This window comes from Legionella donaldsonii (assembly GCF_900452385.1).
Classification (GTDB): domain Bacteria; phylum Pseudomonadota; class Gammaproteobacteria; order Legionellales; family Legionellaceae; genus Tatlockia; species Tatlockia donaldsonii.
On the sequence record NZ_UGOA01000001.1, the window covers coordinates 3329045 to 3386715 of the forward strand.

Consider the following 57671-nt stretch of genomic DNA (forward strand, 5'->3'; position numbering starts at 1 on the left):
TTCATTACTTTAATCTTATTCCAATTCTATACTTCTTTAGCAAAAAATCGAATTATAGGCTGTTAAACGTTCCTCTGAACAAGGCGCCTCTTTGAGCTAGTCCTGGCCGATGTCTTTTCGCCGGTTACAACGGTTCTTTTGACCCTGTATGCGCCCTTTGATGGATGGTCGAATAGCCTATATAATCCTTATTACAAGTTGAAATCAATGGTGGACGAGGGCTCAACCATTGTCAGGTTAAGGATACCAATGGTTAAATCAGCTTTAATAATCGCACTGATGGTTTTTAGCATCATCACTCAGGCAGCCCTGCCTGCTGATCCAATTCAACGCTGTCTAGATGTTAGAAGGCTTGTGGACTTTACCTCAAAACAGAAAATGGCTGCCAAAGAGCCCCCTGGTGTTCTGCCTTTTAAATTTCATAAAATTTCAGCCTCTGAGTTGCCGCTAGTTAACCCGGTGGGCAATATGGATGAAGTGATCCAGGCATTAAATAATCAAATTGAGAACTGCAAGAAAAACCAGGGTGACTTTCAGACAGTGACTATTGCCGGCCGTCAATTTGAACGCCAGGAATGGTGCCTGAATACCAACAAAAAAATGCTCATTCTTGCAAAGGCTGCTCATGGTGATTTTAAAAACTATTTAACCAGTATTAAAACTGAATTTGACTGGTATAAAAGCGATGGCTGGCCTGTCAATCATGCAGGATTTAAAAAGGGAGAGTTTCAATTTACTGCCTATTACGCACCAGCCCCAGTCGAGGCGCGCAGTCAACGTGGTGGATCCTTTCTACATCCGATCTACAGTAACCCCGGCGTGGTAAGTGTCGCTTTGGAGTCCAAAAAACTTAATTTGAAAGCCCCTCTTTGCGGGGTTGAGCCGCTTACTAAAATGGTGCGTGGATTTTGTTTGAAAAATGCCGATGGTACGTACTCTATAGCGCCAGACCGGGAGGAAATCGCTCATGAGGCTTTACATCCAAAATATATCATTGGCTATGTTGAAGATCCGAACGACCCGCCTTTTTTGATGCTTCAAGGTTCTGGTTCATTACTGCTTGACGGCAAATTATTTCATATCAATTATGATGGCGCTAACGGCAGGCCGCGCACGATGCTGGGCCGCATCGTCCAATGCGCGCAAGATCCAACCTGCGGTGGCAACCTTGATACAATGGAACGTTGCGCCAAAGATCCTAAATGCCATGATGAAACAAAGTTACGCTGCAACCTATCCAAAAAAATTAAACTAAGTGGGGCATCAGAAAAGCAAATTCGTCAGTTTTTAGACCACCCCCTTAACCAATCAAAAGCGGCCGACTTACGAAATCGCGATCAAAGCTATGTATTTTTTGCTAAAGAGGATGGTGGGCCTTACGGTTCAGAAAATATTACTCTAACGCCCCATGTATCCTGCGCAACCGATCACCGGGTAATACCGATCGGAATGAATTTTATTTATAACAGCAAAAAAGCGACTTCATGGTGTGTAGCCCAAGATGCAGGCGGTGCCATTGTAGGGGCTCATGTTGACGTCTACAAGGGGGAGGGAACTCAAGCTGGTATAGAAGCAAATTCACTAAATCACGCCGGCTCGCTCTATGTGGCACTACCCAAACGTCAATAGCCCAAACAGCCTTTGCGACACCGACCGCATGTGTATAACCAAGGTTTTTTTATTTGCCGTATGAAAAACCTTGGAAAGTTTTATCCAGGAAAATGTAATCCATAGTGCTCCAAATAACAGCAATTCTAATGGCTTTGATACTCTCCTGGTCGAATAGTATTGCTGTCTTCTTGCCGCTCCTTAATAATGAACGGCGGTATTCAGCATCACTCTGTTGATGAGGTGGAAGGGGTTAGGGTGGAGGCGGTAGTCACCGCGAAACATACTGATTAATAACAATTGAGGGGTTCAACATGCTCGTTACGTTGGTAATAGCTATTCTTACTCTTGTAGTAACCAGTTTCGTTGTTTTCGGCATCGTATTTTGGCACAAAGGTGAGCATCAGCATTTAGCGAGAAGTTTTCTTGTTATTTCACTTTCAGCTTTTTTGATATTTTTTGTTATCCTGATCGCTTTTTTTATAACGTCATTTTCTCAGCACTATTTCAAGTAAAGGTATTGACTCTAATCTCTTTTAAGCACCTCACGGTGTTGATTCAAGGACATTGCATTCAAGAAAAATGCAATCAATCAACAGAGGACATTTGGCCCCTGGCTAAAAGTTATCCAGAATACTGACCAATGAGCACGAACAAGAAGACCAGGTTGGATTTTTATCGATGAATTGATAGAAATGGCTTATCATCTCCTTAGAATCGATTTTTGGCATAGAGGGAACCATTAATCGGACATTCCGCAGCATGAAAAAGCTAAAATTAGAATTATCCCCAAGGAATTATCGCATTAGTTAAATTGAGAAAAAGATCAAGCCGATATAAGAAAAAGATCACAGCCCACAAGAGAAGAATCAGGTACCCTTGTCTCCCAAAGACCTATTGGAGAGAAGGATGCTGAATCGAGATACAGTAAGTTCAGAGCAATTGGGGCATTTAGGACTTGTTGCAGCAACGATTAGAGAATTAGGGATAATAGAGAGAATTGATGCACGCCTTGAGTTAAATGAAAAAAAAGGAGGCGTGGTAAGCTATGGTCGTCGAGTAGCGGCGATGGTTATCAATGGGTTGGGTTTTATGAATAGCCGGTTGTATATGACGCCGCATTTTTTCCAAGATAAGCCTGTGGCTCAACTGCTTGGTTCAGAACTAGACGCGGCACACCTGAATGATGACAGTCTTGGTCGCTGCCTGGATAAAATCGCAGAATACGGTGTGACCAGGCTTTATTCGGAATTGGCTTTTGAGATTGCCCGAGAAAAAAATTTACTAAGCCAGAGACTGCATTTAGACAGTACAAGCTTTGTTCTTTACGGCCGCTATGACACAGAAGAGGCCGCGCCCGGGATTGCGCAACCAGACTACGGATATTCCAAAGCGAATCGCTCTGATCTAAAGCAAGTGATGCTGTCACTAGTACAAGGAGGAGCTGCGAATATCCCCTTATGGATGGAGGCCTTAGATGGGAATAGTAGTGATAAAACAAGTTTCCAAGAGACGGTTAGGAGGGTGCAAGCGTTTACACAAAGTATTCATGGGATGCCTGATGGCCTTTGTTTTGTGGTTGATGCCGCCTTTTATGTTCCAGAGCAGTTGGCAAGCCTCAATAACGTGTTTTGGATAACCCGAGTACCTGCACAGCTTAATGAAGCCAAAGTATTGTTGAACAAGCCTTGTGATGCTCTGACCTGGGAGCCGTTTGATGCAAACTATCGTGGAAGTGTTCATGAAACGGTTCTTTATGGTATTCCACAACGCTGGGTTTTGATTGAGTCGCAACAGGCGAGGTTGCGAGAGCTAAAGACTTTTCAGAGGCATTTGGATAAAAAATCTCAAGAGCTCATTAAATCCTTATGGCATCTTGGTCACCAGGTCTTTCAATGTCCTGACGATGCAAAGCAGGCATTAAAACCGCTCATCAAATCACTCAAATACCACCAAATTCATTATGAGATTCTACCTGTTGAACGCCATACAGGGAAAGGTCGCCCAAAACCTGGAGCTCAAAAAATGGTGATTGGATATCAAATACAAGCCTGTCTTTCTACCTGTCTGGAGAGGGTGGGTGCTAAAAAAGAAACACTGGGACGCTTTATTTTGGCCAGTAATCAATGTGATAGCTCGCTATTGAATAATCATGCCATGCTTCAACAATATAAAGAGCAATCCTGTGTCGAATCAAGCTTTAAATTCATGAAAAACAATGCCTTCGAACTGGACTCTTTCTTCCTTAAAACACCTGAGCGAATTACAGCCTTGATGATGGTAATGACGCTTTGTCTCATGGTGTACAATTTTGCTCAAGCTCACATCAGGCAATGCTTAAAGGAGCATGATGAAGCACTTCCCAATCAGCTGGGTAAGCCAGTACAAAATCCCACAATGAAATGGATTGCTGAGCTGATGAACGTGATAGCTGTTGTAACCATCCTGACAAACGATCAAAAACATCGTGTGGTAACTAATCTAAAACCAGTACATCAACAAATCATTTCTTATTTTGGTCAGTATGCTCTTGAAATCTATGGACTTGCCGCAGAATCTGCGCGTGGCACAGGCTTCTCCTGCCTGGCTATTGAACAGAATAATTATAAAAATCGTTTATCTTGGTGCGAAACGTAGGGTGGATTACCAGTTTTTAAACAATACTAATCTTTATACCTATAATTCAACCGAACATGTCCAGGAATTAGTAGCCAATTGGCCCCTTTATACAAACCCGCTCAATCACTTCTATTTCTTTATGGCAGGAATTCTTTTATTCATCGTCTATGAGCGTTATCGGACACAGTTGCGTCAAAAACAGCAACTTCTAGTAAAGATGATTTTGATTTTACTCGTTATTTATATGGTATTAGATAAAATTGTTGGAAATCCAAGTTATGGTTTTGGACGTTTTTGTTATTCGCTTTTAACCCTGGCTATTATAAGCCTCACGCCCTTTATTGAGATAAAGAGCACTTGGTTAAGAAAAAAATTAATCATGTTAGGTGATATCAGCTACAGTGTTTATCTAATCCAATTTCCCGTCTATACCTGCGTTATCTATTTAACCAGGAAATTCACTTTGTTCAATAAAACTGAAACTTTCTTCATTGCCTTACTAAGCTTGCTATCTATTTCCTATTTTATTTATAAATGGTACGAAGTACCTAGTAAAAATTGGTTAACAAATCTGGCTTTTTCTCCCCGGAAAAATAGCCTTGAGCTTTCAGAAACAACCTAAATTTTTTTGCTCCAATCATTTTTCATCCCTCATTTACCAGGGGCTCTTCATTATCAATACTGCTTAAATGGTAGCGTTTACCACTTCGATACAATATGGAAGCACCTACGGCCGTTGCAAAAAGGATAGAAGCAAGTGAGCTTAATTTGCCATGATAAGTCAGGCTCACTAACCCCGTGGCTAATAACCCCGATATGCCAAGGCCAGTTGACAATACAGCCATTCGTGAACCCATAGGGGCATCGGATGATTCAATCGCCAAGCGTTGCAGCGATGCGGAAGAAAGCCCAAAACCAAAAGCAAAAAGCATGATGCCGCCAATTAGCCCAAATAAATGCGAGGGGTAGATCAACGACGTGGCCATAGAAAAAAGACTGCCTGCCAATAGAATAAACAATCCCAGCTCAATTAGCTGATTAAGCCTCATTTTGTCTACAAGAAACCGTACTAATCGGTTAGCAACCATATAAAAACCAAAAACCAGTAACTGAAAAATTCCAAAATAAAGTGGCTTATAATGAAATTCGTTAGTGACCAGGAAAGGTCCACAAACTAGCCAGCTCATGAAACCGCAAAACATAAGCCAATAGGGCAATAAATAATGCATAAACTGCCAATTAGTCACGATACTTTTATACTGACCTAACACAAAAGGGAGATTGAGTGGTGTGCGTTTGTCAGCCGCCAGGGTTTCTGGCATACGCGCCAGAACCCAACCCGTAATTAATAGACCCCAAACAAATAAAGATAGAAAAATCCACCGCCAATTTGTTAATGTCGCCAAAAGCCCGCCGAGGAAAGGACCTAAAGCAGGGGCAAGAACCGTAATACTGCTCATTGTCGCTAAAAGGCGAACCGAATTCTTTTGGTCATAGAGTTCATGGATACTGGCATATCCGGGAACGATGATAAAACAGATTGTACACCCTTGAAAAAAACGCGCTGCAATCAAAATGCTAATGTTAGGTGCGATTGCACATACGAAAGTGGATAACACAAAAATTAACATACCCGTTATAAAAACCGGACGTCTGCCAACTCGATCGCAAATAGGTCCTATAAATAATTGCATCGACATACCGCCTAAAAACCAAGCAGACAAAGTGAGCTGGACAAGGCTGGTAGAGACATCCAAATCATGCATCATATCGGGTAAAGCAGGCAGATACATATCCGTTGAAAGAAAAACTGCCATTTCAGCGCAGATCAGAATCAGGGGGAAAATAAAAAGATTTTTAAACATTCAGATATCCACAGTAACAGGATTGATGGGCAGGCCCCATCAATCAGAGAAAATCACGCTGACATTGCATTTTATTAGTACAAGTACAAAACCTTCCTTGCTTAGAAGGAAGGCTCATAACCAACTTATTAAATATTAATTAGTGCTTGTGGATTAGGCTTTGATAAATAGTCTTCCAATTGCTCTTCACTAAAAAAGCATTTTGAAGATCGAAGCTGCGAATCATGCTTAACAAATGCAATATCAACCTGCGCCAGGGCATTATCAATGGCGCGATAATGGCCTTCTAATACTTCATAACAGCGATAACCTAAATCAACCATGGTTGAAATAATTTCATGAATTTCAGGAGCACCCTTACGAAACTCATGAAAAGAGGTTTCGATAATTAAAATATCAATTTTATCCAAGAGCTCTTTAGAGCCTTTCAATACTTCTAACTCATTACCTTGTGTATCTATCTTCAACAAGCTTGGACGTGCTATTGTTTGGGGAATCAACGTATCTAATCGTCTCAAAGGCACTGTAATTTTTTTCCCGTCAAACGATTCCCCCTCCCATTGGCGTAGGCAACTTGAGCCAGAAATGTCATCGTGGAGAAAAAATTCAATTTCACTATCTTCTGCACCTGCAGCCACATTATGAGTAGTAGCACCAATCGTATTCTCAAGCTTTTTAAGTAAAGGTAAACAGTGAGGTACAGGCTCAACCAGATAAAACTTTGCTTCTGGCAAAAATTTATGAAGCGCGGGCGTACCATAAGCGATCCCGACATCAATAACGGTTTTAATATGAAAATTAAGTCTTTTCAAATGGCCAATAAAGGAGCCAAAATCTCTATTTGGAGTATTCTTGGTTGACAACTTCAGATTAAGAGGAGATAAAAGGCGATTTGCAATTGGAAACAAATAGGATGCCAAAAGATGTTTATTAAATTTCATTGATTGTTCCCTAATCTTTAACTATAAACTGGGTTACAAAATAACCCGGGATTGTATATTATTTTTACCGTAAAAAGAATATCTCGCCTTAAAATTACAGTTATTATTATATTATCAAGGTAGTTTGCATCTATTTGGAGTCATCTTATGCCCATCCAAACACCCATTAATGCCAAACCCAAAAAAAATTCTCTTATTGTCTGTGCGGGCACGGTAACCTGCCACACCGTGGCCAGTATGGGTGCAGGCTTCACCGTCTTTAAAGCGTATTTTGACAAAAATCTTCATCACGAAAATCTACCTGGTGGTTGGATTGCTGCCTTACAGTTGCAATTGGATAATTTCCATCAGCAAAAACAAGAAATGCCCGCTTATAGCCGTCTTGCCAAACAAGATGATTATCTTGGCGGTGTAGCCACCGTACCTGATAAATTGGGGCATAAAGGATTGACCTTTGCCAAGACTCTCTCTGAACAGGATTTGCAGGCACAATACAAGGAAGCACTTAGAGGAGCAATAAATGACGCCTTGGTCCTGCAACGCCCTCTGTTTATTCAACCGCTAGGTATTGGTGTGTATGGCTGGGATCCTGAACTCGCTGCCACCTTTTTTGCCGAAGTAATTTGCCAAACCGATCCTGAGGGCAAGATGGACATCAGCATTCCTATCTTTAATCCCTCCCCAGGGTCCAGTAACGAAAAATTCAAACTCCATTTTGCCAGTGAAATGGAAAAGAATGGACATCCCCTTATACGATAAGCAGTTCAAATACTGCGAACGCCGCAGAAAGGAAAAAAGAAAGAGCAAAGAACCGTCAAGAAAACATAGACTCATGTACGCGGATTCAGAAAATTATCGATTTTTCGTCCCCTCTACACAAGAAGATAACCTATGAATACGAATATCATTATGAATGTTTGCCAAAAACAGGGCATTAAGGGCAGTTTACTTTTACTATCCTGTCGACGCACGCCAGAAAAATGCCAATCGAACGCCTATTATTTATTATTCATTTTCCGTAAAAACTCTCCCAGTTCGATCGGCATGGGAAAAACAACCGTCGAAGTATTGCTTCCTGCTAAACTGGCGAGCGTTTGCAAATAACGTAATTGCATAGCCTGTGGTTCTTTCACCAGCACTTGCGCAGCTTGTAATAGTTTTTCTGAGGCTTGTAATTCACCTTCTGCATGAATAATTTTTGCCCTTCTGTCCCGTTCCGCTTCGGCTTGTTTCGCAATGGCGCGAATCATACTTTCATCCAAATCGACACGCTTGATTTCCACATTAGACACTTTAATACCCCAACCATCCGTTTGCGCATCCAATATTTTTTGCACATCACTATTCAATTGTTCCCGTTCTGCCAGCATTTCATCCAATTCATGTTGGCCTAGAACAGAACGCAGAGTAGTCTGTGCCAATTGGCTGGTTGCCTCAAAATAATTTTCTACTTGAATAATTGCCTTTTGGGCGTCAACAACCCGGAAATAAAGTACCGCATTAACTCGAACAGAAACATTATCGCGTGAAATAACGTCTTGGCTAGGTACATCCATTACCACTGTCCGTAGATCAACACGAACCATTTGTTGCACACCAGGAATAATAATCACCAGTCCTGGTCCCTTAACCCGCCAAAAGCGGCCCAGCATAAACACGACACCCCGTTCATATTCTCTAAGTACACGAAACGCAGCCAGAAGTATGAAAATGACAAGAATTACAAAGAACCCGAAGAATGAAGCCATGATTTTCCCCTTAGGCATCCTTACTGCTGATATTGCAATCAGCGTCATGATTGATCTCTTCTACCTGTAATTGTAGACCCTTGGTAGCAACCACCCTTACACGTTTATCTGCAGGAATAGGTTGGCTCGCATGCACACTCCAAATTTCCCCTCTAATGACTGCCTGACCACAGGGATCAACGATTCCTAAAGTTCGGCCTTCAGCCCCGAGTAGAATATCAACGCCGTGTTGTATTTTTTGTTTTCTTGATTTAATCGCTATCGTAAACAAGGCAAATATAAACACTATATTGACTGCTGCCATCGCCCAAATCGCTGACCAGGCAATTTGATAACTGGTATGATCACTATCAATAAGCAAAACAGAACCAATAATAAAAGATACCGTCCCTCCCAAACCGAGAGTCCCAAAACTTGGAGTAAACGCCTCTGCGGTGATCAGTATAATACCGAGAATAATCAGGCCAAGGCCCGCATAATTGACAGGCAAGAGTTGCAGGGCGTATAAAGCCAATAAAATTGCTACGGCACCAACAACACCAGGGAGCATAAATCCTGGATTCATCAATTCAAAAAAAATACCGTATATCCCCAAAAGTAAAAGCAAGTAGGCCACTGTCGGCTCTGTAATGATCTGTAGAAATCGTGTTCGCCAGTCGGGAGTTATGCTCTCTACCTCTGCTTCCTCTGTGTTTAACTGAATTCGTTGGTTATCCTGGATCACAATTAAACCATTCAATTGGGTTAGAAGATCAGCGCGATTTTTAGCGACGATATTAATCACACCGGCTTTAAGAGCCTCATTCGCAGTTAATGTCGCTGCATCCAGAATTGCTTTTTGTGCAAATACGGCGTCACGACCACGTAGTTGGGCAAGGGAACGAATATAGGCAACCGCATCATTCGTTACCTTTTTGTCCATTGTTGATTTCTGCTTTGTCGTCTTGTCTGGCTTATCAATATCACCCAACAGGTTGACAGGACTGGCTGCTCCTAAATGGGTACTGGGTGCCATGGCAGCCACCGTACTGGCATAAAGCAAAAAAGTCCCTGCACTGGCGGCTCGGGCTCCATTAGGTGAAACATACGTTACAACAGGTACTTTGGAAGAAAGAATATCCAGTACGATCTGGCGAGTTGATTTATCCAGACCACCCGGGGTATCCAATTGGATCAAAATAAGGCCTGTGCCATTCTGTGCATCATGGATAGCACGTGACAAATAGTCGGCTGTTGCAGGGCCTATTGCCCCATTAATGTTGAGTTCAATCACTTTCCCAGGTGCTGCAATCACGGGCAATAGAATAACCAGTAAACTTAACAAGACAACTAAACGATGTATCAGTTTCCCACTCATCAGATCGCACCTTTGTCAGTCAACAGCTCGATTAGGTAACCATCTGGATCTTTAACGAATGCTAAAATAATATCGCCATATTTCATGGGACCTGCATCCCTGACAATGTTCCCGCCCTGGGCTTTAATGCGGGCACAAGCTTGATAGACATCGTCCACGGCAATCGCAATATGTCCGTATGCATCACCTTTCTCATAACTGGTCTTATCCCAGTTATAAGTAAGCTCTAACTGTGATCCTCCAGGACTATCGGGATAGCCGAGAAAAACCAGGCTAAAACGCCCTTCAGGATATTCCTTATGGCTTATTAATTTCATATTTAGCATGGAGGTATAAAAAGCAATGGATTTGTCCAGGTCTGTAACCCGCAGCATGGTATGTAGAATTCGCATAAAACATCCTGTTCTACCACTTATTTGATTAAGCATAGCAGGATTTTGGGGGATAAGCCGTGTTCTATAGGATTTTAAGGATGACTGTCAAAAAGGTTACCGCGCAATTGACTGCGCGGTAATAAAACTGCTTTTCACTCTTTTTAGAAATACACACCGATTTGGGCAAGTATAGTATCGGAAGATCGACCAGTACCAATTGTATTTTGGTTGACCACGTTTGGAGGTGATGCACCATTAGCGAATTGGTTGATTCTATAATCGTTGTCATGACGGTATTCAAGGCTTTCAACAGTATCTTTCCATATCGAAATGCTATATACGCCAGCCAACCGCCGCTTGGGTAAATTTAAGGCCAAGCTGTCTTTGGTCCACTGATAACCGATTGAGAACGATGAGGGCTTACAAAAACTCATAAAGGTTACGCCAGCTTCTAACTGGATAGCCTGTGGTTTTGCTCCTCGGCCATTAAAACTTAAATCTTGTGTTCTAAAGGCCTTTGTAGCGCCCACCCATTCGGCAGTAAAGTTATAGCGATCGATATTCATGTTCCAATGAACACCTAAACCCGGTACTTTACCTACTCGCTCATTACCATTGGTTATCGAACTAAAACCACCAAAGGTTGTACCAGGAGACGAACCAGTATCCTGCATTCCTGCTGAATCATCGATCGAACCTATATAGCTCGCTCCAATTTCTCCAGCCATATCACCTGATTTGATCGTATAACCCAGGTTGACCCCACCTACACCCGATTTTCCCAATGTAGTATCTGATCGGAAACCATAGACAGCGGCGTAAGGTCCAGAGTCATATTGCGATTTATAACCGAGAATGAAAGGCCGAGATTTTGTTCTGGTTAATCGTAAGGTCAAAGGAGAACTGATCATTGCACTAGAGTAACGACCAAAGGGTACGTATAATTGTCCCGCAGTGAAATAATAGGGGGATTGATCCAAATCACCAATATTGACAAACCCCATGTTTAATTGGAAAGCCGAATTGCTAACGCGGGGACCACTCACCAAAGGTGGTGTTTCATCGTAAGCAACAGACATAAATGCTTCTACCTTATCATTCAACATTGCTGCGACATCAAACTCACTAGAACCTAAATCGATATCACCAGTGGTGTTGCCTGCATAGGAGCGGTTAAAGTTGGCAACAGGTTCAGCTTTTCCACTTAAAGCAATAATAGGGACATTAGGAACCGGGTACCCTATACTTTCATAGGCACGGTAAAGGCGGCGTCGTTGCTGCATTAAGCGAATATCTCGGTTAATACTTGAAATATTGACGATATAATCTGAACCATCAAAAGCTGGTCTATCACCTGTATAAGGAGCGGTTACTACCGGAGTTCCTGCAATGAAGGTAATTACTTTTCCATCAGCAAGTAAGGCTGTAGGGTAAAAATTACTTGAATCCCGATTGTCATCTACTGTATGAACCGTTAGTGCGCTTGTATGATACGATTTAATTGGTTCATCGCTATGCCGCGCAGGCGGCTTTGCAGACTGAGATCGGCCTACTTCTACCGGCCTTTTGATTACTCTCTTTTTAACTTGTACAGGTTGTCTTGCCCGTACAGGCTTGCTGCTTGATGTCGTTTTGCTAGCTTGCTTGGATCGACTGGCCTTCACCGCAGGCTTATTTACAGATTGAGTCACTAACTGTTTTTGCAAACGGTTTAATTGAGTCTGTAGTGCCTGTGTCTGGCGTTGTAAACGTAAAATTTCGCGCTGCAGTTGTTCATTATTTGCAGCAAAAAGCGAGCCTGAGAAAATCGCGATCGCGATCATTATTAATACTTTATGTTTCACGAGGAGTACTCCTGAATGTTTTTTTTACTTCCTGGATAGTTTGGCGAGGCGATTATATCGTGCATTGAACTTATTGGCCAGTGATTGTGCACAATATTTATTGTTTGATTCTTATGGACTTATGAATAGAAAACATTAAAACAGCAGGCAAAAAAAAAAGCCCATTTTCATGGGCCTCAGAAGGAGTATTAACTATCAATTTTAGGCATTACCAACCCATTTCAAACCGAAGTAGGGACCAAAAAGACCAAAATCGCTGTTTGTTGGAACGCGGACAGTGCCAGGAACAAGTCCGTTAACCGTAAATTTTCTAGTTGGTAAGGCATTAAAATAGTTAACAACCTGGTAACCACCTTCAAGATTGAGCACACCTTGCGCCAATTCATAGGCATAGTTAACACCTACTTTGGCCTCAAGACTTGGGACAATCGATTTCTTACTTGCATAGACATCATTACGCACCAAACCGCTTGGAGCTAAAACAAAGCCAGTAGTATAACGACTTGAACCATACAGAATAGAGGTCGCTGCATTGGCAGTTATACTAAAACTTGAATTCAAGTCATAGGCATAATCAACCCCAACAACAGGACCTACACCGTTAAACTCGGAATCACGGGTTTGGCGGAAACCAGCAGGAGCAAGCGCAGCAATTACCGCAGGTGTTGCCGTATAGTTATTTACAGCATGAATTCGAATGTCTGCGTACTGTAAGCCACCGTAAAAGCGGGCATTTTTTAACAGCCCCATATCGGTATGTTGCCCCAGGACCAAGTTCACTTGATCGAATTTGTTGTCAAGAAACAAATTATAAGGAACATTCGTGGCAGAAAAAGGTGTTACTCCAAAATAACCACTATTCCTTGTATCCACGTCATAGTGCATCCAAGTCATAGTAATATCATTTCCAGTATTGAAGTGATAGGAACCTTCCAAACGATAGCCCCAACCCCAATCACCATCCCATTCCTTAACGCCATTCGTGGTTGTTGTGCTGTTATAATCATAACCTTTGTCAGCATCATAAATTGGCTTTAAATAAAGAGCTTGCACGCCAATATCCCATTGACTTGCTGCACAAGGAACGGTGACATCCCCAGGAGCGCAAGAAGGCGCTGGAGGAGTTGAATACATTCCCGCCGTGGCAACACTACTGACTGCCAAGCCAAGAATAGCTATGGTTGTTTTTTTCAGCATGATCACTCCATTTATCTCAAAAAAAAGCCCATCAACAAGTGATGGGCTTTAATAAAACATTGTCGGTTGACAAATTACACGTTACCAACCCACTTCAAACCAACATAAGGACCGTGTACAGCGAAGTCACTTTCTCTAACGTCAGTCAAAGTTGCAAAGTGGTTAGCGTTGAAGTAGTTAACCCACATCCAACCAGCATCCAGAGTTAAATCACCTTGTGCCATAGCATAAGTGTATTTAGCACCTACTTTAGCTTCTAATTCAGGGACAATAGCTGTCTTAGAACCAGAGAAGCTGAAAGAAGCTGGGAATACAGCAACGTTAGTGTTGAACTTGCTGTCACCAACCAGGATAGCAGTTGCGCCGTTACCATAGATAGCGAAACCATTACCTAAGTCATAAGACATGTCCATACCAACACGAGGACCGAAGCCGTTGTATCTGTGGTTAGTTGAGTTCAGGAAAACGCCTGTAACAGCATCTCTGTAATCAGTTTCGATACGAGCGTATTGGAAACCGCCGTGGAAACGGATGTTTTTGAACTCACCGAAATCTACGTGTTGACCGAACTCAATGTTAACAGCATCCCACTTAGGCTCGAAACGGTTGTAAACGCTGAAAGGACCGAAGTTAACACCATTGAATGCGAAGGCACCAGCATAAGTATGAGTAGTATCATGTTCCCAATGGTACCAGTTAACGTTCAAATCGTTACCAGTGCTGAAGTGGTAAGAACCTTCAATCTTGAAGCCCCATCCCCAATCAGGATCTAAATCACCAAAACGAGTTGAAACGCCGTCAACAACAGTAGGATTCAGACGACGGTAACCGAAGTCAGCATCATAGACGGGCTCAAGGTACAGGGCATATGCACCGAAATCCCATGCAGTTCTTTCGCAAGGAACGGTGACGTTACCAGGGGTACAAACTGGACCCATGGTTCCAGCAAATACTGCACTGCTACCTAAAGCAAGAACAGCTACCGCTGTTTTCTTCAAATTTAACATGCTTCATCTCCACTTTTTTATTATTAATTTCCCGTTTAGCCGTCAAACCACAACTTGGTGTTGACTACAGTACGCAATCATCGCTCTATCCGAGAACGTACATGGACAAATTATCAAGCGCTACTTTATCAAAGTCAACACTATTTCTACAAAATTTCGCTATTAATTCGATAAATAATTTGCTTTACAACACGGCGATGACTCTTTTATGACCACACTAATTAATTCACTATCACTTACTTCAAGTAGCAAATTAATTATCCGTGACAATAAAGAAAAAAAGCCTTTCGTCTAGCAAACCAAATTTTAATATTCATCATAAAAAATAGTTTTATAGAGAACATTAAATATTTTGAATCAATAGGTTGGCTAAGGTTAGTTGACTCTATCAGATAAAGTGTATTCAGCGCAATGATTTTTTATGAGGATAGGGAGACTGTTAGCTTGATTGATTTATTTATATATCTTTATGACCACTCTACGGTTTGCAGCTTTTCCTTCTTCAGTGTCGTTTGGAGCGACCGGATTTTGCACGCCATACCAGGTAACTGATAAACGGCTCTGCTGCACACCAAGGCTTAACAGGTAATTTGCTACTGATTTAGCCCGTCCTTCTGACACAGCGTTATTATACGATTTTCTACCGGTGTCATCTGTATAACCTGCAACTTTCACTCGTTTAACCAGAGGGTCAGCGCGACAATATTCAGCAACTTTCTTTAATTGTTGTTTTGCCGCATCACTTAACTCATCACTGTCCGTATTAAAGAGTAATATACTTTCCCGCACACTGGCATAATCAAAGGGTAGAAGATTCCCCAAACAACGCTGATATTTTGCATACACTTTTTGGAAGTTTGCTGGCGACAACGAAACAGTCACTGCAAAGCCTTGTTCTGACTGATATTGAAATCGTGTTTGGTATCCTTGTGCCAAATAAGTTAATAATTTGATCGCTGGATCGCGTGGGAGATAAAGACCATATTCACCAGGATTTACTGACGTTTTTGCAATGAGATAAGAATTGCCTCCTGGTTTCCAAACCGGAGGGGCAGCAAATACTACAGCCGGTAATCGTCGTTCCACTTGTTGCCATTTACTTAGAATAAAGTGACTTGGCTTTGCAGCGTACTGTTCAAAGTAGGCAATACCATAATTGGGGACAGTAAGAGACAATCCACACCGTAAACGATTGCCACTCATTCGCCAGTTTTCATCGCCCATAGGACTCTCATAGTGGACACTGATACCAGCCAGGCAGCCATTAATGGGCCAACAGTAAAGGAAAATACTTCCTAAAACTCCTGATGTGATGAAGCGCTTAAATGCCATTTTTTGCTCATCCAGTCCACTAAACCATGATATGCTTTCGTATCGGCATTTTTAGAGGAACCTTTACTTTGCAAACTTTAACGATTACTCGCCCGGATGATTGGCACGTCCATTTTCGCGATGACCTGCTCCTGCAGCATACTGCACCGGCAACAGCACAACATTTTTCCCGTGCACTGGTCATGCCTAATCTGAAACCCGCCCTGACCTCAGTTACTGCTGTGTTAGCCTACCGTGAACGCATCATGGCGGCATTGGGCAACCAAAATTTTACCCCCTTTATGACTTTATATTTAAATGAGCAAGTACTCCCCGACGATTTGGCACAAGCTAAACAGCAGCCTTATATTTTGGGAGCCAAGCTATATCCTGCTGGCGCCACTACTAATTCTGAGGAAGGGGCACGCTCGCTTCAGGCGATTTATCCTTTATTAGAAGTCATGCAACAGCAGGATCTGGTCTTGCAAATTCATGGTGAAGTGACTCAAGGTGATATTTTTCAGCGTGAAGCTGAATTTATTACCAGTTGCCTTAGCCCCCTCATTAAAAATTTTCCTAAACTGCGTGTAGTGCTGGAACATATTTCTACCCAAGAGGCGGTAGAATTTGTTAAACAGGCACCTGAAACCGTCGCAGCAACCATAACCCCCCATCATTTATTATATAATCGTAATCAATTGTTGGCCGGCGGTATCCGACCCCACTATTATTGTTTACCTATCTTAAAACGCGAAAGCGACCAACGTGCTTTGCAACAAGCGGCCATAAGCGGTAATAAAAAATTTTTTGCCGGTACCGATAGCGCACCCCATGCTAAAATCAACAAAGAGAATGCTTGTGGCTGTGCTGGCATTTATTCCGCCCCCTTTGCTGTCGCTATGTATGCCCAGGTTTTTGATGAATTAAATCGACTTGCAAAACTCGATGCCTTTATGGGGCGCTTTGGTGCTGAATTTTATCATCTGCCGATTAATCAAACTCAGCTTATACTAAGAAAAGAGGTTCAACACATACCGGATACATTACCTCTCGGACAGGACTCGGTGGTCCCCGTTGCTGCTGGTGAAACATTACAATGGAGTCCGTATGAGCCCACGTGATGTTGCCCTAAGAACACAATTAAAGAGTAGATTTCGTGGTTTTCTGCCTGTTGTTGTTGATGTAGAAACCGCTGGCATCGATCCTTATAAAAATGCTTTATTAGAAATGTGTGTCGTATTAATCGATCTTGATGAGCAGGGTTGCTTTATACCAACGGCCACCTATTTTGAGCATATTTTACCTTTTGAAGGTGCCGAACTGGATGCCAAATCACTCGAGTTTATTCAAGTTGATCCTTTCCAACCCTTACGCTTTGCCGTTGATGAAAAACAGGCTTTACAAACATTGTTTGCTCCTATTAATCAAGCTTTAAAAAAGAGCAAATGCCAGCGTGCTGTCCTCGTTGGCCATAATGCCTGGTTCGATTTACTATTTATAAAAGAAGCCGCCAAACGAACAGAAATAAAATCGCCATTTCATTCATTTACTTGTTTTGATACTGCGACACTGGCCGGATTTATCTATGGTGAAACTGTATTGGCAAAAGCGGCTCAAGCAGCAGGAATCGCTTTCGACAGCAATGAAGCTCATTCAGCAATTTACGATGCCGAGAAAACAGCAGAATTATTTTGTACTATGTTGAACACATGGCGTGATGCACATACCAGTTCTTAAACTGGCATGTGCAATAGGATTAAAGATTGTCAGAATGGGCAGCGAGGTACTCAGCCACTCCTTTAGGAGAGGCTTTCATTCCTGCCTGGCCTTTTTGCCAACCAGCAGGGCAAACTTCACCATGCTCTTCAAAAAATTGTACGGCATCAATGATGCGTATCAATTCATCGATATTACGGCCAATAGGTAAATCATTCACAATTTGTGAACGCACCATACCATTTTTATCGATAATAAATGCACCGCGAAAAGCAACACCGGCAATCGGGTGTTCAACCCCATAAGATTGGCAAATCGTATGAGTCATATCTGCCGCCATGGTAAATTGTACGGGACCTATACCACCTTCTTTCACCGCTGTATTGCGATAAGCATTGTGTGTGAATTGCGAATCAATAGATACGGCCACCACTTCAACACCACGCTTCTTGAACTCGTCCATACGATGATTAAGAGCAATTAATTCTGAGGGGCAAACAAAAGTGAAATCGAGTGGATAGAAAAACACCACACCATATTTTCCTTTCAATGCTTCGTGCAAATTGTATTTATCTGTTATTTCGCCATTGCCTAGCACAGCAGGAACTGTGAAATCAGGGGCTTTACGTCCAACCAAAACGCTCATCTATATTCTCCTTAATGGTGCGCATCACCAGATACGCATATCAATAACCAACTTTAAAGGGCAACCGCATCTCGTAATAATGACTCAAGCTCACCTTGCTGATAAAGCTCTAAAATAATGTCTGAACCACCTATTAACTCACCTTTCACGTACAATTGCGGAAATGTAGGCCAATCAGCATATTGAGGTAAGGTTTGGCGAATATCTGGATTGGCTAGCACGTCAACATAAGCGAAATCGACACCACAAGCATCGATGCATTGTACAGCACGCGCTGAAAATCCGCATTGAGGCATTTTAGGGGTGCCTTTCATGTATAATAGTATAGCGTTCTCGCTAATCTGTTGTTTAATCTTATCAATTGTATCCACTTAGACACCTATTTAAAAAATATAAAAAAACAGCTTTAATTATGGCAAAAATAAGACCAATCAGCAACTAAAGCCACTGGGATAAGGAGGACAATCCCTTGAGTTATCAACATTGAATATGTCTACCATCCTGCTAAACTTAAGCACTCAATCAATATAGGGAGTTTCCAAATGGCTTTTACCTTACCACAATTACCTTATGCAATGAATGCACTAGAACCTCATATTTCGCAGGAAACCTTGGAATACCACTACGGTAAACATCATAATGCCTATGTTACTAATCTCAATAAACTTATTCCTGGTACCGAGTACGAAAACTTAAGCCTGGAAGAGATTATCAAAAAATCCTCTGGCGGCATATTTAATAATGCGGCTCAAGTCTGGAATCATACTTTCTACTGGCATTGTTTAAGTCCTAATGGTGGGGGTGAACCAACTGGAAAACTGGCTGATGCAATTAAAAAAGATTTTGGCTCATTCGCAGCCTTCCAGGAACAATTTACCCAAACTGCGGCAACAACTTTCGGTTCTGGCTGGGCTTGGCTCGTACAAGAAAAAGATGGTCACTTAAAAATTACCAGCACGAGTAATGCCGGTACTCCGATGACTGCAGGACAGCAGGCCTTGTTAACCTGTGATGTGTGGGAACACGCTTATTACATTGATTACCGCAATGTACGCCCGGATTATATCAAGGCGTTTTGGTCCCTGGTAAATTGGGATTTTGTTGAGAGTAACATGCGTTAAGTAACACGCTAGGATTGCTCGATCAGTGTTTTGGATGATCGGGCATCCCTGTTAATAGCCAGGAATTCGAGCACCGTATCGACGACCTAATGCGCCAATGCAGTAGCGTTTCGAAAGAAGCCTAATAAAGGAGTTTTTGATGGCATTAATTACCAGTTACAACCCTTTGCCGGTAACCTTTACTCATGGTGAAGGGGTATGGTTGTACGACGACGCAGGCAAAGCCTATTTAGATGGATTAAGCGGTATCGCGGTTTGCGGGTTGGGGCATGCTCACCCAGATGTAACCCGTACCATTCAACAGCAAGCAGCAAAATTACTGCATACCTCGAATACCTTTCATATTAAAGAGCAGGAATTACTGGCTGAAAAATTAGTTAGCCTATGTGCAATGGAGCAAATCTTTATTGCTAATTCGGGGGCAGAGGCCAATGAAGCAGCCATCAAACTTTCTCGCCTCTATGGCCACAAAAAAGGGATTGAAACACCCTCCATTATTGTTATGGAGCGCGCCTTTCACGGGCGTACCATGGCGACGCTAACCGCCTCAGGGAGCCGTAAAGTGCAGGCTGGCTTTGAACCACTAGTCCCTGGTTTTATCCGCGCCCCCTTCAATGATATTGATGCTATACGCACCATTGCGGCAAACCGTGATGATGTAGTCGCAATCATGCTTGAGCCCATCCAAGGGGAAGGCGGGATTTATACAGCAGAGGATTCTTATTTACGCGCGGTATCGCAACTCTGCAAGGAGCATGACTGGCTTCTTATCCTTGATGAAATCCAAACCGGTAATGCCCGTACAGGTAAATTTTTTGCTTACATGCATGCCAATATTCAACCGGATATCATTACTACTGCCAAAGGGTTAGGCAATGGTATCCCTATTAGTGCCTGCCTGATGAATAAGAAAGCCAGCGACCTGTTTAAACCAGGTAATCATGGATCAACTTTTGGCGGCAATCCGCTTGCTTGCGCTACTGCATTGACTGTTTTAAATGTTATAGAACGTGACAAACTCTGCGATTTAGTGACTCATCACTCTGCCCTGCTTAAAGAGAAATTAATGCTAGAGTTAGGCGAGCATCCCAATGTGCGTGGAATCCGTGGCAAAGGCTACATGTTAGGAATCGAACTTGATAGACCCGCTACTGACGCACGAACGATTGGTCTTGCGAATGGGGTACTTTTCAATGTAACTGCTGATACCGTGATCCGGCTATTACCTCCTCTTATCATTAACGAAAAAGAAATTGATGAACTTGTCCTGCGATTAACAAGGACTATCAGGCAATTTGTCGGACAGTAAGCTTATCACCGCCATTCAAATTCGCGCCGAGCAGGGGCATGGATATTGAAAGGCGGTCACTTTCTATGAAGGCTATGAATTAATATCAGAAAAGAAAAGGATAATAATACTGATTATCCTCCTGATGTTAATTAGGTTTTTTAAAAGAAAGTATTTTATAACTTAATAGGTGCGTCCACGATAAAAATCGCATACCCAACGTAAAACTACCTACCAGGCTTTTATAAGGCTCCTCTAAACGGACAGATTTAGTCAGGTTGCGTAAATACTGGTAGGTTGGCGATATGTTTTTTGTTATATCACAAACCTCCATCTTAAGACCATGCGCGGATGCCAGGCGTCTATAGCTATTAAGGGTATAGTTAAGATTGCACGATCCAAAAAAATTAAATTTTCTAATGAAAGGTAAATTCATTGCCCAGCAGTTAGGAAGGAACAATAGATGCGGTATGAAATCTGATAAAGTGATGCTACCCCCAGGTTTCAGTACGCGATTAGCCTCTTGAAAGAACGTTTTTCTACAAGGGAAATGAAAAATACATTCAATAGCCAGTATGTTATCAAACTCACTATCTTTAAAAGGGAGGGTACAAGCATTTCCCTCTATGAAGTTAACGCTATTATTACCCGATGCCTTTACCAGTTTTTTAGCACGGGCAAGTTGCCGATTATCTATATTTAATCCCGTTAAGACCATACCCGAATGATCACTATTCAACTCGGAAATGGTGCCACCAAAACCGCAACCTACATCCAGGATGGCTTGATCATTTTTGATACCAGCAATCGCGCAGATTTTCTTTGTTAAATTTTGAGCTGCCAAATAATAATCATCATCATCATTACACTGCGCTTGCGATGGATCAGGCCAATAACCCCAATGCACATGCTTGCCAAAACTCTTTTCAATTGACGGTTCTCTTTGCGCCAATTCCGAAATAAGAAAATCAAAATAGGGCAGCGATCCTTTAGACATTATCCTTAGTTCCTTCTTTTTTTAGACTTAACTCTTTAGTGCCACAGGGATTAAATCGTGGATTAAAGAAAGCTAAATAAGTTTTTAGTCTTCCCCATAACGCACCTTTGCGTCCATACATAAACCTATAAGCCATATTAAAATTTTTAAACTTAACTTTACGCTTTTGAGCAAGATCAGCAAAGAAAAATAGCGGCAAAAAAAAGTGGGTTGTAAACGAAGCATAAAAAGTAAAAAAAAGCAGGATGGTTACACGTCGAATATAACCGCCACCGAAATATTTATATACTCTGAAGCAAACACTGGAATGAGTCATTTCCTCTAATGCATGCCATCTTAAAAAATCATAGATTGCCAATTCATCGACTGGAAAAAGATTGTTCTCCAACGCAGAAGTAGCTAATTCATGTGCATAAAATTCCATCGCTAAAACAAAAGCCAATTTACTTTTAATACTTAGCCTGGATATTAACCAAAATAATCCTTTTGAGTATTTCATCATAAATTTAATAGGGTATTTATGACGCTTTAGATCATTAGTAACACAAGTATGCTGATAGGCATGAGCAATCTCTTCATCAATCAGTTGGGCCCATTCCAACTTAAGCTGTTCATCCTTAATTTTATCTTTAAGTGATAATCCAGCCTTGATCGTGAAACGTTCAACGTCGGCAGTCACTATAATGTAGGTATTACCCAAATAAGTTAAAAACGGCTCGCCCCTTAGCCAATGCGCAGGTGTATTTTCAGCTGCCCAGTTAATTTTTTTTAATTTTCCAGCATTAGTAAAATTTTCCGCTGAGCGCATGAGTCAACCTCAAGTTTTACATAACATTATTATAGAATGCTGATTTATATTAGACCAATTACCCTCAGGACGGCACGCCATCAAATTTCTATGTTTCGCCAAAACTGAAGAAAGCAGAGGATTGATTCAATCTATTATCACTGTTTGCGTTGGCGCACTACTTCATACAAGCAAACACCTGTTGCGACGGATACATTTAAACTACTTACAGCCCCGAGCATGGGTAAAGAAAATAAACCATCACAGTGTTCGCGAGTCAAGCGACGCATACCGGTGCCTTCCGCCCCCATTACTACTGCCATTGATGATTTACAATCTGTTGCATAAAGGCTCTCACTTGCTTCGCCAGCCGCACCATAGATCCAAACCCCTGCCTGTTTAATCGTCTCCATGGCACGAACAAGATTGGTGACCCGTACGACTGGAACAGACTCTGCTGCGCCACAGGCAACCTTGCTGACAACAGGAGTAATCGTTGCACTCTTATCCTTTGGAATAATGACAAAATCCACTCCAGTAGCATCTGCTGTTCTCAAACAGGCACCCAAGTTATGTGGATCAGTCACCCCATCTAAAATTAATAAAAGGCAAGGTTGTTTACTTGCTGCCAGTAAGGCGGGTAAATCGTTCTCGCCATAATCAGGTAAATTCGCCGCAATAGCTACCACCCCCTGATGAACAAAATCCGTAAAACGTTGGTTCATTTTTTGGATTGATAATTTTTCTACGGGAATTTGGTATTTGACCGCTGAATCAAGTATTTCTTCCAGGCGCTTATCAATACGTTCCTGATTAATAATTAATTTTTTAGTTGCTTTCGGGCGATTGCTAAGGAGAGCCGTGACCGCATGTACGCCATAAATATAATGCTCAGTCATCTACGGCCTCTGTTTCTGCGGGCTCAAAATCGATTTTACGTTCGTCTAAATCAACGCGTGCCACTAACACCGTCATTTTGTCACCTAAACGGTACACCTGCCCGCTGCGCTCTCCAATTAAGCGATGTTTTACTGCATCAAAGGCATAATAGTCATTTCGTAACGACGTCACATGAACCAAACCTTCCACGTAGATCTCATCTAACTCAACAAAAATACCAAATCCTGTCACAGCCGAAATGGTCCCTTGAAAAACTTGTCCCAACTTATCTTGCATGTACTCGCATTTAAGCCAGGAAACAACCTCTCTTGTTGCTTCATCAGCACGCCGCTCAGTAGAAGAACAATGCTTCCCTAAACGACTCATGTCTTCGTCACTATAAGTAAATTCTTCCACACTATTATTATCAATCAGATGGGTAATAGCGCGATGAATCAATAAATCCGGATAACGCCGAATAGGTGAAGTAAAATGCGTGTATGCTGGATAAGCCAGACCGAAATGACCATCATTTTCTTCAACATATTGTGCTTGTTTCAATGAGCGCAACATGACCGTTTCAATAATATGTTTCTCTGGCCTGTTCTGTATCGCAGCCATTGTTTTTTGAAAATCTTTAGGATGGGGTTTTTTACCACCACCAAGCTGTAAACCAAGCTCACCAAGAAATAATCTCAGCGCAGCAATCTTATCTTCATCTGGCAATGAATGAACACGGTAGAGTGTAGGGATTTCTGCTTTTTCCAGAAAACGCGCTGTAGCCACGTTAGCCGCCAACATACACTCTTCAATCAAACGATGTGCATCATTACGGATGACTGGCACAATCTGTTGTATTTTCCTATTTTCATCAAATTCAATGCGTGTTTCCGTCGTCTCAAAATCGATTGCCCCCCGGTTTTTACGTGCCTGCAATAAAACATTATAAAGGTTGTTTAATGCTTGTAATGCCGGCCATAGCCCTTGATGTTGTTCATCCGTCTTTCCTTCTTGTAACCATTGCGCTACTTGCGTGTAAGTAAGACGAGCCTGTGAATGAAAAACAGCACGATAAAATTGCGAACGGGTTATTTTCCCGTCTGCGGAAATAGCCATTTCCGCAACTACGCAGAGTCTATCCACTTTGGGGTTAAGAGAACAAATACCGTTGGATAACGCTTCTGGCAGCATGGGAACGACCTGGCCAGGAAAATAGACTGAATTACCACGCCTTGCCGCTTCCTTATCCAAAGCAGAGCCTGGCGCTACGTAATGACTGACATCAGCAATTGCCACATAAAGCTGATAACCACCTTTGGGTTTGGCATAGCAATAGACTGCATCATCGAAATCTTTGGCATCTTCGCCATCAATCGTGACAAAAGCTAACTCCCTTAAGTCAGCACGTCCGTTTAATTGCTCTTCACTCACCCGCTGTGGAATTTTAGCGACCTCTGCAATAACATCATCAGGCCATTCAGCAGGAATACCATGCGCATGAATAGCCACTTCAATTTCCATACCTGGTGCCATATGCTCACCAAGGATATGGATCACTTTACCAATCGCTTGATTACGCTTACTGGGAAAAGCAATCACTTCCACTAATACCATTTGTCCATTTTTAGCATTCGCAGCAAATTCCAGTGGAATGGAAATATCTTGCGTCAACCGCTTATTATCAGGAATAACAAAGCCCACACCGTGTTCGGTAAAATAACGCCCTACAACAGTTGAATTTGCGTGCTGAATAACCTCATGAATTTTCCCTTCAGGACGTCCACGTCGATCAACACCGGTTTGATACGCGAGAACCAAATCACCATGCATCACTGTTTGCATCTCTTTTGCAGACAAGACCATATCCTGCCCTTCATCGTCAGGGATGAAAAAACCAAAACCGTCTGGATGACCTTGTACGGTACCACGTTGCAAATTGATACGTCGCAAAAGACAAAAACGACCGCGGCGATCCTGCATGATTTGACCATCGCGTAACATGGCTTTTAAGCGGAACCCCAGGGCCTCCTGTTCACTAGCCTCGTCTACCTCAAGTTTGGAGATTAATTGATTACGCGACATTGGACGGCCAAATTCTTCCAGTACCTGCATAATCAATTCACGACTAGGTATAGGTATCGCGTATTTTTCTTTTTCCCTTTTATAGAAAGGATCTTTCGATTTTTTACTCACATTCACCACTTTTTTATAGAAATTAATTTGAGTCTATCACTTATTGCGACGAAGCAGGTAATTCAAAACCACGACTACCTAAATGAGCAGTTAACGCAGATATGCTCATATCTTCACCAGCCCAAAAAGTACCCGTTGTCTGTGCGGGCATCGTAATTGATGACCATCGACAGGCTGAAATAACCCCGGTACAGGGAACTTGCTGCTCATGACCTGGTTTTGATTCAATGCAAGTCAATTCAAATGATTCTTTATCGAGAGCGAGGGCCGACCAGTTACCAGCCTGTAAACGACTGCTCCATCCCGCACTGGCACTGGGATCGGAAACCGGATGAGTGATCCATAAATCCGTTTTAGATTGATTATGAATCATAACTAAAACTGGTTTTTCCGCAGAAAGCATCACTGACTCACCGTCTACGGTTATAGGTTTACAAGATACGGGCATATTTTCATCAGCATTTGCTGTATTCATTAATAAAACAAGCACCAGAGAAAAAACAAATCTCATACCACCTCCCAATATACTGACTTTTACAAAAGCTACCTTGGCAATCATACCTAAGTAAAGTAATCTTTTCTAAAAATTAAAGGATTTCAATGTGAGAAAAATTATTTTATTGCTCACCGTTCTTCTATTATCTCCTCTATACGCGCAAACACTTAATATTGGCATCTTACCCTATAACCCTCCTTTTGAAATGGAGGCCGATCAGAAAAATCATTTTTTTGGTTTTGAAATTGATATCATGATGGAACTTTGTAAGCGTATGCAAACTGATTGTCATTATATACCCTTAACATTCGCCGAGATATTCACGAAACTTCTAGCCAATGAAATAGATTTGGGTCTTGGTACCATTAGTATCACCGAACAACGGCGTATTAATTACTTGTTCTCTTTACCCTATATGAAAAGTACAGGGCAATTTATTACCAAGATTGACTCTCAAATTCATGGCATTGATGATATTCGCAATAAACGGGTCGGTTCTGTAGAGGGTAGCCTATTTAAAGCGATAGTCCTGGAAAAATTTAATCATGAAGTGGTCATTATCGAATATCCGACGCTTGCTGAAGTGTTTCAAGCTCTGGCAGATGACAAGATAGATATTGTGATCGCAGATGGAGGGGTGGCGAAATATTGGGTTGTAAGCAATAGTCACCTATTTAAGTTAGTAGGCAATGAGATACCTATTGGTATAGGATATGGCATAATGGCTAATAAAAAGCATAAAGAGTTAATTGAAACAATTAATAAATTACTTTTGGATATTGAAGCAGACGGTTCTTATCTAAAAATCTATAAACGTTATTTTGGTTAAATATTGTTAATGAAAATATGGGTTGATGCCGACGCGTGCCCCAACGCTGTTAAAGACATTCTTTTTCGAGCAGCAGAAAGAACAAGAACTCATTTAATTTTAGTGGCTAATACGTTTTTAATAATTCCACGCTCACACTTTATTACTACTGTTCGCGTTGAAAAAGGGTTTGATGCTGCTGACAATTATATCGTGCAGCAAGTAGTCACTAATGACCTGGTCATTACTGCTGATATCCCTCTAGCTGCTGCCATTATTGCCAAGAAGGGACTTGCACTCAATCCGCGGGGAGACTTGTATACTGCTAATGATATTAAACAGCGTCTGGGCATACGGGACATGATGGAGCAACTGCGTTCGGGGGGCGCTAACATTGGAGGGCCTGCAACCTATGGTGCCAAAGAGAAAGCTTCTTTTGCCAATGCCCTAGACCGAATTCTAGCCCAAAAAAAATAATCTAATCGTTCCTTTTTCTAACTTAAAGATAAACAGAAAAGTCAACAGACAAGCACTCCTTTTAAATGCATGTTAATATACCCTCTTTTTGAATTACCTCTGGCGGAGTGTGTCATGAGCAATTTAATCCAGGTTACTGAAATTGCCACCCTACAGCAAGATAGCATTGTACGTTGGAAAGCAAGTGGTGTTGTCTTGAATCAACAGGGTTTTTTACGTCTGGTAGAAGAAAATCACGCCTTCAATTACCAGTTGTGGCTGGCAGAAGATAAAGCCAGACGCGATGATGCAGGCTATGAATTTGTTTATCGTGCCAAACGAGAAATTGATCATTTTAATCAACAACGCAATAATCGTATGGAAGCGATGGATGAATGGTTATTTACTGCCTTACAACCCGCCAGTCCCACGGAGTGTCCTGTGCATTCTGAAACACCAGGTATGATGATTGACCGCTTATCTATTCTCGCACTTAAAGCTTATCACATGGCTTTACAAAGCAAACGCATGGATGTTGATGATACTCATCGTCAAAATTGCCAACGCAAATGGGAAACCATTATTGAACAGCAAAAACAACTGATTAACTGTTTACAGCAGCTGTTAGAAGAAATAAACGGCAAACTACGAACATTTAGAGTATACCATCAATTTAAAATGTATAACGACCCTGCATTAAATCCTGAGCTTTACATAGTACGGTAAGGTGACGGCAGGATTAAATCATCAGAGGCGCGAAGAGGCACATTGTCGCTAGCCGGGTGCTCTTCGAAGAAGAAACTGGAATAACTTTTTGCGCGTATAAGGCGGGGAAGCTGGGTAGTAGTACGAGGGGGCACTTCAGGAACCAAACCCTTATTTGAGGATAAATCAGCATTAGGAACCGTCGTCGTTAGATCGGTAGCCAGCAGGTCAGGGGCGGAAGCAGAGAAGAAAGTCATACTCCTTCTTACATTGGCATAATTACGGCCGAATATTGACATTCTATGGGGATGCCCGCTACCCGCATCAGGCAACTCTGATTTTCCATCAGCCACAGCGGTTTTAATTTTATCAAGAGGCTCACTACCAACATCAAGTTTCTGTTGATCAGCCACAGCGGAATCCTTTGGCGTTGCTTGCTCCTCAGGATCAGCATCGACCGGTGGGCGACCTAACCCGCGCGCAAAAGCTCGAAGAGCGAGTATTAGGGCATGGGCAACAGCACTAACCATCATCAAGCCCATCATGATTGGCGTATCATGATAACGGCCTTGCTCATCTACTTCTTGTAAGGCATAGAGAGCAAACCCTATTGCCTTAGTCCCTTTACCTATACCAGAAAAAAAGGAGCGTCCAACCTCAAACCATGCCAGAATCAAAGACTGAGGCAGACCTTCCACTTTCTGCCCATCCGCAACAACTTGCTGAACCCTGTCTAAATTTCCTACGTCGCAAAGACGGTTGTTTTCCTCTTTGAATTGACTCAATATTTTCGATATATCGAGAAGCTTGTCGTCAAAGAGCTTCTCTTCTTGCTTTATAGCATAATGGTTACGGGCAACCTCTAGCGACTGTGCTACAAAACCCGCAAGACAAATCATGCCCAATAGGATGCAAGTAACCAGTAAATTTGGCGGAAAAGCCGTTGAGGATAAAACAAGCAACGTTGATACAGCAAACATGGCGCTGGCAAGCGCACCATAAGCTGCCAGACCATTTCTTAATCCCGCTAAAACAGCAGCGGGATAGGATAAAGAAGATACAGAACGAAGTTCCTCACGCTGATTTCTAAACTTTTCCACCGCCGCAGTAATACTCTCAGCAAGCTTTTTTCGTCGCAAGACAAGCTCTGCAACCTCATCTTCTCCTGCTTTGGCAATGCCTGTGTTTAAAGACGCAAGCTGGCTCACTAACGATTCTATCCCTTTACCTTGTATGGCCAACTCAACCCTTAGCTCGGAGATAGAGAGTAGCTGTTGAAAATAATATTCTTCATAAATACGTGTTGCTACACAAGCTAGAAAATAGATCGCACAAAATACGCTCATCGCTTCCAGCACAGCAGGCGCCAAGCTACAAATACCCAAAACACCAACATAGAGATAAAGGCCGTCAACAATGCCGCCATAACCGGCTGAGAGTAAAGCCATTGTCCGCACCCGCTCAGAGTGCTTGTTTATTTTCTTGCGTTCGGCAGCCATCCCCTCTTCAGATAATCCGGGACCTTTCTGGATCGCCGAAGCTAATGTGGTATTCGCTTTCGTCATGTCTTTACGGTCTTGACCGACCAGCATGCGGAACCACAAGCGGTTAAGTACTGACAAACCGCCTAATAACAAGCCGACAGGAACGATAAGATGGCTCAAATCCTGGGTTAAATTTAATAGCTCAAAGACCATAAGAGTGCTACGCACCCCTTTGTAAGCATTTTTTAGCCCTTTCATGGCATCACGGCCATAAGGCCACACTACCGCTATATAGCGCTTAAATAAATTGGCATCGTTATCACTGAAGTGATTAGCCAGCATGGAAAAAACAACGAGACTTACCGAGGTTGTCGCAACCGCTTCCATGCCTTCTTGCGACATCATCCAGTCACGCATCGCATCTGAAGAAGAGATTTCACCGGTAGTGAAAAGAAGATCAAACAAGTATTTGATCATGCTGTAGGAGAGGCTCAAGCCATCTATCGCCCCGTAAAACACATAGACAGCACCTGCATTGTGCAGTTGAGCTGCTAACTCTACTGGAGGTTTATTACTCATGGGCAAAGATCCATAAAAAATGGAACTTGTTTGCTGAACAACCGAAAATAGCCTCGCGCGTCATGATTAACCATGGATAACGGCTAAGATGACAGAATTGTACGTAATTAAGTGCTAAATAACAACTTAAATTTTCATTTTTGCTTGAAATTAAGGCACAGAGAATCAGCCAACCCTGGCAGCAAAAAAATAAAACAGCCCGGGCGCCAAACAACCGGCCAGTTACCGGAGCAGACACTTGTATATCAATCGTTTTTTCTATTACAGTTAGGCAATTTTTTCAGACCCGACTAACTTAATATGATTCTAACCAGGGAAATTACCTATCAAGATCAAGAAACCATTTGTCGTGGTTTCATCGCCTATGATAATAACCTCACAAATCCAAAACCTTGTGTAATGGTTGCCCATGATTGGGGAGGGCGTAATGAAGATGCCTGTAATAAAGCCCAAAAATTAGCCACAATGGGTTTTATTGGCTTTGCTATCGATATGTATGGCCAAGCACAATTGGGTCAGGACAAGATAGAAAAAAGAGCATTAATGACACCACTTGTACAAAATCGCAAAAAATTGGCTGCCCGTATCCTTGCGGCTTTCACTACAGCGACCCAATTACCCCAGGTGGATAAGACAAGAATCGCAGTAATAGGCTATTGTTTTGGTGGTTTATGCGCATTAGATCTGGCTCGTACTGGCGCCGATGTAAAAGGAGTCGTTAGCTTTCATGGGATACTCACCGCACCAGAAGAAGGGAAGCCGACAACACTTAAAGCCAAAATTCTGGTTTTACATGGCTATGACGACCCTCTGGTTTTACCTGAACAAGTCAACCAATTTGCCCAAGAAATGACAACAAGAAAAGCCGATTGGCAAATTCATATGTATGGCCTTACAGCCCATTCCTTCACTAATCCGGAAGCGAACGACAATGAAATGGGTCTCCATTATAATGAAACCGCCGATCGCCGTTCCTGGATCAGTATGGAGTTATTTTTAAACGAACTATTTGCGAATTAATGTGAATTCGATATAAAAAATAAATCCTGTTTTTTTATATCGCTACACCAAGGTTAGTTAACCAGGTTCTGTTGGCATTTCGCCAGCTTGAGTCAAAAGCGCTGTCAACAACCCCTAATTGTCATAAACTTAGTAAAGCCAACGCATTAGTACGACACAGAGCCTCTTTTCGCTCGCTTGATAACCCCAATTCAGCAAAAAGATTTGCCGAATAATTAAGCCAGTCAGTAATATCCATTTGACTGGTTTGTCCAAGATCAGAACTATAAATGACCCGCGGTACCTGGCGTAAAACCTTCGCCAGATCGTCACTATCTTGATGCCCCAGTAAATAAGTAAGCACCGTTTGTTCAATCCAAACAAAATCATGTTGACTAATTTCTTGTAATTCTTCAGCAAGTAAAGCCGTTAAGGGGTGGGCAGGTTGATTTAGTAATAACGCAGGAACCCTATACCTGACGCAAGCGTCAAGCAAAGCGTAGGTTTCGTCCTTAGAAGCATGACCTGTCGATAAAACAAGGGGATAATCCTGTGTCATTTTCAAAACGTCGATGGCTTTTCGCCTGAGGCGTTTTCTCTCATCAAATACTGTTTCTCCAACAAAACATTGCTCACTTAAAGCAGGATGAACCAATTGCCGAGATAATTTCGATTGAAATTTGCGGCCTGTAATTGTGGGAAAATGCACGATCATTTTAGCAGGTATCAACGGTTGATACTCAGCCAGAGCCCTCAGAATAACGCGATAATCTATCCCCCCGGCAATATGATTTAAAACTAAAGAGGGTAGAACGGGTAATCCTTGTTTTTGTGCCAGGGTGGCTTGAACGCTCGTAGCCCCCAAATGACTCTTTAAGACCACAATTCCTTGTAAAGACTGGTAAATTTTGCCTGCCTCAATAGCAGTTAAACGCCGTTGATAAAGATCCGGCTCAGCATGATAATGAATATCTATAAACTGGCAATCTGCCAACTTCTGCAAGCGTTTACTCATCACTATGTTTTAACCAAGGTTGATCATAACGATAATCCCTACGTGCCTGCTCCAGACTCACTCCTCTTTGGACAGCCGCATTAATTCGTTGTTCCGTAATCTTTATATTGTGGGCTTTCTCGATGATTTCTGTCACTAAATAAGCAGGGATAACCAAAACACCATTATCATCAGCAAAAATAATATCGTCGGGCTTGATTGCGATGCCGTTAATGTTCAAAGGACATTGTTCATCTGCCATGTATACACGATTTTTACCCGAGCGCATAAAGTAACCCGTAGAAAATACCGGATAGCTGGCATCGCGAATAAACTTCACATCTCTGACGGCACCATTCACTATAGTCCCACTAATGGATTTTTTTAGGGCAACCTGGGTTAAAATCTCCCCCCAGGTGGTACAATCATTTCGTCCCTGATTATCAATAACAATGACTGATTGAGCAGGAACCGCATCGATATAATTTGCTGCCCCCTTAAATGCATCTGGCTGCTGCTCGTAAGGTAGATATTTAATGGTATAAGCAGGACCTATTACCTTCACTCCTGGGGATAAAGGTTTAAGATTGGTTATAGCCCCCTCCACACCACAAGCATCAAGTGCATCCGCAATTTCGGCAGAGTTAAACCTCTTCAATGCCTCGATCTGTTGCTTTCGTTCTACTGCTCGAATACGGGGAGCTTGTTCTTTCTTTGTCATGTCAGTTTCTTGGGCTTGGTTTAAGCAGTGCTCAATAATAGCCTCTGCCATCTCCTGGGTAGTGGCATGGCCACCTGCATCATACGTTACAAATTTACCTTGCCGCACAATGGCTGCAACGGCCTGCTTAATCTTTTCTGCGGCTTCCGTGTAACCAAAGTGATTCAATAACAAACCAATCGTTAAAAACATTGCACTCGGATTTGCCCGGTTGCTCTCGATGCGGGGCCCACTACCATGTACTGGTTCAAAATAACAACCTTTGATACCAATATTCGCACTTGGCGCAAAACCAAGACCGCCCATTACACCGGCCCCTAAATCAGATAAAATATCACCAAACATATTTTCTGCAACAATAACGCCAAATTCTTCTGGCCGTCTCACCAGCCATAAAGCCATTGCATCGATATTTAAAATATCGGCTGTAATGTCTGAATACTGGCTGGATACCGCCTCGAAAAGTTCGCGGGCAAAATCACTGCTCTGGCGTAGAACATTGGGTTTATCCGCAAAGGTTACTCGTTTGATCCCTTGCTCATTTGCGTATTTGAAGGCAAACTCAAACAAACGTATTAATCCTACCTTGGTCTGTAAACGCAACGTACAGCTAATTTCATTTTTTGCAATTTTTTGCCAATGTTTATTTTCATCCAAGAGACTATGCAATTGGGTAGGCAACGGATAATAGTCAAAACCAGAATACAAGCCTTCCGTATTCTCACGAATAATACAAAAATTAAAATCCTTTACATCCCTCTTAATATTAAAACAAGGTCTAACATTCGCGAAAAGATCCAGTTTTTGCCTTAATTGGATAATTGGAGATACATAATTGAGATTAGCCTGCTTAAACTCCGGGGCTAGTTCTTGTAGAGCCTCCCGTTTTGGTTTGCTGGTAATCGCCCCAAGCAGGGTGGTATCTGACTGGTTAATTAGTTTCCATGTCCTTTCGGGAAGGGGATTCCCTTCTTGTTGCCAAAAGGACCACCCTATTTCACCAAAATTTAATTCCACTGGGATCTTAAGGGCTGTAAAGACAGGTATTGCTGCCTCAATAACCTCAACACCTATTCCATCACCTGGTAACACTGCTATCTTGAGTACATTCTTAGGTTTCACTATTTAATCTCTCCAAGATTAGTTTTTTGCAATAAGAGGGATTGTCCTGTAAAACACGCATTCCTGCCTGTGGCACAATGCATAAATCACCTATTCTTGGAGCCAAAACATTTTCCTTATTGACTAACGCTGAGCATTCACCTATCAAATGTAAATGATCAACCGTCGTTTGTTCTAAAATTGCGGTTGCATCGGTATCTAAAACACGTTGCAAACCGAAAATCAACCGATTAGCTGCATTCATCACCCTGTTTTCTGGAAGAACTTGCAAAGGGGCCTCATAGGGGGAAAAAACGTCTTTATATAAAGAAATCAGAGCATCATTTACTCGATTTGCTTTACAAAGCGCAATAACATCACCCAGTTTTTTTTGCAGTGCCTTATCAGCAAAAGTCGGGGTAGAAAATAAAATAATGGGTTTTTTGCTGTTAGCAAATAAGGGAAAACATTGCTGCAAAATAACTCCGCCAAAAGAGAACCCAAAGAATGCATCATAATTGGCTAACCATTTTTTGAGATGATCTTGCCAAAGCTGATAATAAACTTCATTGGAAGTAGTGACAGAAAACGTCTCGTTGATTGCTAATGGGTCGATAAAATCGATCTGGTACACTACCTCTAAAAAGGAAAGCGTACTGGCAATAGATTCAATATCAGATTGCTGGGGCATAACCGGAGCAATAGTTAATATTTTTTTTCTCATATTAATCCCAAATTTAGATTAAGCTAGCAGAGCATATAAAAATAGCGATTGATTTGACAGGAAATATTTATTTACCAGCCTGTTTTCCCCGACTACAATAAATTCAGCGTATCGGTAGTTTCTTTAAATTTCTTCATTTCTGCCGTTGAAAAATCAGAAATGCCACGAATGAATTCGTCCATTTCAATCTCTTCACTGCCGATCCCCAGAACCTTACGCACATAATTTGCTGCCATTAAAACAGGAGCCAATCGGTATTTTTTAATATTGATGGCATGTAGATACGCCGTAAAAAACTCCGTTCTTAAGTTGCCTATACCCTTGCCCATACCAGCAAGTGACGCATCGATATAGTGTGCTCCAGCATTGATTGCTGCCAACGTATTAACCTGGGCCAATCCTAAATTATCATGGGCATGAAAACCCAAAGGAATCGAATATTCCCTGCTGTATTTACGGTAAATCTGGTCAACTCTTGCAGGCAATAGACTCCCATTTGAATCAGCGAAATAAATCATATCTGGCTTGTGTGGATTAACTCTCGCTACGACTTCATCCAACTCATTTTCTTTATAATGTGAGGTATGAATAAAATTGACTGAGGTTGCTAAACCATATTGTTTTCCCATATCAATGATTGGACAAGCCTCTTCCACATCCCCTTTGACAACACAAATTCGAAGTAATTGGACACCACAGTCCCTTAATTCCTTAATATCGTCTGCCGTTACATTCTTAGGGTGCGCCATTACGGCAGTTTTTGCTTTTTTTAGCAGGGAAGTACAAAAAAGAAGATAATCCTTTCCACATAACCCTGCTTGACCAATATTCTCAATAGGAGCAATCGATCCATTGCGGTAACCAATTTCAATATACTCAATACCGGAGTTATCGAGGGACGTTAAAATGGCTTGCAGCTCATTTTTTTTAAAATGAAAGTTAGTTCTATGCCCCCCATCTCTCAGTGAAACATCTAACAATTCTATGGTATTCATGATTACTGCTGTCCAGTTACTTTCAGGCTTTCACAACCAGGGTTTAGTTTGCCAGTAACTTAATAGGGATAAGTCCTGAAAAAGCTAAAAAAATTAATCTTGTTATAGTCTATATAGCACATACCGCTAAGAAAGGGGCAGCGACGATTATCGACCATGAGACCTCATGGCAAATTATGCAACTAAATTTACCTGTTTGTCTTCATAATGACTAACAATCTTGCACAAATTCTTGTAATCGAGTAGCTTGGCCATTCGGCCTTTCCCTCATTGATTAATTCTATGAATAAATTAGCAATCGTTACTGGCGCAAGCAGAGGCATCGGGAAACATGCCGCCTATTATTTTGCTGAACAAGGTTTTGATTTGGCTTTAATTGCCAGAAATAAAGCGTTATTGACTAAAGTCAGTAATGAATTAACTGACAAATTTGCTATCAAGACCAGCGTATTTGCTCTCGATGTAAGCGACTATGACGCCGTTTCCAAATGCAGTAAGCACCTTGCCTCACGCTATCCAACTATCGATGTTTTATTTAATAACGCCGGCTGTTGGTCCCTTGGTGGTAGTGCAATCGAACCCGATGAATTTAATGCCATGATCGATGTCAATCTGCGTGGCATTTATAATATGGTACATACCCTTGTTCCTTACATGAAAAAACAACAATCAGGCTATATTTTTAACATGGCATCCTACGCAGGTAAGCGGCCTGTCGCACGTTCAGGTGCTTATTGCATGACCAAGTATGGTGTAGTAGGTTATAGCCAATCCCTAAGTCTTGAGTTATGTCAAGACAACATTAGAGTCACAGCCATTTGCCCCAGCGTTATTGACACCGATATGACTAAAACGATGCCTGATTTCCCAGATGAAGAAAAAATTCTCTGCCAGGATATCATTGAAACCATTCATTATCTTCTTCAACTAAGTCCTAAGGTTTATATTGATGAGGTGATTTTAAAATCCAGTTTTTTGCTTAAGGGATTAAAAGAATAATTGCCTTTCGATACCGTCTTTATTAAGGATAATTTCATGCTGTTCCAGGAGGTTAATTTAGAAATAAGTTCATCTATATAGGCTGAATTGATGAGGTGCTATCAAAGATATTTAACGCTTAATGGTTGTCTAAAAACCGACTTATTGTGTCCAGAAGATTACTGGGCCTTGAGGAGTCTTACCCAAATTAATAAACAGCTTATTTTTAACGACCCAAGAAAGAATCTATACTGCACATCATGGTAGATTTCCGAGCAAAAATCCGTATACTACTACTTGCTCTGCATTTGCACGATCTAGCTCTGGGCGTAAGCCCACAAATCTGCTAGTATTGCGGGTATTTTTCACGATTATTTAAAGGTTTTTTTAATGCGTTGGCGTAATTTATTTGTTCTAGTTTTATCAATCTTAGCGGGATGCTCCATGGCAGCGGATGAAAAAAAGATATATGGCTATGTTGAAAAAGCGACTCTGATCGATAAAAACATGACTTTGTCAGCCAAATTAGATACCGGTGCCAAATCCGCTTCGCTTAGCGCTATTGATATTCATGAAGTAGAAAAAAACGGCAAACCCTATTTACGCTTTAAAGTTCCCGGCAAAGAGGGTGAAGTCGAATTTACCTGCGAATACCTGGGTAAAGTTAGAATAAAAGTGCGTGCTGGGGAGAATTTAGCCGCAGAGCCAATCAAGCGGCCGATCGTTTTGATAAACGTTAAAATTGGTGAAAAAATTCGTGCGATACCTGTTAATTTAACCAATCGCAAACGCTTTAATTACCCACTACTTCTTGGTAGAGACGCAATTATTGCTTTTAATGGACTGGTTGACCCAAGTCATGCCTTTATGATGAGAACCGAGAAAGTAGAAAAAAATGAAGTCAAATAAACGCCATGTTTATGGCTTAATCATTACCCTCTTCTTAGTAGGAATAGGGCTGTTCTTTTACCGTCATCTTGTCTTGGATGTTCCTTTAACTGATACAGAAACAGTGAATAGTTGGATGGTGGAAGCCAATTTGCGTTTCACAGCGGAACGTAATACACCGGTTAAGGCAAGCTTTACCATTCCCTATATGCCTCCCTATTTTGCGATTCTGGATGAATATTTCGTTTCCCATAATTATGGGGTAACGACGAATCTGAATGGTTATAACCGTCAGACAGTATGGTCGCTCAGACGTAGTAGCGGGGCACAATCTCTTTACTATCGCGCTATCTTTCGCGAAATAGATAACAATGAGACTTCATTAGGCAAACCACCTATAGTAAAAGCGCAACCGCTTCTTGAAAACCAGAAGTCGGCCGTTGACACCATTACCAATCAAGTACGTCAATCCTCTGCTGACATTCAAACCTTTGCTCAAGGAACCATTAAGGAATTAAATAAGAAAGACGGTAATGCAAGATTATTGGTGGGCAATGAATTTAATGATGAAAACGTTATAAAAGCTGCGATTACCATCTTAAATCAGGCCCGAATCTATGCCATGCCAGTCAAAGGCATTTATTTGAATCAACAAAATAAAGCTGACTTTAAGTTGTTTATGGTGGTTTACAATGGAAAAGATTGGGTTTACATCAACCCTCGCACAGGTGGGGCTGGTTTTCCCAAAAATTTCCTTGTTTGGCAGTATGGCTTTGATCCACTCTTTGAAGTGGTTGGCGGTAAAAAACCAATCTTTAGTTTGACGGTTTCTCCTACTCCTATTAATGCTTTAACCATTGCCAAGGCACGCGGCCTGCAAACTGATTCGCAGCTACTCCGTTTCTCCCTGTTGCAATTACCCGTTAATGTCCAGGAAACCTATAAGATTTTACTTACGGTACCCATTGGCGCTTTTATCATTTTGTTACTGCGTAACTTTGTGGGTTTGAAAACGTTCGGAACCTTCATGCCCGTATTGATTGCGCTCGCGTTTCGTGAAACACACGTGGTTTGGGGAATCACTCTTTTTACTATTATTGTTTCATTTGGCTTACTGGCACGGTTTTACCTCGATCAACTCCGTCTCCTTTTGGTCCCAAGATTAGCCGCTATTCTTACTGTTGTTATTTTGCTCATGATTTTTATCTCGGTGGTATGCCAAAATTTAGGTTTGGATTCTGGTTTATCCGTGGCTTTATTCCCAATGGTTATTCTCACCATGACCATTGAACGCATGTGTATAACCTGGGATGAGCGCGGAGCCTCCGATGCAATTAAATCAGGGGTAGGCAGCCTTATTGCAGCGGTGATTGCTTTTGGTGCAATGAATTACCCCCCCATGCAGTATTTAATTTTTGCTTTCCCTGAATTATTACTGGTTCTTCTGGCGTTGATTTTATGGTTTGGCCAATACCGCGGGTACCGAGTTACGGAATTGTTTCGCTTTAAAGTACTTGGCGGGGAACACTAATGTGGAATTTGTACCGCCGCTTATCCCAGCGCGGCATCCTGAGTATCAACCAACGAAATAGTGATTACGTTCTCAAATACAATGAACGCAAACGCTATCCCCTGGTCGATGATAAATTGCAAACCAAGCGACTGGCAATGCAAGCCGGAATAGCAGTGCCTCGCTTATATGAAACAATTGAAAGCGAACATCAAATAAAGAATCTTGAGCAAATTTTGCAACCCTATAAAGATTTTGTCATTAAACCAGCGCATGGTGCAGGAGGCGATGGCATCCTGGTGGTGACTGATCGCGTTTTTGGACGATATCGCCAAATTAATGGCAAATTAACTACCGTGCAGGAAATGAGTTATCACTTATCCTGCTTATTATCGGGCGCCTATAGTTTAGGCGGCCACAGTGATTACGCCATTATAGAACATCGTGTCGTTGTTGATCCTGTCTTTAAAGAAGTGAGTTACGAAGGGATCCCTGATATTCGTATCATTACCCTGATAGGTTATCCAGCCATGGCCATGGCGCGTTTGCCTACTCGTTTATCAGGCGGTAAAGCGAATCTGCACCAGGGTGCCATCGGAGTAGGTATTAATTTGGCCACAGGCAAAACGCTGGGCGGTGTCTTTCACAATGACGCGATTGACTTCCACCCCGACACCCTGGCCCCCATCGTTGATATTACGGTACCTTATTGGGATAAGATTTTAGAAATTGCTGCCAGCTGCTATGAGCTAACTGGTTTGGGTTATTTAGGGGTTGACATTGTCCTTGACAAAGAACATGGGCCACTTATGCTGGAACTCAACGCTCGCCCCGGCTTAAACATTCAAATCGCCAACCGCGAAGGCGGCCTTAAACGCTACAGACAAATTGAAGCTCGTGCAGCAGAAGGACAAGAGTCTGTTGCCGCACGAGTCGCTTACAGCAAAGAGCAATTCGCTCGTTAAGTTAAACCAACTAAAATTTGCCTACTTGCTTATCTAGACATCTTCGTCTTGGCGACGACTGAGCTAATTTTGCAGGCAAAGCACATAGGGCTTATGGGAGGCATTTTGATTTATTAATGGGCTGTCTTTATAATCGACCCCATTATAGTATTCAGAGGTCTCATAATGTCTACCCCGGGTAGAAATACGGAGCAACCTGCCAATGCTCTACAAATTAATGTCTTAGCAGACTTACCAGTTCTCCCTGCAGTCCCTCCTGTAGAGGCCTCTGCAGAGCCATTAAGAGACCCGCTAGCCCTGGCTGAGGGCGAAATTGCTGTTGACAAAGCGAGTGGTGATTTTTTTATCGCACTGTGTCAAGAGGGCATTCATTCTTTTGTTATGCTTGGTATCATGCAAGATAGCAAGCCAAAAATACTTGCTCGAGTGGGAAAAACAAATGCCGTCGATAAAGACTATGATGAGAATTTTGGTTCACAATGTAAATTGGCAATGAAACAATTATTTTCACAAGCAGAAGCTGAATTACGCAAAGAATCACTCCATCCCTATGGAAAAATCAGTTATGCAGCCTATGCGATAAGCTACAACCAATACTTGCAATTCACTAAACTCATGGCCTTAGTACATCGGAAAGAGAGCGATGGTAAACGATCCAAAGCTATTCGATGCTATCTACCGGCCAGAGAGGTAGGGACAACGAGTATTTTGCAATTTAGTCAAATTATCCAACAGGATGAGTTTGGCCCAGAAAACACCGAGCAAGAAAAAAGACTAGTTGCCTCTACTCATAATTTAAAAATAGCCAATACCTGCAGGCACACAGCAATTGAATTAATTGCCTATGTTTTGGGAATAAATAAGTTAAGAGATAATATTTCCAGATTCTTTTTTTGGGGACTACCCTTAGCAACCACTTTCACAGGCGGCGACCCCGCTGATCCTTTTTACGTTTTCCCTCTTCCTCCCGCCGCCTATAAAGCGGCGAAAGAAAAAACGGCATTATTAACCAAAATATATACTCGAATGGAAGCGCTTTTAACGAAAGCACCCTACGAACAAAACACCAGGGATAAATTTAAGGCGTTAAAAGAATTGTATATTGAGCAAGCGGGTTTTTCTTCAGATGATAATATTACTGACGCCCTTAGGAGTATCCATCAGTGGAGAGCAACTTATAAGGATGTCATTAGCCAACTAAGGCAACAAAGCTTTTTAGGCAAACTACTTACCCGCAAGTCATCCACAGAAGCCATGGCAGATGAAATTGAAACCGAATTTACCTCCATCGCCAGAAGAGCGTCTAGCAGCCTTATTTAAGGCTGCTAATGACGAAGACCATTACAGTGAAGCACTGCGAATACGCAGGACTTCCGTAACCAGCAATTTGAAATAGTCATACGACATATAAAAATCGCCCTGATCACCGACTTTATCACCCCAGGAATTACGCAATGTCAGTAAGCCATGATGCTCGTGCCCTCTATTATCAACAGCCACCGCATTATCATCATAACCAGTAATAACCATCTGATGGCCGGCAAAACTGGGGTTCAGCAAAATATCCAGAGCAATTTCAGGTGTTAATACCCAGCTGTCCTGTGCCGCTTTATGAGTTCCTACTGCCCCTATTGTCCCTATATCAAGATCTACTAACAACACGCCCAAAACCAATCGATCACCGGCTCTTAGACTGGCTTTCACGTCATTCAGTGTTTTCCTGCTATCAGTACGATCCGTAAAGGCTTGATAAACATCTAATATCGGCGACCAAACAATATTCTTTTCATCCAAACGCTCACTAATTTGATGAAAATCCTCAACATTCATTGTAGATTCTGCCGGAGCATTTTCATAAAGAGGATACTCTAACATACCAGCACAACTATGAGCCGCCTGTTGCTCCTTGCTCACTATACCAAAAATCTCTATTTGGCTCATGACTGTACGCCCAAAGGCCCCTTCCCAGCCACTGATAGCATAACCTGATTTTTCCAGGTAACTACCCAGCTGTAACTGACATAATTGACTAATGTAATCCCCTTTGTTTAAAGCAGCATCGATTGCTGCTGTGCAAGCAAACATTGTGCAGGTACCGTGAACCCCCTGATTTAATACTGGCACATTATTCATTCCAAGTTGGATCTGCATAGGGTAGTTAGCCGCTATAGGTTCCTCGGCGGAAGGAACCAATTGCTTGGTATCAGCCAATGCATTTTGTGCCTTATGGACAAGCTTTTGCCTGGCGCGTTCAGAAAGTTTTACTTTGAGTAAGGTAATTTTTTTTATCTGGGATTTTGGTATTACTACTGCGCGTCGAGTAGTTTTCATGGTCACTGGGGAAGACGAGTTTGATTTAACTATTTTGGTAATTGTTCCTACGAGTTTAACATCTTCAGCGGCTAAACTACCGCTTACTGCCATCAATAAAACAGCGAGTCGTGCTAGCTTCATATAGCTCTCCAAAAATTTACGAAATCCTTTACCGCGGCGCGAGTATATCACATGCACTTTATGGGGGTGAAAACTGTCAGGAAGATTCTATGCACTGTCGATTAGAAACGATCGGGTTTGGCAAAAAATTGGCCACTAAACTATAGTGATCAGTATAAGGATAGACTTGGTTTTATTATGGATAGATTAAAACCACCCTCAGTGAAAATAGATAACTATTTGTTACTATTAGAGAACTCTTTACATGCCATTCCATTTAATATCTTGGTAGCAGCTCTGCTTTCTTTTGATTTATTTTACAAGCAAATTCCATTTTCCCTCATCCTTTACTGGTTTATTGCAGTAGTCATCACCAGTGTAATCCGCTTTGCTTACTGTAAAAAAGCACTCAAACAAAAACAATATCTATCAGGGCCAAACCATTCCCTATTTATTTTTTTAGCCCTTACCTTTCTAAACGGCTGTGTCTGGGGATCAAGTTATATAATTTTTTTACCTCTTCTTACCGGAGTTCATGAAGGTGTGCTTATTTTGGTGCTAGGTGGTATGGCCGCTGGAGGAGTCGCATCGTTATCGGCTTTTCTCCCTGCTTATTACGTTTATATATTACCCATGTTTTTACCGGTTATCATTTACAACTATTCCTTTCTGCAAACCGAAAGAAGTATTTTGGCAACCATGTTTTTATTATTTGTTGTGATGCTCCTTGTTATTGCCAGAATTAATTACCATTTAGTGAATAGCGTTTTTCAATTAAATACTCAAAAAGATTTTCTGATTAATGAATTATCTATCTCTAATAAAAAATTAGAAAAATCAAATAAGGAAATTCGGACCATGTCAGTTACCGATGCCTTAACCGGTTTATTCAATAGACGTTACTTTGATACTGCCCTGGCTAGAGAATTGGATCGTGCTACACGTAACTCTTACCCTCTAATTCTTATCTTGCTTGATATTGATAATTTCAAATACCTTAATGATACCTTTGGCCACCCTTACGGGGATAAATTTTTATGTTTGGTTGCAGGCGTGCTAAGGAACTCTTTACGCCGCGCCAACGATCTTATTATGCGTCTGGGAGGTGATGAGTTTGCTATTATTGCGGCAAATATGGGTATGGAACAGGCAAAGAATCTATGTCATTCCATAAGAAACGCGTTTGCCAAAAAAAATGAACATCTCAATATCACCCTAAGTATGAGTATTATCTGTATTGTCCCCGGACATAAGCCCGATCTGAACCGAATTTTCTCAGCAGCTGATAAAATGCTTTATAAAGCAAAAGAGCATGGAAAAAACCAGGTCGTATCACAAGAAATCTAATGCTGTCCTTAGTCAGGATTTAAGACCGGGAACAGAAAAGCGCTGTCTATCCTGCAAACGTAATGCCGTTAATTGGCCACCCCATAAACACCCAGTATCAATAGCATAAATCGATGGCTCCGAACACCGTCCGCCCAATGCAGCCCAATGACCAAAAACAAGATCCGCATCAATCTTTTTACGGCCTGGTACAGCAAACCAGGGAATTAACCCGGCAGGAGCCTGGGCAATGGTTCCTTTGTAATTGAGAACAAGGCGCCCCTGATTATCGCAAAAACGCATACGGGTAAAATAGTTGGTAATAACACGTAATCGCTCAATACCTGCCAGATCTGATGACCAGTAATTAGGTTCATTGCCATACATTTCGGCTAGATAGCTACGATAATCGGCACCAGACAAAACCTGTTCTAACTCCAGGGCACAGGATTTTGCCAACGCTAAATCCCAGACCGGAGCAATCCCTGCATGACACATGACAATATTTAATTCTGGTTCGTGGTATAAAATTGACTGCTGGCGTAACCAATGCCCAAGTTCCTCAACATCACTAGCAACTAAAATATCATGCAACGTATCATCATGATTACTCCCGGGATGGCCGCCAAAAAGCTTACCTAACAAATGCAAGTCATGGTTACCTAACGTAATCCGCGCAGAAAGAGGTAAATTTTTAATAAAACGCAAAACAGCCAGGGACTCCGGCCCACGATTGACCAAATCTCCCACAAACCATAAACGGTCAACCTTCTCATCGAAATCGACATGAGCAAGTAGGCGTTGTAAGGGTTCATAACAACCTTGTACATCGCCTATTACATAATCAGGCACCGTTAAGTACCCCTGGGCGTATCGAAACCTGTGGAGGAGAGGCGACTGGTGCTGCCTGCCATTGGCCCGCAAGGGTCAAATGCTGTAACGCATTGGCAATATGTGCATTTTGTTGTCGGGTAAAATGGTTATTAAATTGAGCCTGATTGATCAATTCAGTTGCCGAAATCGCCACCGATTTACCGGTATTCAAGTTATGCAACTGAACCTGGGCAGGAAGCGCAACAGCATAATTCACAAAAACAATACCATTATGCATTTGTTGATTAGAGGTTTGCTCAAAACGCGTGGAAACACTGCCATCCGCCGCCACACTATGTAAGCCTAAAGATAAAAAGCCTTTTTGTATCGCCTGCCAATTCTTATATTCGGGATGTTCTCGCACAAAGAGTTGGAATATCTCTGGTGTCATCAACATACCACCTGGCACCATGAATAAAGGCGCTTTATTGACATGAATACGACCTGCCTCTAAAGCTCTGGTGAGCCACTGAATAAACTCTACGCCAATCTGCTGTTCTATTTCAGCCACTGATTCAGGCGCACCACCGGTAAAAGTACCCACTCGTCCATAGCGATTACCACGTGAACCATAATTACGCAGCATCATTTGGTTAAAATACCGCTGAATAGCAATTGCATCTGCACGGATTAGAATCGCCCCCAACGTTCCCGCTGCATGAACGTCTTCATTGAGCAAAGCAAGCCATACAGCCAATACTTGCGGATTTGCAGCAATCCAGGCGAAACCACCAGCAGGCATTAACAATCGCGCGATCAGTATATTAAGGCGACGACGAAACTCATCATCCGATTCTTTTTGGAATTCATAGCTATAATGACTCCCCACCGCCACAAGGCTTTCCAGTAAGGGATTCCACTGCTTTAAAAACTGGCCATTGTTATCATATAAATCAAGGCTATAATCGATATACAGTTTACCTGCACCTTGTAAGATAGCGGCAGAAAACAGCGCGTATTGCCACAATTTCTGCTCCTCTGATAATTCGGCTCCGCCTTCTTGTACAAGGTACTGGCGAAAAAGACTTAGCGCCGCTTCCGTGCGATTTAATGCGTGATCCAGCAAACCACCTTGTTGCGAATAATAACTATTAGACGTGTCAGGCAAATTTTGGCAATGATTAATTAGATTATGCACGAGACTCAAGCACAGGCTGTCGAAGCGCACCTCTTCCAGAGCGTTCGCCTCACGAATTTGCAACATGAGGGTCTTGCGCTTTTCTTCCGCTAACATGAGCGCGGCAGGCGTAATACGCGTCAAATCCTTGAGTGGTTTGGCATTCAACGATCCTGCCTTTTTTCCGGGACGATGAAACAAATCAACCTCCAAATTCAGCATTTATTAATATTTTACACTAATTGACCATAAATTTCGCTAGTCGTACGTAATCTATCACTGCTATTTGTTCGGGACGCGAAAGAGGATCGAGCCCTAATTCTGTTATTTGGGTTGCGCTAAATACGGGTTTTAAATTATTTGCCAACGTCTTACGCCGCATGGAAAATGCCTGTGCGACTAACCGTTCCAGCCTATTAGTATCCACTATTGGATAAGGGGATGATCGGTAGGGTGTTAAACGCACAATGGCTGAATCCACTTTAGGTTGAGGGTGAAACGCCTCTGGCGGCACATCAAACAAATGCTCCACGTCACAATGATATTGTACCATAACGCTTAGTCGTCCATAGGCTTTCGTTCCAGGCTGCGCCGCTAAGCGCATAACAACTTCCTTTTGCAACATGAAGTGCATATCCTCAATCCATTGCGCATAATCAAGAAGATGAAGCAGTAGAGGGGTGGAGATATTATACGGTAAATTACCTAAAATGCGCAGCTCTTTACCCCATTGACTATAATCAACCGTTAAAGCATCGGCAGGCACTATATCCAATTTTTCGGTAGCCGTAGGCAAAGTAGCCAGATGGGCTTGTAAATCAGTATCGATTTCAATCGCTGTTAAATGATTGAGCTGTTTTAATAAAGGCTGCGTTAATGCACCTAGCCCTGGACCAATTTCAACGACCTTATCGTCCTGATGCAAATGCGCAGCATTTAAAATATCACTAATAATATGCCTGTTTTTTAAAAAATTCTGGCCAAACCGTTTACGGGGGCGATGGTTCACTTCTTCACCTAAAACAAAGAAAAACTATATTAACATTTTTTAGTGGACCCTAGTTTATCCTTAAAATCATTTTTTTGCTTGCCAATCAATAAAAAACTATCACTTGGCGAATAGCCATGTTAGGTTACTGAGTTAGGTATCGAGAAGAGAAATAGGGCTCATGTTAAGTCATTTGTTAGAGCTTCGTAAACGTGCACTACATATTATTATTACTTTTTTCTCTTTTTTTTTATTGTTTTTTTTCTGTGCAAATGATTTATTTCATGCTCTTATCTCTCCGTTAATCAATGCCTTACCAAAAGAAAATTCGTTAATCGCCACACAAATTACCTCTCCGGTATTAACCCCTATCAAACTTGCAGGGGATGCCGCCATGTTGTGCACCGCACCTTTTGCGCTTTTGCAATTATGGTGTTTTGTCGCCCCAGGGCTTTATCGTCATGAGCGTTACAATTTACGCGGGGCACTGACAAGTAGTCTTCTATTATTTTGTTTGGGGGTTTTATTTTGTTTTTATTTGGTTTTGCCCTTTATGTTTCAGTTTTTTGCCAAAGCAGTCCCTTTAGGCGTTAAATTTATGCCTGATATGACTTATGCCCTCGATTTTATTACCCGAATGCTATTACTCTTTGGTTTTTGTTTCCAAGTACCACTTCTCTGTTTAACCCTGGTTCGTTTGGGATGGCTTGATATTCAGGTATTGAAAAAAGTGAGGCCTTACGTCATTGTCGCTGCGTTTACTATAGGCATGCTGTTGACCCCGCCCGACGTTTTATCCCAAATTATGCTGGCTGTTCCTCTTTGCCTTTTATATGAGCTAGGCATTATTTTGGCAAAATACACCCCAAACAAAGTAATTAGTAACTATGATGAGATAGCCAAATAACCCATTTGTTCCAGGTCGGACTAAATAACAAAACAACACTTAAAATAGCAAGCACACTATATCGATTAAGATAGTAAGCAAAATTTCTTACAGGGGCATTAGTGGGTTCTGCTGAAATAAGCCAACAACGGATGGCTACGCAAACCGGCAAATAAAGAAGAATTATAATTTCACTAAAGATCCTTGCTTCCATGAAACTACCAACCAGTAATAAACCAAGAAAATAACACAGGCTAACATAACGAATGGGTCTGTATTGCGGGGGGATAAAGTCATAAAAAGCAAACCAAAATAAGGGTAACCCCGCAAAACAAAAGATAAATAAAAAAATATGCTGCTCATTGAACAACCATAGCAAATTAACTTCAAAATAAGTGTAGGAAGAACCACGAAAGTACCATTCCATTAACTGCCCCGGAATGTCCTGCAAACTCATCACAATAAGAAAGCGTGCCAAGAAATAAGCCAAGATCGCAAACAATAAGGGTTTAAAAATTGTCCGTGGATGTTGCCAATAAAGTGCAGGAATCAATAAAACCAGCAAAATACTGCTCTCGCGATTAAAAGTGGCTAAAAACACCCAAGGGATTAGGTAAACCCATTGCGCACGCAGACAAAATAAAAAGCCTGTAGCCATAAAAAAAAGCGCGGCAGAATCACAAGGGTAAAAAAAAGTCGCATCGCCATCACTGTTAAAACGGTAATTAATGACTGTTATCAAAGGCAAAAGCAGAATAAATAGCCAACTTAGTAACTGGGCTACCCGTGGCTCAAATTCATAAGCAAGTAATTTAGTGAGGGCATAATAGAAAAGGCTCACAAACAGCCATTCCAGTAAAAAGAATAATTGATCGATTTCCATGGGCAGCATATACGCAAGAAAATGGGCCAAGGCGGGGACTAACATTCGCTGTCCATAAGGCAAGCGAACCGAAAAATCGATTAATTCCGTAAGTGGTGCTTCAGTATAGACCCCCGTAAGGGTGGTATGAATGTAAGCATAACTAAGAAGGAGGGCAACCGTTACAAAATGCATCTTATAGCGCGCGATATCCTTATTCATACTTTTTATTGCAGCAAATTCAAGATTTATCGAGGCTAACCGATATCAGAGTAAAAACGCAAGGACTGGCTGAAACCAGGAGAACGCGATGAATAAAACAGCAAAATTTAATGTTGGTGAGCAGGTAATTCATACACAACAGGGTTATCGTGCTGTTATTATCGATGTCGATCCACTTTTCCAAGCGTCTGGCCGTTATAATCCACAGGCCGTTAAGCGGGCCTTTGCGACCCGGAATCCTTGGTATCGCTTATTGGTTGATGAGAGCAGTTTGATAACGTATGTAGAAGAATGCTTACTAAGGAAAGCCCCTAACTCTTCAGCAATTAATAATCCTCTTCTTGGTCATTACCTGAATGAACGACAAGGGAACTATTACAGTAATGCAAGCCGTCATTAGGGTCTGTGACCTGTCTACTATCTTGGCCGAAAAACGCTAATTGTCCGCGCTGCGAGGCTCGTAAATTAACGTTTTTCGACTCAAGCTAGCGTAACGTCAACCGGTCCTGGACAGGCTTTGCTTTTGCACTATCTAGGTATGTCTTAGTATAAAAACTAATAAAGCAACAAAGCCAATGAGCAGAACACCTAATAAACCCATCGTGGAAAAGCTTTTACTGAGATTTTCACGACTAAATTGCTCGGGGCGACCTTTGATACTGCGATATAACACCCAGACAATTAACCCTGCAGCTAACAATCCTAATAGTTGATATAACGTTTCCATTTACTAGCTTCCTTTTTCTTCAAAACTAAACGCGTCTGCGAATTGTTGTGTACGTGGTAACCCAGCAGCCACTAAAAAATCTCTGATGGTATAAACCATATCAAAAGGCCCGCCAATGACCACCTGCCATTTACTCAGGTCGTTAGGGTGATGCTCGAGTACTTTAGAGATTAGTGTTTCTTTATTGGTGTTAGACAATAAAGAAAAATAACGAAAGCGTTCCACATGGGCCTGCCATTGTATAACCTTCTCATCGAGATACAAATCGCTTTGCGAACGTGCACCCCAAAATAACTCAAAGGACCGTTTATCGCCACTTGCCAGCAACTGCTCTATCATTGCTTTAATGGGCGCAAATCCTGTACCTCCGGCAATAAATAAAATGGGCCGTGTAGTTTGTAATTTGTCCAAGTGACAATCACCCAGTGGTAACCGAATGGTCAGTACCCCGCGTTGCCTGATTTCGGCAAGTAGCCGTTGATTACTGGCATTACCCTGGCTATGACGTATATGTAATTCATATTTGCAGGAACCTAAGGGGGCATTAGCAATTGAATAACTTAATTCTTCACCGCCAGATAAAATTTGCAAATACTGTCCTGCCTGGTAATCAACATACCGCTCAGGCAGCAAAATAACTTGTAAAATAGTATCGGTGAGGGGAGTGATACTCTCTACTCGTGCACTAACAACAGTACTACTCATGTATCCAATTCCAATTGAGACCAGTAGTTATCGACTCGCTCTAAGACCGCTCTATCCATAGTAATTGCCGTACCCCATTCTCTCTGAGTTTCTCCTGGCCATTTATTGGTTGCATCCATTCCCATTTTCGAACCCAAACCAGAGATTGGAGAGGCAAAATCAAGATAATCTATCGGTGTATTATCAACCATTACCGTATCGCGCAAAGGGTCCATACGAGTAGTTATAGCCCAAATTACATCCTGCCAATTCCGTGCATCAATATCGTCATCACAGACAATAACAAATTTGGTATACATAAATTGTCTTAAAAAAGACCAAACTGCCATCATTACTCGCTTTGCATGGCCAGGATATTGTTTTTTAATGGTGACAACGGCTAAACGATAAGAGCATCCCTCTGGAGGCAAGTAAAAATCCACAATTTCTGGGAATTGTTTTTGTAGTAAAGGAATAAATACCTCATTGAGAGCCAGGCCTAGAATCGCCGGTTCATCAGGAGGCCGACCCGTGTAAGTACTGTGATAAATAGGCTTATCGCGATAACTAATTCGTTCAACAGTTAATACAGGAAAAGACTGCACCTCATTATAATAACCAGTATGATCACCAAACGGGCCTTCATCAGCCTCTAAGCCCGGCTCAATAAACCCTTCCAAAATAATTTCGGCACTGGCCGGCACATGTAAATCACTGCCAATACAGGTAGTAAGTTGGGTACGTTGACCTCGCAATAAGCCGGCAAACGCGTATTCTGACAACGTATCAGGGACAGGCGTAACAGCTGCCAGCAAGGTTGCCGGATCAGCACCCAACGTTACCGCAACAGGGAATCTCTCACCAGGGTAGGCTTTCTGCCAGGCTTGATAATCCAAAGCGCCACCACGGTGTGACAACCAGCGCATTATTAGTTTATTTTTGCCGATTACTTGTTGGCGATAAATGCCTATATTTTCACGTGGCTGATGGGGGCCCTTAGTAGTGACTAATCCCCAGGTAATAAGTGGTGCAACATCACCCGGCCAGCAGGTTTGAATGGGCAAGCGAGCTAAATCGACCTCATCTTTCTCCCAAACATGAGTCTGGCATGCTGCGCTATTGACGTATTTGGGCGCCATATTCAACGCTTGTTTGAGCAGCGGTAATTTACTGAATGCATCTTTAAAACCCTTTGGTGGTTCAGGCTCTTTTAATGCCGCTAAAAGTTTGCCTATTTCACGCAAGGCTGTAATAGTTTCCTCACCCATACCGAGTGCTACCCGTTCAACGGTACCAAACAAATTGGTCAATACAGGCATCGTACTGTTCTTAGGATGAGTAAACAGTAATGCGGGCCCTCCAGCTCGCAAAACCCTATCACTGACAGCCGTCATTTCAAGATCTGGCGATACAGGATAAGCGATACGCCGCAATAAGCCGCGAGTTTCTAACTGCTCTATAAAGTCACGAAGATCAGCATATTTCATGAGTAAGAATTCGGGAAAATTAATTGCGTTGATTAGAGTACAGGCGACTTCATACAAAAACAAAGGGTAAACCTAAGTCGCCTGTATATCCGCAGGAGCGGGGTGAAGCAGGGCTACGCAAATAGCAATTCCCAGCAACACCGAAACCACATTTATTCCTGGCGTTTCATCGCTTCAAAAAATTCTGCATTTGTCTTGTGATTTTTCATGCGCTCTAGTAAGAACTCAATGGCATCACATTCATCCATCGATTGCAGAATCTTACGCAGAATCCAGGTACGATGTAATTCTTCCGGACTTAATAACAGGTCTTCACGACGTGTACCAGAACGATTGATATTAATGGCAGGGAATACACGGCGCTCAGAGATACTACGGCTTAAGTGGATTTCCATATTACCGGTTCCCTTAAACTCTTCGTAAATCACCTCATCCATCTTGGAACCAGTATCCACCAGCGCTGTTGCTATAATAGTTAGGCTGCCACCTTCTTCAATATTACGTGCAGCACCGTAAAGACGCTTTGGTCGCTGTAAAGCGTTAGCATCCACACCACCTGTCAGCACCTTTCCTGATGAAGGAACAACGGTGTTATAAGCACGTGCTAACCGGGTAATAGAATCCAGCAAAACAACCACATCCCGCTTATGTTCGACCAGACGTTTTGCTTTTTCGATAACCATTTCCGCAACCTGTACGTGGCGATTCGCAGGCTCATCGAAGGTGCTTGCTACCACTTCACCTTTTACCGAACGTTGCATTTCGGTAACTTCCTCTGGACGTTCATCAATTAATAACACAATCAGATAACATTCAGGGTAATTTTTCTCAATCGAATGGGCAAGATTCTGCAACATTAATGTTTTACCCGCTTTCGGTGGAGACACGATAAGGCCACGCTGACCACGGCCAAAAGGAGCGCAAAGATCAACAACACGAGCCGTCAGGTCCTCTGTACTGCCATTTCCTTGTTCCATGACCAACCGCTGGGTGGCGAATAAAGGCGTCAAGTTTTCAAATAAAATTTTACGTTTAGCGCTTTCTGGGGAGTCGAAGTTGATTTGATCGACTTTCAGCAGAGCAAAATAACGCTCATTGTCTTTAGGCGGCCGAATTTTGCCTGTTATGGTATCTCCAGTCCGCAAACCAAACCGTCTTATTTGGCTGGGAGAAACATAAATATCATCGGGCCCTGCCTGGTAGGAGCCGTCTTCAGATCGCAAAAAGCCAAAACCATCGGTTAATACTTCCAAAACGCCGCCGCCAAGAATATCTTCTCCTTTGTGCGAATGCGCTTTGAGGATGGCAAAAAGAATATCCTGTTTACGCATGCGGGCAGTATTTTCAGCCCCCATTTCTTGAGCGATATTAACAAGATCGGCAATGGGTAATTGCTTAAGTTCACTAAGATTCATACTTCTCACTTGATGTGTTGGTTAAACGAAATGGATTTCCGAGATAATTTTAGGAAGGACAACTTGGCATCACTCTAAGTTCGCCAGACTTACTTTACCCATCTTATACTATACAGCAACAATATCAGTAGCGCTATAAAACTAAATTGGGTTAACTTGAAGTGGCGGCTCTGAGTATAGCCACATATTGAACTAAGAGCCTAACATAGCTTTTCCAAGAGATCCACTGTTTTTTTATCTCTCCATCTTTAATTATAAGCTGGAGAGAAGATGGAATTGATTAAAATCAGGCATTACTCTCAACAAAAGCACTTAATTGCGACTTGGAAAGCAAACCCATTTTTACTGCTTCGACTTGGCCATTTTTAAATAAAATAAGTGTTGGAATACTCATAACGCCATATTTAGAAGGCGTTTGTGGGTTTTCATCAATATTGATTTTGGCAAAACTGATACTATCGCTGTGACTAGCCGCCACCTCTTCCAGGATTGGTGTTAATGCCCGACAAGGACCACACCACTCAGCCCAAAAATCCACTAACACAGGCTTGGTAGAATTCAATACATCCTGCTCAAAGCTGCCATCAGTGACTGTCTTAATATTATCGCTCATGAAAAACCTCTTGATTAAATTGTCTGACTAGCATTATAGATCACCGCCGATAGCTTGCAACACGCTAATCGCTGCAATTGCCGCTGTTTCTGTACGTAATACCCGTGGACCTAAACATAAAGGACTAAAATTAAAAGAAAAAATATGTTCGATTTCTTCTTGGTTAAATCCCCCCTCAGGTCCGATTAACAAAGCAATATCTGCCTGGGCAAAATTATAATCTCGCCAGGTCTTTGCCGCCTCAGGATATAAAATAAATTTCAAGGAAGCCTGCTCTTTTTGTAAATAATCGTCTAAAGAGAGAGTCGGTGTAATAACAGGAATTTGATTCCGTCCTGATTGTTCACAAGCGGAAACCGCAATCGCCTGCCATTGTGCAAGCTTCTTTTCCATTCGCTCTTTGTCTAATTTCACAACCGAGCGCGCCGTAATGAGAGGGGTAATCGCAGTAACACCCAATTCCACTGCTTTTTGCACGACAAGCTCCATACGTTCACCCTTGGAAACAGCCTGGGCTAAATGAATAATTCGTGGCGACTCCCTATTAACCTTTCGTTCTGTTAGCACAGTAACAAGGACTTTCTTTTTGTGCACACTGGTAATCGTTGCATCAAACTCACGATTATCCCCACAAAACAGGACAATTTGTTGGCCTGGCTGCATACGCAACACCACGCCGACATGTTGTGCCGCCTCAGCAGATAACTCGAACTCCTGACCACAATGATAAGGGCCAGGTTGATAAATACGAACAACTCTCACTTTCACTCGCAGCAAGCCATTTTGCCTTAGTATACGTCAGATTTCATGGAGTTAAAGCATGGTCCGGAAGGCAGTATTTAAAAATGCATCCCATTCCATCCTCTTAGGTGAAGGATCAATTTAATTACCTATTCTTATAAAAATTAATTAAGTGACCGGATGCTCTATGCTAGAATTTTGCTTTTATCTAAGGGGAAATAATGACGATGGCTAGCACGCGTATCGAAACAGATAGTATGGGCGAAATTGCTGTTGACGCCGATAAATACTGGGGAGCGCAAACAGAGCGTTCTTTGCATCATTTCAATATTGGCCGCGATATTATGCCAATTGAAGTATCACACGCCTTCGGTATTTTGAAAAAAGCAGCAGCACTTACTAATCTTGAGCTTGGCAAATTGCCCAAAGACAAAGCTGATTTAATTATTAAAGCAGCAGAGGAAGTTAGCAACGGTTCGTTAGATGAACATTTTCCGCTCCATGTCTGGCAGACAGGTAGCGGCACTCAATCCAATATGAATGTTAACGAGGTTATTTCCAATCGCGCGATTGAAATGGCCGGTGGCATCAAAGGCAGTAAAACACCAATCCATCCTAATGATCATGTCAATATGTCACAATCTTCAAATGACACGTTCCCCACTGCGATGCATATTGCCGCGGCAATTGCCTTTCATAAAAAGCTGCTGCCAGCTGTACGCAACTTGCGTGATGCCTTGGCTGCCAAGATGAACAGCTTCAAGGACATTGTAAAAATTGGCCGTACTCATTTGCAAGATGCTGTACCACTAACCCTGGGACAAGAATTTTCTGGTTATGTCGCGCAATTGGACGCTTGTATCCATCGTATCGAAGAGGTAATGCCTGAGTTGTATGAATTGGCGTTGGGCGGCACCGCTGTCGGTACAGGTTTAAATACCCATCCCCAATTTGCAGTTAAAGCGGCAACCCATATCGCCACCATTACCAAACTACCTTTTATCTCTGCCGCCAATAAATTCGCCGCGTTGGCTTCACATGAACCACTGGTAATAGCCCATAGCACCCTGAAAACCCTGGCCTGTGCATTAATGAAAATTGCTAATGATGTACGTTGGCTTGGTTCCGGTCCACGTTGCGGCATTGGCGAATTGATTCTCCCTGAAAATGAGCCTGGTTCTTCGATTATGCCTGGCAAAGTGAACCCTACCCAATGCGAGGCAATGACCATGGTTTGCGCTCAAGTTATCGGCAATGATACGACTGTTGCCGTTGCCGCCAGTCAAGGTAATTTTGAGCTAAACGTGTTTAAACCAGTGATTATATTTAATGTCCTGCATTCATTAAACCTGTTAGCCGACACCTGCCATTCATTCCAAGAGTTTTGTGTGGAAGGTTTACAAGCGAATAAGACCACCATTGATTACTACCTCCACCACTCTCTCATGCTGGTAACCGCCTTAAATCAGCATATTGGTTATGATAAAGCAGCTAAAATTGCTAAAACCGCTCATCATGAAAACATTTCGTTACAAGAGGCAGCCGTAAAACTGGGATTTTTAACAGCTGAACAATTCAATGACTATGTTAAACCTGAAGAAATGGTAAATCCTCGCTAATTGGTCCATTTCAATGACACTCAGGCCTGGCCTGAGTGTCATTGATTACAGAAACAACAAGCTGCTAACCCGGTTTATTTCACCCTCGACTTCCTGTTTCTAACTCCTGTAAACAAGAACGAAGCAAGCCGACATTATCGCTAAACACCCAATGCAGGCCACGATTTAACTCTCTATATAAGCCAAATTTTGAATCAACAAGACCCACACCAACCCGCTGATTAGCTGAGCGCAGCTGTTTAATTTTATTATTATTCAATAATAAATAGTGACCCAAGACCCCAGCGTAACACCTCCTTAAGCTGAGCTGGCAGAACTGGGTAACATTGTTATGCGCCGCAACTAACAACATCACTTCACGTGGCAACTTTGAACAAGAAGCAAAGAGGGGTTCATTCAAACTAAGTAGATGATAATCAATACAGGGGGTCAATGGCCTTAAGGTAGAAATCAACGCGGCTTCCTCAGTAAAAGGCGCCTTAAGCTCAATAAATAAATGAAGCCGTTTGCCATATCGCTCAATCACTTCGGCAAGGCTCGGCAGAGTAGGGACTAATTTACGCAAAGCCGTAAAAGTTAAGTCTCTGATGGCGAGATCCTTACCCCAAAGCCGCCTTAGGGTAGGATCATGGTTGACTACCAAAACACCATCTGCTGTCGCATGAATATCAAGTTCGATACCCCAGCATCCTAAGGCCAAAGCGCGTTGAAAAGCGGCGTCAGTATTTTCTATTAATTGAAGTTTTTTATCATGTGCACCCCGATGGGCAATAAGGCGAACCTCTGACAGTATGTTCTTATCTGGTTTTTTTCGTGGTAGAAAAGCAAAACAACAATCAACCGATTTTTCAATTAAATTAAGTATAGCCATCTCATACGCCCGCAAGAGTATCCACTAAAATTTCTACCAGACTTCACCTCATAGACCGAATTAATTGATCTATTTTTAAGAGCAGGCCCAATAAAGATTGACAGCTTAACTGATCTTGAGTATTTTAGCGACCTATGCCGAGGTGGTGGAATTGGTAGACACGCTAGCTTCAGGTGCTAGTGGGGGTGACCCCGTGGAGGTTCGAGTCCTCTTCTCGGTACCATATTAATGTTAAACCGTTTAAGCGCTCACGAGCGCGTTCTCTCAAATAAAGTGATCTTTTTCTTCAGTAGCTTTTAAAGTACACTATGCTTTTTTAAAATCAATACGACAAGTCTCAAAATATGGATATTTTTACATAATGCAACTTACTTCTACCAGCAGCTGGAAGGCATTACAGCAACATGCCGATACTCATAAATTTAGACTGTTAAATGATTTTAACTCCGGCCTACCTACCCAGGATTTTATGGCGAAAACCTGTGGCATCCAACTTGATTATTCCTATCAACACATCACTACAGAAACGTTACCTTTTCTCTTTGACTTAGCCAAAGAGCGGGAGTTATTCACCAAAATAAAGGGTCTGTTTCAAGGAGAAAAAGTTAATAGAAGCGAAAACCGGCCAGCCTTGCATTCCGCGCTTCGAGTACCCGCTGGTACCCCTATTTTTGTAGATGGACAGGATGTGATGCCTGAGATCTTAAAAGCGCGCCAAACTATACAGCATATTGCAGAGAAGATTAGAAGCAAACAATGGCTTGGTTTTTCTGGGGAGCCTATAAAAGATATCGTTAACATCGGCATCGGTGGATCAGATTTAGGCCCTCGATTTTGTGTTAATGCCCTAAGAGAATATATTAGCCCTAGCCTGGGCCTACATTTTATATCAGACGCTGACCCCTC

The 57671-nt window shown here is 42.1% G+C and carries 55 protein-coding genes and 1 tRNA gene (1 of these 56 cut by a window edge); 23 read left to right on the forward strand and 33 right to left on the reverse strand.

What is annotated here, in order from left to right:
- Positions 1 to 249: 249 nt before the first annotated feature.
- The 3 genes from DYC89_RS15040 (at position 250) to DYC89_RS15050 (ending at position 4849) form a co-directional block, all read left to right on the forward strand.
- Positions 250 to 1629, forward strand: coding sequence for an MltA domain-containing protein (locus DYC89_RS15040; RefSeq protein ID WP_115222524.1), 1380 nt, complete (start codon positions 250 to 252; stop codon positions 1627 to 1629).
- A gap of 888 nt (positions 1630 to 2517) precedes the next feature.
- A complete protein-coding gene (locus DYC89_RS15045; RefSeq protein ID WP_115220201.1) occupies positions 2518 to 4245 on the forward strand; it encodes an IS1634 family transposase in 1728 nt (575 codons plus the stop codon).
- A 1-nt stretch (position 4246) separates the two neighbouring features.
- Positions 4247 to 4849, forward strand: a complete 603-nt coding sequence (locus DYC89_RS15050) for an acyltransferase family protein (RefSeq protein WP_181879428.1) — start codon at positions 4247 to 4249, stop codon at positions 4847 to 4849.
- A 22-nt stretch (positions 4850 to 4871) separates the two neighbouring features.
- Here the strand turns inward: DYC89_RS15050 and DYC89_RS15055 are convergent, their stop codons facing one another.
- Together DYC89_RS15055 and DYC89_RS15060 are read right to left on the reverse strand one after the other, a co-directional pair.
- Complete coding sequence (locus tag DYC89_RS15055) at positions 4872 to 6092, reverse strand: multidrug effflux MFS transporter (protein ID WP_115222526.1); 1221 nt, start codon at positions 6090 to 6092, stop codon at positions 4872 to 4874.
- Positions 6093 to 6220: 128 nt separating this feature from the next.
- A complete protein-coding gene (locus tag DYC89_RS15060; RefSeq protein WP_115222527.1) occupies positions 6221 to 7033 on the reverse strand; it encodes an FkbM family methyltransferase in 813 nt (270 codons plus the stop codon).
- A gap of 147 nt (positions 7034 to 7180) precedes the next feature.
- On the opposite strand from DYC89_RS15060, the gene DYC89_RS15065 reads away from it, so the two are divergent.
- A complete protein-coding gene (locus DYC89_RS15065) occupies positions 7181 to 7792 on the forward strand; it encodes a hypothetical protein (protein WP_115222528.1) in 612 nt (203 codons plus the stop codon).
- Positions 7793 to 8031: 239 nt separating this feature from the next.
- On the opposite strand, the gene DYC89_RS15070 is transcribed toward DYC89_RS15065, so the two are convergent.
- From DYC89_RS15070 to DYC89_RS15100, 7 genes are all read right to left on the reverse strand, one after another.
- Positions 8032 to 8781 carry a slipin family protein gene (locus tag DYC89_RS15070; RefSeq protein WP_115222529.1) on the reverse strand — a complete coding sequence of 250 codons (750 nt, stop codon included), beginning with the start codon at positions 8779 to 8781 and terminating at the stop codon, positions 8032 to 8034.
- Between the two features lie 10 nt (positions 8782 to 8791).
- Positions 8792 to 10138, reverse strand: a complete 1347-nt coding sequence (locus DYC89_RS15075; protein WP_115222530.1) for an NfeD family protein — start codon at positions 10136 to 10138, stop codon at positions 8792 to 8794.
- Positions 10138 to 10530, reverse strand: a complete 393-nt coding sequence (gene gloA, locus DYC89_RS15080) for a lactoylglutathione lyase (protein WP_115222531.1) — start codon at positions 10528 to 10530, stop codon at positions 10138 to 10140. Before gloA ends, DYC89_RS15075 begins: the two co-directional genes overlap by 1 nt.
- A 143-nt stretch (positions 10531 to 10673) precedes the next feature.
- Positions 10674 to 12356, reverse strand: coding sequence for an LbtU family siderophore porin (locus DYC89_RS15085; RefSeq protein ID WP_115222532.1), 1683 nt, complete (start codon positions 12354 to 12356; stop codon positions 10674 to 10676).
- Between the two features lie 201 nt (positions 12357 to 12557).
- On the reverse strand, positions 12558 to 13553 hold the full coding sequence (locus DYC89_RS15090; RefSeq protein WP_115222533.1) for an Lpg1974 family pore-forming outer membrane protein: 996 nt from the start codon (positions 13551 to 13553) through the stop codon (positions 12558 to 12560).
- A 74-nt stretch (positions 13554 to 13627) separates the two neighbouring features.
- Positions 13628 to 14560: an Lpg1974 family pore-forming outer membrane protein gene (locus DYC89_RS15095; RefSeq protein ID WP_115222534.1), complete on the reverse strand. Its 933-nt coding sequence runs from the start codon at positions 14558 to 14560 to the stop codon at positions 13628 to 13630.
- Positions 14561 to 15013: 453 nt separating this feature from the next.
- A complete protein-coding gene (locus DYC89_RS15100; RefSeq protein WP_115222535.1) occupies positions 15014 to 15892 on the reverse strand; it encodes a flagellar protein MotY in 879 nt (292 codons plus the stop codon).
- Between the two features lie 68 nt (positions 15893 to 15960).
- Here DYC89_RS15100 and pyrC point away from each other — a divergent pair, with 68 nt between their 5' ends.
- Both pyrC and rnt read left to right on the forward strand, forming a co-directional pair.
- Positions 15961 to 16992, forward strand: coding sequence for a dihydroorotase (gene pyrC / locus DYC89_RS15105; protein WP_115222536.1), 1032 nt, complete (start codon positions 15961 to 15963; stop codon positions 16990 to 16992).
- Positions 16979 to 17608, forward strand: coding sequence for a ribonuclease T (gene rnt / locus DYC89_RS15110; protein ID WP_115222537.1), 630 nt, complete (start codon positions 16979 to 16981; stop codon positions 17606 to 17608). The genes pyrC and rnt overlap by 14 nt, the downstream gene beginning before the upstream one ends.
- A 19-nt stretch (positions 17609 to 17627) precedes the next feature.
- Here rnt and DYC89_RS15115 read toward each other — a convergent pair whose 3' ends face one another.
- Complete coding sequence (locus tag DYC89_RS15115) at positions 17628 to 18233, reverse strand: peroxiredoxin (protein WP_115222538.1); 606 nt, start codon at positions 18231 to 18233, stop codon at positions 17628 to 17630.
- 53 nt (positions 18234 to 18286) lie between these two features.
- Positions 18287 to 18604 carry a Grx4 family monothiol glutaredoxin gene (grxD, locus tag DYC89_RS15120; RefSeq protein ID WP_058445881.1) on the reverse strand — a complete coding sequence of 106 codons (318 nt, stop codon included), beginning with the start codon at positions 18602 to 18604 and terminating at the stop codon, positions 18287 to 18289.
- A gap of 171 nt (positions 18605 to 18775) precedes the next feature.
- Here grxD and sodB point away from each other — a divergent pair, with 171 nt between their 5' ends.
- Together sodB and DYC89_RS15130 are read left to right on the forward strand one after the other, a co-directional pair.
- Positions 18776 to 19354 (forward strand): superoxide dismutase [Fe], encoded by a 579-nt coding sequence (sodB, locus tag DYC89_RS15125; RefSeq protein WP_115222539.1) that lies wholly within the window; start codon positions 18776 to 18778, stop codon positions 19352 to 19354.
- A 139-nt stretch (positions 19355 to 19493) separates the two neighbouring features.
- Positions 19494 to 20663, forward strand: a complete 1170-nt coding sequence (locus DYC89_RS15130; RefSeq protein ID WP_115222540.1) for an aspartate aminotransferase family protein — start codon at positions 19494 to 19496, stop codon at positions 20661 to 20663.
- 127 nt (positions 20664 to 20790) lie between these two features.
- Here the strand turns inward: DYC89_RS15130 and DYC89_RS15135 are convergent, their stop codons facing one another.
- The 5 genes from DYC89_RS15135 to DYC89_RS15155 all read right to left on the reverse strand — a co-directional run bounded on the left by DYC89_RS15135 (position 20791) and on the right by DYC89_RS15155 (position 26009).
- Positions 20791 to 21639: a class I SAM-dependent methyltransferase gene (locus tag DYC89_RS15135; RefSeq protein WP_115222541.1), complete on the reverse strand. Its 849-nt coding sequence runs from the start codon at positions 21637 to 21639 to the stop codon at positions 20791 to 20793.
- On the reverse strand, positions 21632 to 22447 hold the full coding sequence (locus DYC89_RS15140) for a metal-dependent hydrolase (protein ID WP_115222542.1): 816 nt from the start codon (positions 22445 to 22447) through the stop codon (positions 21632 to 21634). The genes DYC89_RS15135 and DYC89_RS15140 overlap by 8 nt, the downstream gene beginning before the upstream one ends.
- Before the next feature lie 137 nt (positions 22448 to 22584).
- Positions 22585 to 23325, reverse strand: coding sequence for a 23S rRNA (guanosine(2251)-2'-O)-methyltransferase RlmB (gene rlmB, locus DYC89_RS15145; protein ID WP_115222543.1), 741 nt, complete (start codon positions 23323 to 23325; stop codon positions 22585 to 22587).
- A complete protein-coding gene (gene rnr, locus DYC89_RS15150; protein WP_115222544.1) occupies positions 23318 to 25498 on the reverse strand; it encodes a ribonuclease R in 2181 nt (726 codons plus the stop codon). Before rnr ends, rlmB begins: the two co-directional genes overlap by 8 nt.
- 40 nt (positions 25499 to 25538) lie before the next feature.
- Positions 25539 to 26009, reverse strand: a complete 471-nt coding sequence (locus DYC89_RS15155; protein WP_115222793.1) for a hypothetical protein — start codon at positions 26007 to 26009, stop codon at positions 25539 to 25541.
- Positions 26010 to 26100: 91 nt separating this feature from the next.
- Between DYC89_RS15155 and DYC89_RS15160 the strand changes: the two genes are divergently transcribed.
- The 3 genes from DYC89_RS15160 (at position 26101) to DYC89_RS15170 (ending at position 27984) form a co-directional block, all read left to right on the forward strand.
- The gene (locus DYC89_RS15160) at positions 26101 to 26823 is read left to right on the forward strand and encodes a transporter substrate-binding domain-containing protein (RefSeq protein WP_115222545.1); all 723 of its coding nucleotides are present in this window, start codon (positions 26101 to 26103) and stop codon (positions 26821 to 26823) included.
- Between the two features lie 9 nt (positions 26824 to 26832).
- Positions 26833 to 27279: a YaiI/YqxD family protein gene (locus DYC89_RS15165; protein WP_115222546.1), complete on the forward strand. Its 447-nt coding sequence runs from the start codon at positions 26833 to 26835 to the stop codon at positions 27277 to 27279.
- Between the two features lie 114 nt (positions 27280 to 27393).
- On the forward strand, positions 27394 to 27984 hold the full coding sequence (locus tag DYC89_RS15170) for a DUF4254 domain-containing protein (protein WP_115222547.1): 591 nt from the start codon (positions 27394 to 27396) through the stop codon (positions 27982 to 27984).
- On the opposite strand, the gene DYC89_RS15175 is transcribed toward DYC89_RS15170, so the two are convergent.
- Complete coding sequence (locus DYC89_RS15175; RefSeq protein ID WP_115222548.1) at positions 27969 to 30026, reverse strand: hypothetical protein; 2058 nt, start codon at positions 30024 to 30026, stop codon at positions 27969 to 27971. The genes DYC89_RS15170 and DYC89_RS15175 overlap by 16 nt on opposite strands.
- Before the next feature lie 300 nt (positions 30027 to 30326).
- Here DYC89_RS15175 and DYC89_RS15185 point away from each other — a divergent pair, with 300 nt between their 5' ends.
- Entirely contained in the window at positions 30327 to 31046 is a 720-nt protein-coding gene (locus tag DYC89_RS15185) for a dienelactone hydrolase family protein (protein ID WP_115222550.1), read from the forward strand.
- A gap of 121 nt (positions 31047 to 31167) precedes the next feature.
- On the opposite strand, the gene DYC89_RS15190 is transcribed toward DYC89_RS15185, so the two are convergent.
- The 4 genes from DYC89_RS15190 to DYC89_RS15205 all read right to left on the reverse strand — a co-directional run bounded on the left by DYC89_RS15190 (position 31168) and on the right by DYC89_RS15205 (position 35560).
- Positions 31168 to 32040 (reverse strand): DUF6282 family protein, encoded by an 873-nt coding sequence (locus tag DYC89_RS15190; RefSeq protein WP_115222551.1) that lies wholly within the window; start codon positions 32038 to 32040, stop codon positions 31168 to 31170.
- A complete protein-coding gene (locus DYC89_RS15195; RefSeq protein ID WP_115222552.1) occupies positions 32033 to 33862 on the reverse strand; it encodes an isocitrate/isopropylmalate family dehydrogenase in 1830 nt (609 codons plus the stop codon). Before DYC89_RS15195 ends, DYC89_RS15190 begins: the two co-directional genes overlap by 8 nt.
- The gene (locus tag DYC89_RS15200) at positions 33852 to 34565 is read right to left on the reverse strand and encodes a hypothetical protein (RefSeq protein ID WP_115222553.1); all 714 of its coding nucleotides are present in this window, start codon (positions 34563 to 34565) and stop codon (positions 33852 to 33854) included. The genes DYC89_RS15195 and DYC89_RS15200 overlap by 11 nt, the downstream gene beginning before the upstream one ends.
- A gap of 92 nt (positions 34566 to 34657) precedes the next feature.
- Positions 34658 to 35560 carry a 4-hydroxy-2-oxovalerate aldolase gene (locus DYC89_RS15205; protein WP_115222554.1) on the reverse strand — a complete coding sequence of 301 codons (903 nt, stop codon included), beginning with the start codon at positions 35558 to 35560 and terminating at the stop codon, positions 34658 to 34660.
- A 282-nt stretch (positions 35561 to 35842) separates the two neighbouring features.
- Here DYC89_RS15205 and DYC89_RS15210 point away from each other — a divergent pair, with 282 nt between their 5' ends.
- The 5 genes from DYC89_RS15210 to DYC89_RS15230 all read left to right on the forward strand — a co-directional run bounded on the left by DYC89_RS15210 (position 35843) and on the right by DYC89_RS15230 (position 41221).
- On the forward strand, positions 35843 to 36559 hold the full coding sequence (locus DYC89_RS15210) for an SDR family oxidoreductase (RefSeq protein ID WP_115222555.1): 717 nt from the start codon (positions 35843 to 35845) through the stop codon (positions 36557 to 36559).
- A gap of 369 nt (positions 36560 to 36928) precedes the next feature.
- Positions 36929 to 37447: an ATP-dependent zinc protease family protein gene (locus DYC89_RS15215; RefSeq protein ID WP_181879429.1), complete on the forward strand. Its 519-nt coding sequence runs from the start codon at positions 36929 to 36931 to the stop codon at positions 37445 to 37447.
- Entirely contained in the window at positions 37434 to 38957 is a 1524-nt protein-coding gene (locus tag DYC89_RS15220; protein WP_115222556.1) for an inactive transglutaminase family protein, read from the forward strand. The genes DYC89_RS15215 and DYC89_RS15220 overlap by 14 nt, the downstream gene beginning before the upstream one ends.
- Positions 38957 to 39901: an alpha-L-glutamate ligase-like protein gene (locus DYC89_RS15225; RefSeq protein WP_115222557.1), complete on the forward strand. Its 945-nt coding sequence runs from the start codon at positions 38957 to 38959 to the stop codon at positions 39899 to 39901. Before DYC89_RS15220 ends, DYC89_RS15225 begins: the two co-directional genes overlap by 1 nt.
- Before the next feature lie 165 nt (positions 39902 to 40066).
- A complete protein-coding gene (locus DYC89_RS15230; protein ID WP_115222558.1) occupies positions 40067 to 41221 on the forward strand; it encodes a hypothetical protein in 1155 nt (384 codons plus the stop codon).
- A 21-nt stretch (positions 41222 to 41242) separates the two neighbouring features.
- On the opposite strand, the gene DYC89_RS15235 is transcribed toward DYC89_RS15230, so the two are convergent.
- The gene (locus DYC89_RS15235; RefSeq protein ID WP_181879430.1) at positions 41243 to 42355 is read right to left on the reverse strand and encodes a C1 family peptidase; all 1113 of its coding nucleotides are present in this window, start codon (positions 42353 to 42355) and stop codon (positions 41243 to 41245) included.
- Between the two features lie 177 nt (positions 42356 to 42532).
- Between DYC89_RS15235 and DYC89_RS15240 the strand changes: the two genes are divergently transcribed.
- Positions 42533 to 43681: a GGDEF domain-containing protein gene (locus DYC89_RS15240; protein WP_115222559.1), complete on the forward strand. Its 1149-nt coding sequence runs from the start codon at positions 42533 to 42535 to the stop codon at positions 43679 to 43681.
- 12 nt (positions 43682 to 43693) lie between these two features.
- On the opposite strand, the gene DYC89_RS15245 is transcribed toward DYC89_RS15240, so the two are convergent.
- From DYC89_RS15245 to rsmA, 3 genes are read right to left on the reverse strand one after another with little or no spacing between them, the layout of a single operon-like run.
- Positions 43694 to 44512, reverse strand: coding sequence for a symmetrical bis(5'-nucleosyl)-tetraphosphatase (locus tag DYC89_RS15245; protein ID WP_115222560.1), 819 nt, complete (start codon positions 44510 to 44512; stop codon positions 43694 to 43696).
- A complete protein-coding gene (locus DYC89_RS15250; RefSeq protein WP_115222561.1) occupies positions 44505 to 45872 on the reverse strand; it encodes a conjugal transfer nickase/helicase domain-containing protein in 1368 nt (455 codons plus the stop codon). The genes DYC89_RS15245 and DYC89_RS15250 overlap by 8 nt, the downstream gene beginning before the upstream one ends.
- 16 nt (positions 45873 to 45888) lie before the next feature.
- Entirely contained in the window at positions 45889 to 46659 is a 771-nt protein-coding gene (gene rsmA, locus DYC89_RS15255; RefSeq protein ID WP_115222562.1) for a 16S rRNA (adenine(1518)-N(6)/adenine(1519)-N(6))-dimethyltransferase RsmA, read from the reverse strand.
- Between the two features lie 160 nt (positions 46660 to 46819).
- Here rsmA and tatC point away from each other — a divergent pair, with 160 nt between their 5' ends.
- A complete protein-coding gene (tatC, locus tag DYC89_RS15260; protein ID WP_115222563.1) occupies positions 46820 to 47545 on the forward strand; it encodes a twin-arginine translocase subunit TatC in 726 nt (241 codons plus the stop codon).
- Here tatC and DYC89_RS15265 read toward each other — a convergent pair.
- The gene (locus DYC89_RS15265) at positions 47517 to 48608 is read right to left on the reverse strand and encodes a hypothetical protein (RefSeq protein WP_115222564.1); all 1092 of its coding nucleotides are present in this window, start codon (positions 48606 to 48608) and stop codon (positions 47517 to 47519) included. The two genes, tatC and DYC89_RS15265, sit on opposite strands and share 29 nt — an antisense overlap.
- Before the next feature lie 88 nt (positions 48609 to 48696).
- On the opposite strand from DYC89_RS15265, the gene hspQ reads away from it, so the two are divergent.
- The gene (hspQ, locus tag DYC89_RS15270) at positions 48697 to 49008 is read left to right on the forward strand and encodes a heat shock protein HspQ (RefSeq protein ID WP_115222565.1); all 312 of its coding nucleotides are present in this window, start codon (positions 48697 to 48699) and stop codon (positions 49006 to 49008) included.
- Positions 49009 to 49140: 132 nt separating this feature from the next.
- On the opposite strand, the gene DYC89_RS15275 is transcribed toward hspQ, so the two are convergent.
- The 6 genes from DYC89_RS15275 to DYC89_RS15300 all read right to left on the reverse strand — a co-directional run bounded on the left by DYC89_RS15275 (position 49141) and on the right by DYC89_RS15300 (position 54296).
- Positions 49141 to 49335: a hypothetical protein gene (locus tag DYC89_RS15275; protein ID WP_115222566.1), complete on the reverse strand. Its 195-nt coding sequence runs from the start codon at positions 49333 to 49335 to the stop codon at positions 49141 to 49143.
- A 3-nt stretch (positions 49336 to 49338) separates the two neighbouring features.
- The gene (locus tag DYC89_RS15280) at positions 49339 to 50040 is read right to left on the reverse strand and encodes an NAD(P)H-flavin reductase (RefSeq protein WP_115222567.1); all 702 of its coding nucleotides are present in this window, start codon (positions 50038 to 50040) and stop codon (positions 49339 to 49341) included.
- Complete coding sequence (ubiD, locus tag DYC89_RS15285; RefSeq protein WP_115222796.1) at positions 50037 to 51506, reverse strand: 4-hydroxy-3-polyprenylbenzoate decarboxylase; 1470 nt, start codon at positions 51504 to 51506, stop codon at positions 50037 to 50039. The genes DYC89_RS15280 and ubiD overlap by 4 nt, the downstream gene beginning before the upstream one ends.
- Before the next feature lie 152 nt (positions 51507 to 51658).
- On the reverse strand, positions 51659 to 52921 hold the full coding sequence (gene rho, locus DYC89_RS15290) for a transcription termination factor Rho (RefSeq protein WP_115222568.1): 1263 nt from the start codon (positions 52919 to 52921) through the stop codon (positions 51659 to 51661).
- Between the two features lie 286 nt (positions 52922 to 53207).
- Positions 53208 to 53534, reverse strand: coding sequence for a thioredoxin (gene trxA, locus DYC89_RS15295; protein ID WP_115222569.1), 327 nt, complete (start codon positions 53532 to 53534; stop codon positions 53208 to 53210).
- 33 nt (positions 53535 to 53567) lie between these two features.
- Positions 53568 to 54296 carry a 16S rRNA (uracil(1498)-N(3))-methyltransferase gene (locus DYC89_RS15300; protein ID WP_115222797.1) on the reverse strand — a complete coding sequence of 243 codons (729 nt, stop codon included), beginning with the start codon at positions 54294 to 54296 and terminating at the stop codon, positions 53568 to 53570.
- A gap of 206 nt (positions 54297 to 54502) precedes the next feature.
- On the opposite strand from DYC89_RS15300, the gene fumC reads away from it, so the two are divergent.
- Complete coding sequence (fumC, locus tag DYC89_RS15305; protein WP_115222798.1) at positions 54503 to 55894, forward strand: class II fumarate hydratase; 1392 nt, start codon at positions 54503 to 54505, stop codon at positions 55892 to 55894.
- A 79-nt stretch (positions 55895 to 55973) separates the two neighbouring features.
- Here the strand turns inward: fumC and DYC89_RS15310 are convergent, their stop codons facing one another.
- Positions 55974 to 56765, reverse strand: coding sequence for a glycerophosphodiester phosphodiesterase (locus tag DYC89_RS15310; protein ID WP_115222570.1), 792 nt, complete (start codon positions 56763 to 56765; stop codon positions 55974 to 55976).
- A gap of 136 nt (positions 56766 to 56901) precedes the next feature.
- Between DYC89_RS15310 and DYC89_RS15315 the strand changes: the two genes are divergently transcribed.
- Positions 56902 to 56988: transfer RNA gene (locus DYC89_RS15315), tRNA-Leu, on the forward strand.
- A 135-nt stretch (positions 56989 to 57123) separates the two neighbouring features.
- On the forward strand, positions 57124 to 57671 hold the 5' portion of the coding sequence (gene pgi / locus DYC89_RS15320) for a glucose-6-phosphate isomerase (RefSeq protein WP_425451570.1). 922 nt of this gene lie beyond the right edge of the window; the window shows 548 of its 1470 coding nt (coding positions 1-548); the start codon lies at positions 57124 to 57126; the stop codon falls past the right edge of the window.

Bases quoted from the DNA above. Each gene is read 5' to 3' on its own strand.
- DYC89_RS15040 (WP_115222524.1), top strand. From the start codon at position 250: ATGGTTAAATCAGCTTTAATAATCGCACTGATGGTTTTTAGCATCATC.
- DYC89_RS15045 (WP_115220201.1), top strand. From the start codon at position 2,518: ATGCTGAATCGAGATACAGTAAGTTCAGAGCAATTGGGGCATTTAGGA.
- DYC89_RS15055 (WP_115222526.1), bottom strand. From the start codon at position 6,092: ATGTTTAAAAATCTTTTTATTTTCCCCCTGATTCTGATCTGCGCTGAA.
- DYC89_RS15060 (WP_115222527.1), bottom strand. From the start codon at position 7,033: ATGAAATTTAATAAACATCTTTTGGCATCCTATTTGTTTCCAATTGCA.
- DYC89_RS15065 (WP_115222528.1), top strand. From the start codon at position 7,181: ATGCCCATCCAAACACCCATTAATGCCAAACCCAAAAAAAATTCTCTT.
- DYC89_RS15070 (WP_115222529.1), bottom strand. From the start codon at position 8,781: ATGGCTTCATTCTTCGGGTTCTTTGTAATTCTTGTCATTTTCATACTT.
- DYC89_RS15075 (WP_115222530.1), bottom strand. From the start codon at position 10,138: ATGAGTGGGAAACTGATACATCGTTTAGTTGTCTTGTTAAGTTTACTG.
- gloA (WP_115222531.1), bottom strand. From the start codon at position 10,530: ATGCGAATTCTACATACCATGCTGCGGGTTACAGACCTGGACAAATCC.
- DYC89_RS15090 (WP_115222533.1), bottom strand. From the start codon at position 13,553: ATGCTGAAAAAAACAACCATAGCTATTCTTGGCTTGGCAGTCAGTAGT.
- DYC89_RS15095 (WP_115222534.1), bottom strand. From the start codon at position 14,560: ATGTTAAATTTGAAGAAAACAGCGGTAGCTGTTCTTGCTTTAGGTAGC.
- DYC89_RS15100 (WP_115222535.1), bottom strand. From the start codon at position 15,892: ATGGCATTTAAGCGCTTCATCACATCAGGAGTTTTAGGAAGTATTTTC.
- rnt (WP_115222537.1), top strand. From the start codon at position 16,979: ATGAGCCCACGTGATGTTGCCCTAAGAACACAATTAAAGAGTAGATTT.
- DYC89_RS15115 (WP_115222538.1), bottom strand. From the start codon at position 18,233: ATGAGCGTTTTGGTTGGACGTAAAGCCCCTGATTTCACAGTTCCTGCT.
- sodB (WP_115222539.1), top strand. From the start codon at position 18,776: ATGGCTTTTACCTTACCACAATTACCTTATGCAATGAATGCACTAGAA.
- DYC89_RS15130 (WP_115222540.1), top strand. From the start codon at position 19,494: ATGGCATTAATTACCAGTTACAACCCTTTGCCGGTAACCTTTACTCAT.
- DYC89_RS15135 (WP_115222541.1), bottom strand. From the start codon at position 21,639: ATGTCTAAAGGATCGCTGCCCTATTTTGATTTTCTTATTTCGGAATTG.
- DYC89_RS15140 (WP_115222542.1), bottom strand. From the start codon at position 22,447: ATGCGCTCAGCGGAAAATTTTACTAATGCTGGAAAATTAAAAAAAATT.
- rlmB (WP_115222543.1), bottom strand. From the start codon at position 23,325: ATGACTGAGCATTATATTTATGGCGTACATGCGGTCACGGCTCTCCTT.
- DYC89_RS15155 (WP_115222793.1), bottom strand. From the start codon at position 26,009: ATGAGATTTGTTTTTTCTCTGGTGCTTGTTTTATTAATGAATACAGCA.
- DYC89_RS15165 (WP_115222546.1), top strand. From the start codon at position 26,833: ATGAAAATATGGGTTGATGCCGACGCGTGCCCCAACGCTGTTAAAGAC.
- DYC89_RS15170 (WP_115222547.1), top strand. From the start codon at position 27,394: ATGAGCAATTTAATCCAGGTTACTGAAATTGCCACCCTACAGCAAGAT.
- DYC89_RS15175 (WP_115222548.1), bottom strand. From the start codon at position 30,026: ATGAGTAATAAACCTCCAGTAGAGTTAGCAGCTCAACTGCACAATGCA.
- DYC89_RS15185 (WP_115222550.1), top strand. From the start codon at position 30,327: ATGATTCTAACCAGGGAAATTACCTATCAAGATCAAGAAACCATTTGT.
- DYC89_RS15190 (WP_115222551.1), bottom strand. From the start codon at position 32,040: ATGAGTAAACGCTTGCAGAAGTTGGCAGATTGCCAGTTTATAGATATT.
- DYC89_RS15200 (WP_115222553.1), bottom strand. From the start codon at position 34,565: ATGAGAAAAAAAATATTAACTATTGCTCCGGTTATGCCCCAGCAATCT.
- DYC89_RS15205 (WP_115222554.1), bottom strand. From the start codon at position 35,560: ATGAATACCATAGAATTGTTAGATGTTTCACTGAGAGATGGGGGGCAT.
- DYC89_RS15210 (WP_115222555.1), top strand. From the start codon at position 35,843: ATGAATAAATTAGCAATCGTTACTGGCGCAAGCAGAGGCATCGGGAAA.
- DYC89_RS15215 (WP_181879429.1), top strand. From the start codon at position 36,929: ATGCGTTGGCGTAATTTATTTGTTCTAGTTTTATCAATCTTAGCGGGA.
- DYC89_RS15220 (WP_115222556.1), top strand. From the start codon at position 37,434: ATGAAGTCAAATAAACGCCATGTTTATGGCTTAATCATTACCCTCTTC.
- DYC89_RS15225 (WP_115222557.1), top strand. From the start codon at position 38,957: ATGTGGAATTTGTACCGCCGCTTATCCCAGCGCGGCATCCTGAGTATC.
- DYC89_RS15230 (WP_115222558.1), top strand. From the start codon at position 40,067: ATGTCTACCCCGGGTAGAAATACGGAGCAACCTGCCAATGCTCTACAA.
- DYC89_RS15235 (WP_181879430.1), bottom strand. From the start codon at position 42,355: ATGAAGCTAGCACGACTCGCTGTTTTATTGATGGCAGTAAGCGGTAGT.
- DYC89_RS15240 (WP_115222559.1), top strand. From the start codon at position 42,533: ATGGATAGATTAAAACCACCCTCAGTGAAAATAGATAACTATTTGTTA.
- DYC89_RS15250 (WP_115222561.1), bottom strand. From the start codon at position 45,872: ATGCTGAATTTGGAGGTTGATTTGTTTCATCGTCCCGGAAAAAAGGCA.
- tatC (WP_115222563.1), top strand. From the start codon at position 46,820: ATGTTAAGTCATTTGTTAGAGCTTCGTAAACGTGCACTACATATTATT.
- DYC89_RS15265 (WP_115222564.1), bottom strand. From the start codon at position 48,608: ATGAATAAGGATATCGCGCGCTATAAGATGCATTTTGTAACGGTTGCC.
- hspQ (WP_115222565.1), top strand. From the start codon at position 48,697: ATGAATAAAACAGCAAAATTTAATGTTGGTGAGCAGGTAATTCATACA.
- DYC89_RS15275 (WP_115222566.1), bottom strand. From the start codon at position 49,335: ATGGAAACGTTATATCAACTATTAGGATTGTTAGCTGCAGGGTTAATT.
- DYC89_RS15280 (WP_115222567.1), bottom strand. From the start codon at position 50,040: ATGAGTAGTACTGTTGTTAGTGCACGAGTAGAGAGTATCACTCCCCTC.
- ubiD (WP_115222796.1), bottom strand. From the start codon at position 51,506: ATGAAATATGCTGATCTTCGTGACTTTATAGAGCAGTTAGAAACTCGC.
- rho (WP_115222568.1), bottom strand. From the start codon at position 52,921: ATGAATCTTAGTGAACTTAAGCAATTACCCATTGCCGATCTTGTTAAT.
- trxA (WP_115222569.1), bottom strand. From the start codon at position 53,534: ATGAGCGATAATATTAAGACAGTCACTGATGGCAGCTTTGAGCAGGAT.
- fumC (WP_115222798.1), top strand. From the start codon at position 54,503: ATGGCTAGCACGCGTATCGAAACAGATAGTATGGGCGAAATTGCTGTT.
- DYC89_RS15310 (WP_115222570.1), bottom strand. From the start codon at position 56,765: ATGGCTATACTTAATTTAATTGAAAAATCGGTTGATTGTTGTTTTGCT.